This window comes from Candidatus Pelagibacter sp. HIMB1517 (genome assembly GCF_052047895.1).
GTDB lineage: Bacteria > Pseudomonadota > Alphaproteobacteria > Pelagibacterales > Pelagibacteraceae > HIMB114.
In genome coordinates, this window is the sequence record NZ_JBNAIW010000001.1 from 1 (window position 1) to 57,671 (window position 57,671).

The window sequence follows — 57,671 nt, forward strand, 5'->3', positions numbered from 1 at the left end:
TTTATATTTGTAATATTTTTCTTTTTTATATTTAAAATATTAAGATTGAAATTATCTTCTAATCTAAGTTGTTTAATTTTTCAAAAAATTGGCCCTTTAATCAGAAATAATAAAACAATTACTAAGAATTTAAATTTGGTTTTTCCGAATAATGATGAAAATGAAAATAAAAAAATTATTAAAAATATGTGGTGTAATTATGGAAGAACTTTTGCTGAATATATGTTTCTTGGTTTTTTTAGAAAAAATAAATCTTTAAGTATCAAAGTAGAAAATTTATCAAAATTTGATGAGTTAAAAAAATTAAATAGACCTTTGCTTTTTTTCTCCGGTCACTTTGCTAATTTTGAATTGTTAGCCATGACTATTGAAAAAAACAATTTTAATATTTGTGCTCTATACCGTCCTTTAAATAATATTTTTCTAAATCCTGTTATGAAATATTTAAGAACCAAATATTTGTGCAAAGACCAAATTCCAAAATCTATTCCTGGCAAAAGTAAAGATGGTACCAGACAACTTTTAAACAGAATAAAAAATAAAAAACATATTGCTTTAATGGTTGACCAAAAAGTAAATGAAGGAATAAAAGTTGATTTATTTAAAAAAAAAGCTTTAACAATAAATATTCCAGCACAATTGGCACTTAAGCATGGATATTCACTCGTTCCAATAGAAATTAAACGAGAGTCAAATGCAAATTTTGTTATTCATATAAAAGAAAATATAAAAATTAATTCCGAAGATAATCAATTAAGTATTACAGAAAAAATTAACACAGAATTGGAAAAAATGATCTTAAATAATCCTGAGCAATGGATTTGGACACATGACAGGTGGAGGATTTAATTTTTTTTAATTACAAGATCTGGGTCAACAGGAATATTTCTGCAATATAATCTAAAATCTAAATGAGGACCTGTAGATCTTCCAGTTGACCCTACAGTCGCAATCAACTCGCCTTTTTTTACAAAATCCCCTTTCTTTACAAAAATCTTATCAAGGTGGGAATAAATGGAAATTAATCCATGTCCGTGTTCAATAATAATCGTTCCTCCAGTAAAAAATAGATTATTTGCTGCTAAAAGAACATTTCCAGAATTTGAATTTTTTATTTTTGTACCCTTTGCAGCCGCAATATCGATCCCATAATGTGGTCTTCTTGGTTTGCCATTTAAAACTCTCTGACTGCCAAAGACTCCTGTTGTTATACCATCAACTGGTCTTATAAAATCTTTAAAAAAAAAACTCAGATCAGAGTTTACATTTTTTGCCTTCGCAATTAATTTACCCTCTTTACGAATTCTTTTCATATCTTCATTATTGGGTGAGACTTTTCTTTTGGGCAAACCATCAATTTTTTGGACTTTAAATTTTCTACTTTTGACTGATTTAATAACTTGACTTGCTTTATTATCTTCACCTATAGAAATACTTATATTTTTTTTACGATCTCTTGAAATTCCAAAAACAAAGTATCCTTCTTTGCTTACTTTCAATTTTTTTTGATCTACATATATCTCATTTGAAGGATTTGTTTTTCCAATGATAAGGCTACCTTGTTCAAATGTTCCTTTTAATTCTAAAGCACAAACTTGATTTGTAATAAAAATAAAAGCAAAAAAAAATCTAATCATTCTGATATTTCTGAGCTACTTCTATTGGTGAAAAATAGGGTTCTTGAAGATCAACATTCCAATATTTCAAATCTTTTAATAGTATTTTTTTTCCAGAAACTATGCATATTACATAATCACCCTCTTCAATAATTTCAAAACTTCCATGATTATATTTTATTTTAGCTTCTCTCATTTTTTTACTTTAATACTAGCATGAACTAAATCTTTGTAGAATTGTATTTGAATAGTATCTTTATTTTTTTTTAAAATTTGTGGGTTTTTTATAAGTTTACCATTTCTATCTTTCAACAAAACAAATCCCCTCTCTAATATATTTTCAATATTCAAGTTTTTAAGAGATGAAGAAATATTGTTTAATTCTAAAGTCTTCAGCTTTATATGTGAAATTAAGTTTGAACTAATTAATTTTAAATTTGCAAAAAGATTTTTTTTTCTCTCAATAATTAAATTTTTTAGATTTTTTGTCTTAAAGAAACTACTTAAGTTAATTATTTCTTTTTGACTATCTGAAATGATAAAACTAATTTTTTGCTTCAAGCTTTTTACTAAAAAATTTATCTTATCCTTAAGGTTTTTTATCTCTGGAACAACTAACTCTGCTGCTGCCGTAGGTGTTGCGGCTCTGAGATCAGAAACAAAATCTAGAAGAGTGAAATCTGTTTCATGGCCAATTGCTGATATAATTGGAGTTTTATGCTCGAATACATGCCTAACTAATTTTTCATCATTGAATGGCATTAAATCTTCGACGCCACCTCCTCCTCTTGCAATTATGACTACATCAACATCATAGTTTTTAAAAAAATTTAAACCATTAATAATTTCATTTGATGCATTTAGACCTTGTACACTTACCGGATAAAGTTTTATATTTAGTGGAAACCTAGATTCTATCCTATCAATTACATCCATAATAACCGCTCCAGTAGGTGAAGTTATAACTCCAATTTTTTTTGGCAAAAAAGGAATTTGTTTTTTATGCGCTTCAGAAAATAAACCTTCGCTTTCTAATTTTTTTTTTCGTTGCTCGAATAGTTTGAGTAAAGCGCCCTCTCCTTTAACCTCTATTTGATTCACTTGAAGTTGGTAAGATGAAATACTACTTTTTGCATATGTGCTAATTTTACCCTCTGCAACGATTTCAATTCCATCTTCGGGTTGTATTTGCAGGTATGGAACTTTAGATGCCCAACAAACAGAATTTAGTACAAAATTTTCATCTTTAATTGTAAAGTACAAATGACCTTTAAAATTTTTCACACTTGAAATTTCACCTCTTACTCTGATGAGACTAAAATTTTCTTCAAGAATATTTTTTGCTAGATTTGAAAACTCAGTGACAGAAAATTCTGGAATATTATTCATTATCTTATAATAAAAGCTATATATGAACGTCTGTGTAATTGGAAGCGGTGGTAGAGAGCACGCTTTATGTTTTAAATTAAAACAATCTTTAAAACTGAAAAAACTATACTGTATGCCTGGAAATGCAGGTACTGAAGAAATAAGTACAAACTTAAATATTGATATTTCAAACTTTGAAAAAATTTATGAAACAATTAAAGAACATCAAATTGACTTGGTTGTGGTGGGACCTGAAATCCCCTTGGTACACGGAATTGTTGATTTCCTAGAAGATAAAAAAATTCGAGTTTTTGGGCCAAGTAAGAAAGCTGCTCAGCTTGAAGGTTCAAAAGTTTTTATGAAAGATATGTGTAAAAAATTTAATATACCTTCTGCTAAATTTTGTGAATTGAAATCAATTGAAGAGGCTGAAGAAAAATTAAAAGATTTTCAAGAACCAATTGTTGTTAAGGCTGATGGTTTAGCTGCAGGTAAGGGGGTTACTATTTGTGAAACTAAAGAGAAAGCACTAGATGATATTAAGAGTATTTTAAGTGGTAAATTTTCAACTTCAAGCAGAGTTATTATTGAAGAATTTTTAAAAGGTGAGGAAGCAAGCTATTTTGTGATTACTGATGGGAAAAATTTTAAACAAATTGGAACAGCTCAAGATCATAAAAGAATTGGAGAAAATGATACGGGACTAAATACTGGTGGTATGGGCGCTTATTCTCCCTCATTGATTATAGAAAAATCTGTAGAAAAAAAAATTATAAATAAAATTATTAAACCTACAATTCAAGGAATGGCAGAAATTGGCTGCAATTACAAAGGCATTTTATATGCTGGTTTAATGATTGATAATGGAGAACCAAAACTGATTGAATATAATATAAGATTTGGAGATCCTGAGTGCCAAGTACTAATGATAAGACTTGAAGATGATTTAATTGATTTAATTCAAAACTGTATAGATGAAAAATTGAATAATAATGAATTAAAATGGTCTAAAAATCCTTGTGTTACCATAGTAGCTGCCAGCAAAGGATATCCAGAAAAATTTGAAAAACTTAAAGAAATAAAAAATTTACCTAATAATGAAAAAAAATATGAACAAATGTTTCATGCGGGTACTATAAAAAAAGATGGAAAAATTTTTTCTAACGGCGGTAGAGTTCTTAATTCAACCGTATCAATGAAAGATTTGAAATCTGCCAGAGATAGAGCGCTGGATCTGCTTGATAAAATTGAATGGGAAAACAAATATTATAGACGTGATATCTGCTGGAGAGCTTTAAAATAACTATCTTTTTTTTTTAAAAAATTTTTTTAACAATTTTGAAAATTTTTCTTCTTGGAATCCATAATAGATATCAATTCTGTGACTTAAATTTTTTTTAAGACCTAATTTATAGTTATTAATTAATGCTCCATTCTTTTTGTCGTCCGTAGCAAAATAAACTCTACGTATTTTGCTTTGAAATATAACAGAAGAACACATTAAACATGGTTCTAACGAACAGTATAAATCCATACCGTCAAGCCTATTTTTATTGAGCTTTTTACAAGCTTTAATTATCGACATTATCTCGGCATGAGCGCATGGATTATTATCTTGAATATTTTGATTATGAGATTTCGATATAACCCTGTTATTTTTTGGATCAAAAATTAAAGCAGAGATTGGGACTTCTTTTTTTTTCTGAGCTTTGATTGACTGTTGATATAGAATGTCAAATATATAATTAAAATTATTGTTTATATTTATTTTATGAATCATACAAAAATTAGAATAGCCAAACTTTTAGCAAGTTACAATTATGGATCTCGTAGAGAAATAGAGAATTTAATATCTAATAAAAAGATAAAGCTTAATAGTAGGATTATTTTAACACCAGTAACATTTGCGAATGAAGAAGATAAAATTACAATTAATGGAAGTAAAGTACTTTTTAAAAAAAAAATTTCTATTTTAAAACTTTATAAGCCGAAAAATATTATTTGTTCAAAAAAAAAGCAAGATGAAAGGAAAATAATTTATGAGATAATAAGTTCTAAATACAAGAATTTTATTTTTGCTGGGAGATTAGATTTTAAAAGTGAAGGATTAATAATTCTTACTAATGACAGCTCTTTAACAAGAAATTTAGAGTTACCTAAAAACAAATTTGAAAGGAAGTACGAAGTTAGAGTTTTTGGAGATTTCAATATTGAAAAACTAAAATTAAAATCAAAAGGTACAAAAATCAATGGAGTTCAATACAAATCATTTGATTTCAAAATTAAATCAAAAATTAAAAAAAATACAATAATTGAAATGAATCTAAGAGAAGGGAAAAAAAATGAAATTAGAAATATTTTTAAGGATCTTAATTTGCAAGTAAATAAATTAAAAAGAATTTCTTATGGTCCATTTAAGTTGGATAATATGTTACCTGGTGATCTAAGAAAACCCTCTAAAATAGAATTGCAAAAATATGAGAATTATTTCAGGAATAAAAAAAGGTAAAAAACTCTTATTACCTGATCAGAATATTACAAGACCTTTGAAAGATAATGTAAAAGAAAATATTTTTAATATCTTAAAACATTCAAAAAACTTTAGAATAGAATTTGATAATATAAAAGTAATCGACTTTTTTTCTGGCTCTGGGTCTTTTGGAATTGAATGCATATCAAGAGGTGCATCACATGTAAAATTTTATGAAAATCATCCCCAAACTTCCAATGTACTTTTTCGAAATCTATCCAACAATTTTGATAAAAAAAAATTCGATATTATAAAAAAAAATTTTTTTTCTATTGATAAACTTTATTTGATAAAAACATTTAATCCAAATTTGATATTTATTGATCCACCTTATGAAATAAATGAATTTAAAAAAATTTTAAATTTTATAAATTTATTAACTGCATTTAAAAATATAATAATTATTCTTCATGTAAAAAAAACGAAAATTATTGACCTGCAAAATTTTAAATTTATTCAAGAAAAAATATATGGTCAGTCAAAAATTTTTTTTATGAAAACTATTTCTTAAAAATTTTTTCTTTAATTAATTGCACCGCAGGTTGGTTAAAAGGATCAATGCCAATCATTTTACCAAGTAAAATTGTTTCTAATATAAAGTAGGAAAATAATTCGATTAGATTTAATGGATCTTTATGATTAGATATATTTATAACTCTATGTGGTATTTTTTTATCGTAAAAAACATTTATTACAGATTTAAATTGCTTCTCAAGTAATTCAGATGGGGAATAGCTTTCAATGCTGACAAAATTTTGTTTTATAAAACTTTCATAATAAACTTCATCTGGTGGCGAAAATATATTAAAAAATTTATCTTTTGGACCATCGAGATATAATTGCATCATGCTATGATGGTCTTTTGGGCATATGGATGTAATTGGTGTCATTCCTTTGCCGTGTTTACCCAAACTTTCTGCATGTAGCTGATGGAACCAATAAGAAAAATGTTTTAACCTATAATTATACAATAGATTGCAATACATATTCAATTTCATCTCGTCTAAACATGTTAAAATGATTGCAGCGTTTTTTATAGGACTTAGATCATCAATTGCGTTATTTAATAATTTAATAAATTTTTCTGATCCTTTTTCTACAATAATTTTATCATCTTGTAATATAGGCAACATCCCAGTTTCTGATAAAATTGAAAACCTTCCTCCAATATTTTTATTATGCTCAATAATTTGAATATCATTTTTTTGAGCAAATGATCTTAAAGCATTTTCTCTATTTTCTGTAATAATTAATATTGAATCAAATATATTATGGTTCTTAATTTTATTACTTTCCAATATAAGCAAATTTAGTAACGCCAAAGTTTCAAACGTATCTCCAGATTTCGATATAACAAAGAAAAAATAATCACTAATTTTATTTTCTAAAAAGAAATTTTTAAAATAATTATAGTCAAGATTATCAAAAAATATTATTTCATTATTAATGTAAAAAGACAAAGCTTTAGCTCCTGAAGAGGATCCTCCCAGGCCAATAACTACTTTTTTTTTATTTTGATAAGAAATTTTTCTTCTAATACTTCTAATTTTTTTTTGATAATTTTCCGTGAAAGATTCCAATACTTCATTACTACCGTTTTGAAACTCCTTCAAAATTTTATCTGAAGAACTAATGGCGAGATCTATATTTTTTTTATATTTTGTATTTTTATCTAGGTTTAAGCCTTTTTTATCAAAGAAAAAACTATTATTGAAACTGATCATTAATTTCCTATTTGTTTAAGAATCTCTTTCTCAATAATGTCTGCTCCTTGGCTTTGTTCTATTTTATCATTCTTTGTATTTTGGTCTGCTGCCAAATTTTTGTCTACAATATTTTTTGCATTATTTGTTTGATCTTTTTTAACCTCGACTTGCTTACTACCTGGGGGCAATAAATCAAAATCTGGAGGAACTTGTATTGGCTTGTTTTTTATAACCAAAAACTCATCGGGTGGATCTTTTTCTAAACCAAGTCCTTTTTTTAAACTCTCGCAACTATTTGCAAAAAATAATAATATTGTTGATATAATAAACTTTTTCATTTTATCATTTTTCTTTAAACTTAATAATATCAAAAATCACAAGAAGCAATATCCCTATGCTTATCAATACATCAGATACGTTAAATATAAACCAATGAAATTCTTTATAATGCAGGTCAATAAAGTCCGGAACAGCATTGTAAAAAAATCGATCAAATAAATTACCAACTGCACCACCAGCAATTATAGAGAAAAAAACCATCTCATATTTTTTTTTAGTTTTAAAAATTAAATAAATAATAAAAATAATTATAGCTAAAATGAATATTGAAATAAAATGGTATGCAATATTTTCACTCTGCAATAAACCGAATGCGATTCCCTTATTCCAGACAAGCGATAAATTTAAAAAATCATTAACGTAATAATTATCCAAATTACTAGTTATAAAAAAATTAATAGTATAAATTTTAGTAAATCTATCGAGCAAAAAACATATTAAAATTATTGAAGAGATTGCAAAAATTTTTTTATATAACTGGGCAATTTTTTCGTTCACAAGTACCTTCTGAAATTTTCCAACAATGATTACATTTTGATCCGGTTGCCTTTTTTACTAAAACTTTAATACCACTTACCGAAGCTAAATTATCCATTTCATCGTTATCATCTTTTTTAAAATTCACTTTTGAACAAATCAAAAAGTCATTTAATTTAACTCTATCAAATATAGTTTCAAATTTTTTATCAGCAGAAATATTTACTTCTACCTCTAATCCAGATTTAATAATTTTATTATCTCTCATTTCTTCAATTATTTGATTTATTTCAAATTTAATTTTCTTTAATGTTTCCCAATCTATTTTGTTAAATTCTAACTGATCCCTAAAATCAATTTTTTTAAAATCAACTAAGAAAATACTTTCCTCAAGCATTAAATTCTTATTATTCTGACTAGTCCTTAAGATTTGAAATACTTCTTCGATGGTAAAAGATATAATTGGATTGAGCCATTTTATTAAAAATAATAAAGTTACTTTTAAAATATTTACGCACTGTATTCTTTTAAGATTTTCAAAATCGTCACAATATAATGTATCTTTTCTAATATCAAAATAGAATGATGATAAGTCTACTGTGCAAAAATTTAATAATTCAACATAAATTTTATGGAAATCATTTTCTTTAGTATATTCATAAAATTTCTCGTCTAATTCTGAAATTTTATTAAGAACAAATGAGTCGATAATATCCAAATTTTCAAAACTCATATTTTCAGTTTCATCAAATGAAAAATTATCAGATATGTTACCTAATAAAAATCTTAATGTATTTCTTATTTTTCTATATGACTCAGAATGTTGCGATACTATGGACTGGTCAATTTTTAGATCTTCAGAATAATCAGAGGCCACGACCCATAATCTCAAAATATCTGCGCCATTTTTTTTTATAATTTCTTCAGGGGCAACTACATTGCCCAATGACTTTGACATTTTTTGTCCTTTGCCATCAACAACAAATCCGTGTGTTAAAACACTTTTGTATGGGGCCTTACCTCTCGTCCCAACAGAGTGAAGTAAAGAAGAATGAAACCAGCCCCTATGTTGATCAGAGCCCTCTAAATACATATCAGCTGGCCATTTTAAATCTTCCCTATTTTCTAAAACATAAGAGTGCGTAGATCCAGAGTCAAACCAGACCTCAACTATATCTTCTACTTTAACATATTTATCTGAATCATAATTTTTACCTAAAAACTCAGATTGATCTCTTTTATACCACGCATCACTTCCTTCGGTTTTAAATATCTCATAAATACGTTTATTAACTTCTTCATCTACAATTGGCTCATGAGTTTGTTTGTCGATAAAAATTGGCATTGGGACACCCCAAAACCTCTGTCTTGAGATGCACCAGTCAGGCCTGGTCTCTATCATTCCATGAATCCTATTTTTTCCAACAGGGGGGTAAAAATCAGTAGACTCAATATTTTCTAAAGCTTTTTTTCTTAATTTATTTTTATCCATTGATATGAACCACTGTGGTGTAGCTCTATGAACAAGCGGAGCCTTGGATCTCCATGAATGCGGATAGCTATGCCTATATTCTGCAGTAAAAACTAATTTGTCTAATTTTTTTAATTCTTCAATGATTACTTTGTCTGCCTTAAAAATATGAATTCCTTCAAAATTTTTAATTATTTTTGTGTAATGACCATTATCATCAATTGTATTCTCAGCCTTAATTCCATTTTTTAATCCCAGAGCAAAATCATCAGGTCCATGACTAGGTGCAATATGTACAATACCGGTACCTTGATCAATAGTAACGAAATCAGCTTCTAATAAAGGGACATCGAACTTATAGTCCAAATCATGAAAAGGATGATTGGCCTTAAGGCCTTTTAATTCACTGCCATTAAAGGTTTCAACTAACTTAGGTTTCTTTTTAATCGCGGTTACAAAGTCTTCAAGTAAGTCTATGGCAATTATAAATTTGTCTTTATTTTCATTTTCATAAATTCCATACTCTAAATTAGAATTATAGGCCAATGCTCTATTGCAAGGTATCGTCCAAGGAGTAGTAGTCCAAATAATAATATTTAAATCATCATGTCCTCTAAATTGGTTTTTTAATTGAAACTTAACATAAATCTGATTTGAAATATGGTCTTGATACTCTACCTCAGCATCAGCTAATGCAGTAGCTTCAACCACTGACCATAAGACAGGTTTATAGCCTTTGTATAAACCACCATTCTTTAAAAATCTCAAAATTTCAATTGCTATTTGCGCCTCTGCATCGTTTGACATTGTCGCGTAATAATTTTCCCAATCTCCAAAAACGCCAAGTCTTCTGAATTGATTTTTTTGAATTTCAATCCACTCTTTTGCAAATTCTCTACACTGATTTCTAAAATCTAAAATTGATATATTTTTTTTATCAATTCCTTTTTTTTTATTTTGTTCTTCTATTTTCCATTCAATTGGTAAACCATGACAATCCCATCCTGGTACATATGGACAATCCTTACCATCAATAGATTTGAATTTAACAACTATATCTTTTAATATTTTATTTAATGCAGTTCCTATATGAATATTTCCATTAGCATAAGGGGGTCCATCATGCAGAATAAACTGCTCTCTACCTGATCTTTTTAATCTAATTTTTTTGTATAAATCAATCTCATTCCAAAATTTTATAGTTTCAGGCTCTTTTTGAGGAAGGTTTCCTCTCATTGGAAAATTTGTTTTTGGAAGATTGACAGAACTTTCAGACATTATTTAAAATTTTTTTTGCAGTTGTAATATCTTTTTTTATTTGATCTGTAAGATTTTTTTTTGTTTTAAATTTTTTTTCTTTTCTAATAAACTTAAAAAACTCAATTTTTACCTTTTTTTTATACAAATTTTTCACTGGACTAAATAAATGAGTTTCCAAAACCTCTCTTTTCTTTAATTTAAAAGTTGGAGCTATACCGAAATTACTTATTCCATTGTATGACCTATTATTTAAATAAAGCTTAGTTGCATAGACTCCACGGGAGGGTTGAATGCAATTATTTACAAAAAGATTCGCTGTTCTATATCCTAATTTACGTCCAATTTTATTACCGCTATTTACATTTCCAATGACAGACCAACTTCTACCTAATAATCTATTTGCTTTAGTAATTTTTCCAGCTTGAATCAATTTTCTAATTTGTGATGAGGAAATTTTTACTCCAGAAATTTTTTTCTGATTTGCAATTTTTGTATTGAAGTAGCTCTTTAACAAATTTGGTGTACCCGTTCTATTTTTTCCAAATTTGAATTCTTTGCCAATAATTATTTTTGAAGGAGATATTTTTCTTTTTAAAATTTCTTTAACAAAAATATCAGCGTTTTTATTTCTTAAACTATTATTAAATTTTAAAATTATCAAAAAATCTAATTTATATTTTGATAAAAGATTCTCTTTTTCTGTATTAGAAATGATTTTAAAATATTTATCTTTTGAAAAAAATTCTTTCGGATTTGGATCAAATGTTAATAAACCAAATTTCAGATTACTTTTTTTGCCTAATTTTTTAGCTTCATTTAAAATTGATATGTGGCCTTTGTGCAAACCATCAAAATTACCAATGACTAAAATTGAATTTTTTGTAAGTTTTAAATTAAATTTGTTCCTTAATATTTTCATTTTACCATTTTAATTCTTGTTGAAATTTAATTATTCTTAAACTTTCCATTTCATTTGACTTCAATAATTTATCAAAATTTAAATTATTATTTCTAAAAAAATCTTTATAGATTCCATTTAATATTAATAAAGAATCAATTTTGTAATTCTGCGCTCCACAAATATCTGTTTTTAAATTATCACCAACAGCTAAAATTTTATCTTTTTCCTCAATTAAACCAAACTGTTTAATAATTTGGTCTTTAGTAAAATTATATATTTCGTCATAAGGTTTCCCAAAATATTTTACCCTACCGCCAAGTTTTTTATAATATTTGGCCAAAGCACCAGCACAAAATTCTATTTTGTCACCTCTTGAGACAACCTCATCAGGATTTGCGCATATAAAAACTTTTTCTTTATTGATTAATTCAATGAACAAGCTTTGATAATTTGAAATATCTTGACCAATTTTATCAATTAGACCTGTACAAACCACTTCATCTGATTCGTGAACATTTTTTGTAATATTTTTGATGTCGTAAAATAGATCATTATCTTTACCGGGCCCTAGATGATAAAATTTTTTATCACTACTTTCTAAAACATAATTCCTGGTGACATCACCTGAGGTAATTAATAAATCAATTAGATTTAATTCAAAGTTCAATTTTAATAAAAATTTTTTTACAGTTTTACTTGTTCTTGGGGCATTTGAAATTAAAACTACTTTTTTATTTTCATTTTTTAATTTTTTTAAAACATAAATTGCATTATCAAATAATTTAACGCCGTTGTGTATTACGCCCCATAAGTCTACTAGATATATATTATATTGATCTGAAATATTTCTAAAATTAACTATCTCTTCTGGCGACTGTTGATTCATATTTTATGCAGTTTTCTGAAGAGTGATTTTTAAATTTTCTATTAATTGATCAATTTGATTTTTTTCAATTATTAATGGTGGTGACAAAGCTATAATATCACCAGTTACTCTTAATAATGTTTTTTGATCTTCAAAAGCTTCGCACAAAACATTATATGCTCTCCTTGAAGGCTTTCCGTCTATAGGCTCAAGCTCGATAGCTCCAATTAGTCCTAGATTTCTAATATCAATTATATTTCTAACTCCCTTTAAAGAATGTACTGCCTCTTCCCAATATGTAGATAATTCATTTGCTCTTTCAAAGAGTTTTTCATCTTCATAAAGTTTTAAAGCGGCCAAGGATGCTGCGCAGGCTAACGGATGGGCTGAATAAGTGTATCCATGAAACAGATCAATTGTCTTTTCTTCTTTATTCATGAATGCTTCAAAAATTTTATCTTGCACTAAAACTGCACCCATTGGTACCGTTCCACTGTTTATACCTTTTGCTAAACATATAAGGTCAGGTGTAATATTAAAATATTGACTTGCAAAAGCCTTACCTAGTCTTCCAAAACCAGTAATCACTTCATCAAAAATTAAAAGAATATCGTTTGTGTCACATATTTTTTTTAATTTATCTAAATAATTTTTAGGTGGAATTAATACACCAGTTGAACCCGCAACTGGTTCCACAATAACAGCTGCTATATTATCCGATCCGTGATCTTGGATCATTTTTTCTAACTCATTTGTAAGCTCTTCACCCCAGCTTGGCTGACCTTTAGAGAAAGCATTTTTTTCTAAATTGTGTGTATCTTTTAAATGATAAACTTCTGGTAAAAATTTATTAAACTGACTTCTATTTTTTTCGATGCCACCGACTGAAACTCCACCAAAATTAGTTCCGTGATACCCTCTGTTTCTGCCAATAAGTATTCTTTTTTTTTCTTTGCCCTTTTCTCTCCAATAAGAGAGGGCAATTTTTAAAGCACTTTCAACTGCCTCTGATCCTGAGTTTCCAAAAAAAACATGATTAAATCCGTCTGGAGCCATTTGAGATAATTTAGAACTCAATTCAAATGATTTTGGGTGCCCCATGTTGAAAGCAGGCGCAAAATCTAGTTCACTTGCTTGATTTTTAATTGCCTCAACTATTGGCTCTCGATTATGACCGGCATTACAACACCATAACCCAGCTACACCATCCAAAATTTTTTCTCCGGAAGGTGTGTAATAATACATACCCTTCGCTTTTGAAATTAATCGAGGTTTTTTTTTAAAGTGTTTATTTGCAGAAAAAGGCATCCATAAAGATTCTAAATCATTTGGAAAATTTGCAGACTGGCTAGATTTCAAGGCTTTTTTGATAGAACTAAATACAGACATCATTTAGCATATACTGTAAAATAGCTCTAAAAACCACATATTCTGCATTTTAGTAACCCCTTGAAAATTTTCGATTCATCATCATATCTCTGCCATAACGTTAAAGGAGAAAACTATGAAATTCAGACCGTTACACGATAGAGTGTTAGTTGAATCATTAGAAAGTGAAGAAAAAACTGCTGGGGGAATTATTATTCCTGATACTGCAAAAGAAAAACCTCAAGAAGGTAAAGTTGTTGCGGTAGGACCAGGAGCTAAATCAGAAGATGGAAAAATTACACCAATGGATGTCAAAGTAGGTGATCAAATTCTTTTTGGAAAGTGGTCAGGAACTGAAGTTAAGATTGATGGAAAAGAATATTCTATCATGAAAGAAAGTGACATCATGGGAGTAATTGCAAAGAAATAATTTAGGAGGAAATTAAAATGGCAGGAAAAATTGTAAAATTTGATACAGAAGCTAGAAACTCAATGCTTAAAGGCGTTGATATTCTTGCTAATGCCGTAAAAGTTACTTTAGGACCAAAAGGAAGAAATGTTGTGATTGATAAATCTTTTGGAGCTCCAAGGATTACTAAAGACGGTGTTACTGTAGCAAAAGAAGTTGAGCTGGAAGATAAGTTTGAGAACATGGGAGCTCAAATGGTAAAAGAAGTTGCCAGTAAAACAAATGACGAAGCTGGTGATGGAACTACAACCTCAACTGTGCTAGCTCAATCAATTGCTAAAGAAGGTTGTAAGTATGTATCTGCAGGAATGAATCCAATGGATTTAAAAAGAGGTATTGATACTGCAATTGAGAAAGTGATTGAAGAAATTAAAAACAGTTCAAAGAAAGTAAAGACTAGTGAGGAAATTGCACAAGTTGGAACAATCTCTGCAAATGGTGAAAAAGAAATTGGAGATATGATTTCTAAAGCTATGCAGAAAGTTGGTAACGAAGGTGTGATCACAGTAGAAGAAGCAAAAGGTCTTCAAACTGAACTAGATGTAGTTGAAGGTATGCAGTTTGACAGAGGTTTCTTGTCACCATACTTTATCACTAACTCGGACAAAATGGTTGCTGAACTAGATAATCCACTAATTTTATTATGTGAGAAAAAACTATCTAACCTGCAATCAATTGTTCCTCTTTTAGAATCTGTTGTTCAATCTTCTAGATCACTATTAATTATTGCTGAAGAAGTTGAGGGTGAAGCTTTAGCGACTTTAGTTGTAAACAAGTTAAGAGGTGGTTTAAAAGTTGTTGCGGTTAAAGCTCCAGGTTTTGGAGATAGAAGAAAAGCAATGTTAGAAGATATTGCAATTTTAACTGGTGGAACTTTAATATCAGAGGACTTAGGTATCAAATTAGAAAACGTAAAAATTGATGATCTGGGTTCTTGTAAAAAAATCAAAGTAGATAAAGATAACACTACAATTGTTGATGGATCAGGTAAGAAAAATGATATCGAAGCAAGATGTGGTTCAATCAGAAAGCAAATTGAAGAGTCTACTTCTGATTATGATAAAGAAAAACTTCAAGAAAGACTTGCAAAACTTGCAGGTGGTGTTGCAGTAATCAAAGTTGGTGGTGCGACTGAAGTTGAAGTTAAAGAAAGAAAAGATAGAGTGGATGATGCACTTAACGCAACTAGAGCAGCTGTAGAAGAGGGGGTTGTAACTGGTGGTGGTTGTGCTCTTTTATATGCGTCAGAAACTTTAAATAGCATTAAAGTCAAAGGTGATGATCAAAAAGCTGGTGTTGAAATTGTTAAAAAAGCACTCCAAGCACCTATTAGACAGATCATCTCAAACGCAGGTGTTGATGCGTCAGTTGTTGTTGGAAAACTTTTAGAAGGAAAAAAAGGTTCTAACGGTTACGATGCACAGTCTGAAGAGTATTGTGACATGTTCCAAAAAGGAATTATCGACCCTACAAAAGTAGTAAGAACAGCTCTTCAAGATGCTGCATCAATTGCTAGTTTATTAATTACAACTGAAGCAATGATTGCAGATAAACCAGATGATAAAGATTCTAGTCCAGCTGGCGGTATGCCTCCAATGGGTGGTGGAATGCCTGGCATGGGCGGAATGGGAATGTAAAACCATTCACCTAAAAAAGCCCGGTAACTCCGGGCTTTTTTTTTAACTAAATAAATCTCTCTCTTTTCCCTTAAACTTTTTCGATATCATAAAGCAAGCTGAACTTTGCAATATCTTACCGTCAGAAATTATTCTTAAATTATTTTCCCTTAGAGTGGTCCCCGTAGATGTAATGTCTGTAATTAACTCTGCAGAACCAGTGAAAGGATAAGATTCAGTTGCACCCAAACTATCAACTATTTTAAATTCAGTAATTCCTCTCGATAAAAAGAACTCTTCAGTTAATTTTGGATACTTTGTTGCAACACGCATCCTTCTATTATTTTTTTCTCTAAATTCAAAGCTTACCTCTTCTAAATCAGCAATGTTTTGAACATCTAGCCAGTCATTTGGAACCGCAACGACAAGTTCTGCAAAGCCAAACTTTAGCTCTTTCATGATTTTAATATTTTTTCGATTTTCTTCGGGTAACTCCATAAGAAGATCAAGACCAGATACACCAATATCTAAAGTTCCATCATTTAGTCTTTCGATGATCTCTCTTGCATGCAAAAATATACCCTCATATTTTTTATTATTTTCAAATTGAAAGAAATAATTTCTAGAATTTGAATTTTTCACATTCAATTTTTTCTTAGAGAATAACTTTAAACAATCCTCTTTTAATCTTCCTTTACTTGGCAATCCTATTTTAATCGTACTCATATTAAATTATTTATGTTTATAGCTGCACCAAAAGCTGGTGTTTGTTTTCCACCTAAAGTCTTTATTAAATTATTATATTCTCCACCTCTGGCTAACTCTTTCCTTTTTTTAATTAATGAAAATGCAAAACCAGTGTAATATTGCGTCTCTCTTCCAAACTTAGTATCGAATATTATAGTCTCATTGGATTGAATAATAGAATTCAAAAATAAAAGTTTTTTAAGATTATTGTTAAATTCACTTTTATCTAAATTATGTTTTATAAAAAACTTATTTAAGGAAATTTTCAGCTTCTTGAAAGGAACTCTTATTTTTAAGAAATCTTTAATAATTTTAACACTTTGACTACCATTAAAATTATCCCTTGGATCTTTAATTTTCTTTTCAAATCTAGAAACTATTTCACCAACAGATCTTCCTCCGATTATTTTTTTTTGATTAAGTCTTTTTATTTCTGAAAGTCGATTATAATCAATTTTGATTTTCCTCTGATCAAGGTCATAACTGGTTTCAAGTCTCTTTAGCAATTCGTTAAAGTAATCTTTTCTTGAATAGTGTCTTATTAAACGCAATTTCCATCTTTTGGGTAAATTTAATAAATTAACCAATACACTGAAAAGATTTAAATCATTTATAATAATTTCCTTTTTTTGAATGCTGCGAAAAGATGATAAAATTGTTGTTAAAACTAACTGTTCCGGTGCTGACTTTGAGTTAATAATTTCGCAACCAATTTGATCAAATACATTAAGTTTACCTTTTTTATCTAGCCTAAAAGCAGATCCATAGTAAGAAATTTTGCTTAATACTTGTCTTTTATTTTGGATGTATTGTATGGCAGTTGCAATAGTCAAGTCAGGTCTTAAACTAATTTCTTTTCCAGAGTTATCTTTAAAATTTAAAGCATACTTTTTAAAAGCTTCTCCTGATCTTCTGGTCAAAAGATCTGTATCGATGACCATGTCTAGATCTATGAAATTAAAACCTTTTTTTTTAAATGAGCTTAAAATTTTTTTTGAAATATCCTCTTTTTTCTTTTTCTTTTTTAAAGCTACAGACATTTATTTTTTTATTTCTTCAATTAGATTAGTTAATGGGATGGTTTTTTGAGCATCTTTAGCTTGTGTCCAATCTTCTCTGGACTCGATTTCTTCTGAAATTTTACTGCCAATTTCTAAATTTTTTAAAGTTATTAATTCCTTTGCAACCTCATCTTCACCGCATAAAATTGCATATTTACAATTTCGTTTATCTGCATATTTTAATTGAGCTTTAAATCCAGAAGAACCTGTATAAATTTCTGCATTAATATTATTTGATCTTAATAAGTTTAAAATTTTAAAATAATAATCATTATAATTTTCATCTAATACACAAATTAAAACTGGGCTTTTTTGCTTAAAACTAAAAATATCTTTTTGTGATAATGCGTAGAGTAACCTATCTAAACCAATTGAGATTCCAGTTGCAGGACAATCTTGATTTTTAAATCTTTTAACCAAATCATCATATCTGCCACCACCACCAATTGAGCCAAATTCAATATCAAGCCCTTTATCATTTTTTACTTTAAATGTTAATTCTGCTTCAAAAATTGGACCAGTATAATATTCCAGTCCTCGTACAACCGTAGGATCAATTTTAAAACTTTTAAAATCAAATAACTTGAAATATTCACATATATTTTCAAGTTCAGCTATTCCTTCATTATAGATTTTATTTTGACTGATTTTTTTTAAATCCTCAATCCCTTTGCAATTTAAAAAATTAATTATCTTCTCAATTTTAGAGGCTTCCAAGTTTGCTCCATCAGTAAAATCACCAGATTTATCTTTTCTACCCTTATCTAATAAATCTTTAATACCATCCAAGCCTACTCTATCTAATTTGTCTATTGCTCGTAATGATATGCCTTGCTGATCTTGGTCAACAATATCTAAATCTTCCAATAGTCCTTTTGATAATTTTCTATTAGATATTTTAATATTAAATTCTTTTTCTGTTAGTCCACATTTTAATAATATCTCTGAAATCAACACACATAATTCACTGTCAGCTAGTAAATTATTTGTACCAACATAATCAGCATCAAATTGCAAAAACTCTCTAAATCTACCTGGTCCTGGTTTTTCATTTCTCCAAACTGTGCCAACTTGATATCTCTTAAAGGGCCTTGGTAAACTGTCAAAGTTTTTTGCTGAAAATCTTGCTAAAGGTGCTGTTAGATCATATCTTAAAGATAACCATTTTTTTCCATCCTCAAACGAGAAAACTCCTTCTGATGGCCTGTCTTTATCTGGTAAAAATTTCCCTAAGCTTTCAGTATATTCAAAACTAGGCGTTTCAAGAAACTCAAAACCATACTTAGTCATAACTTCCTTAATCTGTCTAATTAAGAAATCTCTTATAACCAGTTCTTTTTCTTTTCTATCAATAAAGCCACTAGGTAAATCTATGGGTGGCTTACTTATTTTTTTATTCATTTTTTTTGGTACAGCTGGTTGGAGTTGCACCAACGACCTCCTGTTCCACAGACAGGCGCTCTAACTAACTGAGCTACAGCTGCATTTGTTAAAGTTTATATTATTTTTTTTTTGTTAAATATATAGTTAATTGCCAAGCCCATGCTTAGCATGTGTGTGATGGTGTGTAATATTTAAAACTATATTTTTCATTGATTTGTTTAGTACTTATTTAAAATAAAATTTCAAGTTCTAAATGGTGGTCTCGGCTGGAATTGAACCAGCGACACAAGCCTTTTCAGGGCTCTGCTCTACCAACTGAGCTACGAGACCAACAAAAAGGCTTTTTTCATATAATGATTAAATAATCAATTAAAAATTCTTTATACTTTTTAGTAAATTGACTGTTTCGTATAGTGGTAAACCTACTACATTTGAATATGATCCATTTATTTTAGTAACAAATCTCTCTGCATAACCCTGGATAGCGTATGAACCTGCTTTATCAATCCATTCATTTGTTTTCATATATTGATCAATTTCATCATTGTGAAGTTTTTTGAATTTTATTTTAGTGTCTATAATTTTAATTTTCTTATTATTTTTATACAAAATGCAAATACCAGTGCTGACGTTATGATTTCTACCTGATAAATACTTCAATGTTTTAGTTGCATCTTCTTTACCAGATGGCTTGCCAAAAATTATTTGATTTGTTGTAACTATTGTATCCGCTGAAAGTATTATGTCTTGTTTATATTTTTTCTGAACATTCAAAGCTTTTTCAAAGCAAATTCTTTGCAAGTAAAACTTAGATTTTTCTTTTTTTTTTATAGACTCATCAATGTTTGCAGGTTCAACAATATCTGGAAAAATATTAGTACTTTTTAGCAATTCTAATCGCCTTGGAGATGCGCTTGCTAATATTAATTTAGACATCTAGACTGTTATTTAAGTCTAAAAGTTATTCTGCCTTTGGTTAAATCGTAAGGAGTTACTTCAACCAAAACTGTATCGCCTGCTAATACTCTAATTCTATTCTTTCTTAGTTTTCCTGAAGTATGGGCCAAAATCTCATGATCATTTTCCAGTTTTACCCGAAATGTAGCATTCGGTAACAATTCTGTTACCTTGCCTTTAAATTCGATCATTTCTTCTTTTGCCATTAATTTTTTATCCTTTTGCTTATTGACAGCGCGTGTGCATGTAAGCCTTCATAGTTTGCGAGATTTATAGCCATTTGACCAATCTTTTCAATACCTCTTTTGGTGCACTTTATTAAAGATGTTCTTTTTAAAAAATCATTAACAGATAAGCCTGATGCAAATCTTGCAGAACCAGATGTTGGTAATACATGATTTGGTCCAGCTAAATAATCTCCAATAGCTTCAGGGCTAAACTCACCTAAAAATATGGAGCCTGCATTTTTAATTTGTTTTTCCAATTTTTCAGAACCTTTAATTTTAATTTCAAGGTGCTCAGGTGCAATAATATTTGCATAATCTACTAGTTCTTTTTTATTTTTACACACAACTATACAGCCATAATTTTTAATACTCTTGGATGCAATTTTTTTTCTAGGTAAAGTTTTTAATATTTTTTTAACTTCTATAGAAACCTTTTTTGCAAATTTTTCACTTGTGGTTAATAAAATTGATTGAGATAATACATCATGCTCTGCTTGCGATAATAAATCAACAGCAGTCCAGTCTGCTCTATTGCGGTCACCCGCGATTACAGTTATTTCTGATGGTCCAGCGACCATATCAATACCAACAGTTCCAAAAACTTCTTTTTTTGCTGTAGCCACAAATATATTTCCAGGCCCAACAATCTTATCAACCTTTGGGACATTTTTTGTACCATATGTTAAAGCGGCAACTGCCTGTGCACCACCTATCCTAAAAATTGATTTTATTTTACATTTTTTTGCTGCATACAATACACCAGCATTTATTTCGCCTCTAGGAGTTGGCATTACACAATATATATTTTTAACACCAGCAACCATTGCTGGAATCGAATTCATTAATAATGTACTTGGATAGCTTGCCGTTCCACCAGGTACATAGACTCCAACTTTGTCTAAAGGTAAGATTTTGTAACCTAGTTGATTACCTAATTTATCTTTGAATTTAAAACCTTTGTATACTTGTTTTTTATGAAATTTTGTAATTCTTTCAAAAGCCAAATCAATAGACCTCTTTATTTTTATATCTAATGTTTTGATCTTTTTGCTAATTAACTTATCGTCTAATTTAACTTTTGATGGACCAAAATTTACCTTATCAAACTTTTTGGTATATTTAATTAAAGCTAAATCACCATTTTTTTTGATATCGCTAATAATTTTTTTTACTATTTTTTGACTATTATTTGACTGAATTCTTTTAGAACCAAGAACTAAATCAAAATTTTTTTTAAATAGTTTATTTTTTGTATTTAATATTTTCATTAAATTTTATGATCAGGCTTAATTTTTGTTTTCCAACTATCAGAAAAATCTTCTAACGTTGCATTAATTGCCTCTACATTTACTGATATAGTCATATTGCCTGAAAATAAAAGGTTAATATTAATATTTTCTTGATCACCCTGCTCAATATTGATTGTTAGAAATTCCAGTGCTTTTTCTTCTTGAGGATTAAGATTTTTTGATTTCACTGATCTTACATCATCTATTTTTAATGCTGATCGAATTCTTTTGTTATCTCTAAAAATACCCTTTTCGGCATCTTCCCACATAAATCTATTAAATATACAAATAAATGCTTTATTTTTTTCTAAAAATTTTATTTCTTTAGGAGTTGTAATGCTATCTTGTAAATAGGCAGCAAATACCTTTAGATCATTTTTGTCATCAGCTTTTAGCTTTAGAAAACCTTGATTATCAAGCATTTAAAAATTTAATTTTAGCTCCACATTTTTTTAATTTTTTTACTAAATCTTCATAGCCTCTTTCAAGATGATAAACTCTGTTTATTACAGTTTTTCCTCTTGCCACCAAACCTGCTAACACTAAACATACAGAGGCTCTTAAATCTGTTGCCATAACTTCAGCTCCAGAAAGCTTATCTATGCCTGTAATCTTTGCTACATTATTGCTTATTTGAATATTAGCTCCCATCCTTTGCAGCTCCAAAACATGCAAAAATCTATTTTCAAAAATATCCTCTTTAATTTCTGAGGTGCCTTTCGTTAAAATGAGCAAACTCATTAGCTGAGCTTGCATATCCGTTGGAAAACCAGGATATGGAAATGTTTTTATTTTAATAGGTTTTAATTTTGAAGGTAAAATTTTCAAACTGTTATTTGAAATAAATTTAAATTTAAATCCAATTTTTTTTAAAACAATTATAATATTTTTTAAATGGTCAATTAAAATGTTATTTAAAGTTAAAGAACTTTGTGTAATGCCAGAAGCTATCATATAAGTTCCGGCTTCTATTCTGTCAGGCATAATACTATATTTTGTACTATTTAAACTCTTAACCCCTTTAATTAACAAAGATCTTTTTGCTGTAAATTTGATATTGGCACCTGATTTATTTAAAAAATTAATCATATCAATTATCTCTGGTTCGATTGCGATATTTTTTAATTTAACTTCTTTGTTCGATAAACAACAATTTAAAATAGCAGTCTCAGTTGCTCCTACAGATATTTTCTTAAATTTATATGAAATTTTTTTTTTAATAGATTGCTTATTAGAAATAACATAACCTTTTGAAATTTTATTTTGATATCCACACTTAGACAAAAAATCTAAATGTATATCAACTGGTCTTGCTCCAATTGCACAACCACCTGGTAAAGATACTTTAGCTTTGTCAAATTTAGCTAATAATGGTCCGATAACCAAAATGCCTGCTCGCATTGTTTTAACTAGCTCATATTTAGCTACATAATTTTTTTTATTTTTTGAAGTTATTTCTAATGAATTTCTTTTTACTTTAATTTTTTTGCCTAATGTTTCCAAAAGACTAACCATAGTCAATATATCTTTGACAATTGGAACATTACTTAAAATTATTTTTTCATCTATTAATAATGTTGCTGCCAGTATTGGTAAGCTTGCATTTTTAGATCCTGAAATATTAATTGATCCATGAAGCTTTGCTCCTCCTTGAATAACAATTTTTTTCATTGATAATTAGATTTTCGGAAGTGTTACGCCAGTTTGTTTCATATACTTTCCTTTTCTATCTGCATACGAGGTTTCTGGAGACTCGTTTCCTTTTAAGAAAACAAACTGGCATGCTCCCTCATTAGCATAAATTTTTGCTGGCAATGGAGTTGTATTTGAAAACTCTAAAGTCACATGGCCTTCCCACTCAGGTTCTAATGGTGTTACGTTAACTATAATTCCACACCTAGCATAAGTACTTTTTCCCAAACATATCACTAAAGTATCTCTTGGAATTTTAAAATACTCTACTGTCGAGGCAAGAGCAAAGGAATTTGGAGGAATAATGCATACATCTTCTGTTTTTGTAATTAAATTATTATCTGAGAAATTTTTTGGGTCTACAATTGATGAATTAACATTAGTAAATATTTTAAATTCACTTGAGACTCTTGCATCATATCCAAATGAAGAAAGTCCATATGATATATTGTTAGATCTTTCTTGTTTTTCAATAAATGGACTTATCATTCCATGTTCCAAAGACATTTTTTTAATCCATTTATCTGAAAGAACACTCATTACTTATTTTCTAATTTTTTTTTAAATTCTTTTCTTTTTTTTAAATTTTGCTTTAAAGCATCAGCAAGTTTTTGTTTTTTATCATCCTTTTTGGATAATAATTGCATAGCTATTTATCTGGGTTTGTTAAATCATCTAAAGTGATAGGTTTATTAATATCGTGCATTTTAACCTCTTCACTTTTCTCTTCAATATCCGACGTGGAGGCTCTTTTGGCTTTCTTTAAAGCTAAACGTTCTTTTCGTTTAGCTTCCTTAAGCATAGCTCTTTCTCCTCTTTTGGATTTATAATCATAATGTATACCCATGACCGAGCCTCCTACGTTAAATTTTTAACCTATTCTTTTTTTAGGTTAACTGCTGAAGGGCCTTTTTTTCCTTCTTCGATTTCAAAAGTCAAAGAATCACCTTCATCTAGATAACCTACTCCTGAATCTTTTACTGCAGACATATGAACAAAGACGTCTTTCTCTTTGTCTTCTCGTTCAATAAAACCATAACCTTTGGTTCCATTAAACCATTTTACTTTACCTTTTATACTCATACTTACTTTCTTATTAAATTACAGCATCAACTTTGATGCTGGGCACTTTAAATAGATATCCGAAGATTTTGTCAAGAAATTGGATAGCTACATTAAGTGACTTTTATGAGCTTTCTGCAGAAATACAGTTTTGTTTTGTAATTTTTTTTCCAAAATCTGGATTAGTATCGTTGTTCACAATCCAAATATAAGATTTTTCGTAAGTTCCATCCTTCGCAACTTGTGTACATTTTTTACCAAATTTAACCGAGTGTTGAGCGCAATTAGCTACAAAAACGAAAGCTAAAAGAACCAATATGTTAGACATTTTTTTTATCATGAAAAACAAATACAAATTAAAAAAGTTTAATTTTTGATTAAAAAAAGACTTTTATTAGACAATGGAAAATATATTAATAATTAAAATGCCCACATAGCTCAGTTGGTAGAGCACGTCCATGGTAAGGACGGGGTCATCAGTTCAATTCTGGTTGTGGGCACCACTTATTTTAAATTCGAAATTTCCTTGTACAAAGAGCAATGATCATCATTCTCAAAACCTGAGTCACACAAGTTTTTAAACATATTTTGAATAAGCTTTGAAATTGGAAGTTTTATGCCTTTTTGTGAGGCGCATTCAAGAATATTGTTCATATCTTTCAAATGAGTAATGTTTTTTCCTCTAGCAACAAAATCTTTATCTATCATTCTTTGTCCATGATTTTGTAGAATTTTTCCATCAGCAAAACCTCCAGATACTGCTGTGATAAATTTATTTGGATCTGCTCCATTTTTTTCACATAAAATAATAGCTTCAGCTACCGCTCCAATTGTAACTCCAACTATAATTTGGTTACATAATTTAGAAACTTGACCACTGCCATTTGGACCTACTAAAGTTGGATTGCCCATGGCTTCTAATACATTTTTCACTTTTAAAAATGCATCTTCATCACCTCCGGCCATAATAGCTAAAGAGCCAGATTTTGCTCCTTCTGGACCTCCAGAAACTGGGGCATCTATAAAATTTGAATCTTTTTCTTTCAGTATCTTATAACATTCATTAGCTGTTGATACTTTTGTAGAGCTCATATCTATAAATACAGTTCCAGATTCAATAAAATTTTTTACTTGGTCAATAGTTTCTATGACTTCTTTATCGCTAGGCAACATAGATATAATAACATCTGAATCCTTTGATAAACTCTCTAAAGTATTGCAAAGTGTAACTTTATATTTTTCAAGACCTTTCATTTTTTCAAAAGTTCTATTGAAAGATTTTAGCTCAAACTTTTTGGCTATATTAATAGCCATTGGAAAGCCCATCAGACCTGTACCTATAATTCCAACTTTCATAAACTAACCTTTTAAGCCGAGATGGGTGTACTTTATATTTAGATAATCCTTAATTGCCATCGAACCACCCTCTCTTCCGTATCCACTTTGTTTAATTCCTCCAAATGGAGTTTCCGCAGTTGGTATTACGGGTGTATTAATCGCAACCATTCCTGTTTCTAAAGCTTCAGATGTTTCATGAGCGACATTCATAGAAGAAGTGCAAACATAAGCTGCTAATCCATTTGGGTGATTATTGGCTCTTTTGATTACATCTTCAAATGATTTAAAAGACATTATTGGAGATAAAGGTCCAAAAGGTTCTGTTTGAGTTATTGTAAAATTATCTCCAACATTGTCAAAAACAGTTGGTTCATAAAAATATCCCTTATTAAACTTTGCAGATCTCTTTCCTCCACATAAAATTTTTGCTCCCTCTTTCTCTGTTAATCTAACAAGCTCTTCTATTTCGTTTATTCTTTTTTCTGTTGTAATTGGACCAAGATCAGTATCTTTATTTATACCTGGTCCAATTTTCAATTTTTGTGTTTTCTCTACATAACTTTTTGTGAAGTCATCCTTCTTACTTTCATGAATGTAAAATCTTGATGGTGAAATACAAACCTGTCCTGTGTTTCTATACTTTGCTAAAATTGCCATGTTCACAGCTTTTTCTACATCTGCATCGGCATGAACTATAAAAGGTGAATGTCCGCTTAACTCCATTGTTACTCTTTGAACTTTATCTGCAGCTTGCTTTAAAATTAATTTACCTACTCTAGTTGATCCAGTAATTGATATTTTTTTAATGATATCTGAGTTTATAAGTTGTTGAGCTATGCCGGCTGGATCTCCAGAAAGCATATTAACAGCACCATCAGGTAGTCCAACTTCTTTAATAATATCAATTAAAATCATTACTGACCCCGGGGTTATAACATCTGGTTTACAAACTATAGAACACCCTGCCCCAAGAGCAGTTGATATTTTTCTAGAAGCTAAAATACATGGAAAATTCCATGGGACTAAACCTGCGACGATCCCCACGGGTTCATAATTAATTATAACCCTTGTATCTTTAAATCTACTTTCTACAGTTTGACCATAAATCCTTTTTGTTTCTTCTGCATTCCACTCAAAAATATCTGCTGAAGCTATTGCTTCTGCTTGGGCCTGCAAAAATGGTTTCCCAACTTCAAGTGAAATCCACTTAGCTATCTCATCTTTTCTTTTTCTAATTAAATCTGCAATCTTTCTAATTTTGTTTGACCTTTCCCATGCTTGCGTATTTTTCCAAGTAACGAAACCTTTAGCTGCAGATTGAATTGCCTGTTGTACTTGTTCCTCTGAAGCTTTTGATGCTGAACCAAGTATCTCTTCGGTTGATGGATTGATAACTTGATAAGAATCTTTTGATTTATGCCATTTATTATCTATGAATTGACCAAAATTTTCGTACATTTTTTTAATTATATATATATGTAGCGCTTGATATATATTAAGAAAATAAAAATTTAAATTAATATTAATTAACAAGGAAAACAGTTGTCGTCAGAATTAAAAGTACCAGATATTGGAGATTTTAAAGATGTAGAGATTATTGAAATCCTTGTAAAAGAGGGACAAAAAGTTTCTAAAAACGATCCTCTAATTACTCTTGAAAGTGACAAATCAAGTGTTGAAGTTCCATCATCATTAGATGGAACAATTCAAAAATTGAATGTAAAAATTGGTGATAAAGTTTCACAGGGAAGTATTATTGGTTTAATAGATAATGGATCAAATGAAGTTGACGAAAAGAATAATTCAAAAAAAAAAGCAAACGTATTAGATAGTAATTCGCAAAATTTTATCTCAGTCCCAGATATTGGTGATTTTAAAAACGTCGAGATAATTGAAGTATTAGTTAAAGAGGGTGATGAAATCAATAAAGGTGATCCTGTCATTACTCTTGAAAGTGACAAATCTAGTATGGAAGTCCCTAGTGATGTTTCAGGAAAAATTGTTAATCTTAAAGTTAAAATCGGAGATAAAGTTTCTAAAGGAGATATCCTTGCGGAACTATCAGGGTCCAACCAAATAGGACAGGTTGAAATAAAAAAAGAAACACCCCAAAATATGCAGAGTAATGGTCAAGCACAAGCTAATCAGCATCAATCGGGGACGAAAAGAATTGAAATAAAACACGAGGGTGTTTTTGGGGCCAATCCAGATATTGCAGATATTGACCCAGAGGAAACAGATGAATGGATTGAGTCTTTAAATTCAGTTGTTAAAAGAGATGGTTCCAGAAGAGCTCACTTTCTTTTATCAAAATTAATCAATCAAGCTTATGTATCAGGATCTAATCTTCCATTTACTCAAAACACTCCTTACATAAATACTATTCCTCCTCAACTGGAAACAAAATCACCTGGAGATCAAAATATAGAAAAAAGTATCAGATCGTTAATAAGATGGAATGCTGCAACAATGGTTGTGAGAGCAAACAAGATATCACCTGAACTAGGTGGGCATATTGCAACATTTGCATCTGCTGCAACCCTTTACGATGTAGGCTGTAATCACTTCTGGAGAGGTAAGACTAATGATTTTTTAGGAGATATGATTTACTTTCAAGGTCACGCAGCACCTGGAATGTATGCAAGATCATATCTTGAAGGACGAATATCAGAACAGCAATTAGTAAACTTTAGACAAGAAGCAAACATTAAACGAGGGGAAGGCTTATCATCCTACCCTCACCCGTGGCTAATGCCAGATTACTGGCAGTTTCCAACTGTATCAATGGGGCTTGGTCCTATCACGTCAATTTATAATGCAAGATTTATGAAGTATATGGAGAATAGAAATTTAATTCCTAAACAGGGCAGAAAAATCTGGACCTTCATGGGTGATGGAGAGTGTGACGAACCAGAGTCTCTTGGTGCAATAGGTTTAGCTGCCAGAGAAAATCTAGATAATTTAATATTTGTCATTAACTGTAATTTACAAAGATTGGACGGGCCAGTTAGAGGAAATGGAAAAATAATCCAAGAACTTGAAGGTACTTTTAGAGGTGCTGGATGGAATGTTCTTAAAGTTATTTGGGGTTCATATTGGGACCCTCTCTTGCAAGCTGACAAAACAGGCTTGTTAATGAAAAGAATGGATGAATGTGTTGACGGTGAATACCAAGCTTTTAAAGCCAAAGGTGGAAAATATGTTAGAGAAAAATTCTTTGGCAAGTACCCAGAGCTAAAACAACTAGTTTCGAATCTTACTGATGAAGATATTTGGAGATTAAATCGAGGTGGTCATGATCCTCACAAAGTTTACGCGGCCTATGACGCTGCCATGAAGCACAAAGGACAGCCGACAGTAATTTTAACAAAGACAATTAAAGGTTATGGAATGGGTAAATCTGGTGAAAGTATTAATACAACTCACCAGCAAAAAAAGCTCGGTCTTGATGATATGTATTATTTTAGAGATCGTTTTGATATTCCATTAACTGATAAGCAAGTAGAAAATCTTGAATTTTACAGACCTGACGAAAAATCTGATGAAATACAATATTTAAAAGAGAGAAGAGCAGCTCTTGGAGGTTTTATCCCTTCAAGATCTTCAAATTCTAAACAGATTAAAATTTCAGATCCTAGTATTTTTGAATCTTCAATGAAAAGTTCTGGAGAAAGAGAACTTTCAACTACAATGGCACTAGTTGCTATTTTAGGTAAAATATTTAGAGATAAAGAAGTTGCTCCAAAACTTGTTCCCATAATTCCTGATGAAGCTAGAACTTTTGGTATGGAAGGTTTTTTTCAAAAAGTTGGAATATATGCTCATGAAGGACAAAAATATGAACCTGTAGACTCTGAACAATTAAGTTCATACAGAGAAGATCAAAGCGGTCAAGTTCTAGAAGAAGGTATAACTGAAGCTGGTGCGATGTCATCTTTTATTGCTGCAGGAACGTCATACACAAACCACGATGTTGAGATGATTCCATTCTATATTTTTTATTCCATGTTTGGTTTTCAACGAGTTATGGATCTTGCCTGGGCAGCTGGTGATTCACAAGCTAGAGGCTTTTTAATTGGAGCTACTTCTGGAAGAACAACACTTGCTGGAGAAGGCTTGCAACACCAAGATGGTCAAGGATTAATTATGGCTTCAATGATACCAAATTGTATTTCTTACGACCCAACCTATGCATATGAAATGGCAACCATTGTTGAAGATGGAATTAAAAGAATGCACGAAAATAAAGAAAATATTTTTTATTATGTTACTGCTCTTAATGAAAATTATAAACATCCAGAAATTCCAAGTCATGTAAAAAAAGAAGATATTCTTAAAGGAATGTATTTATTTAAAGAATTTAGAAATAAAGGCAAAGCTACTGTTCAGCTTTTTGGCTCTGGTTCAATATTAAATGAAACGATTAAAGCAGCTCAAATATTAAGTGAGGAATTTGGAATTGATAGTGATGTTTGGAGTGTAACTTCATACTCAGAAATACAAAGAGAAGGTGCTGAAACTTTAAGGTGGAACCAACTTCATCCAGATAAAGAGCCAAGAAAAACCTATATCGAAAAATGTTTAGAAGGCAGATCGGGTCCAATAATTGCAGCAAGCGACTATATTAGATCGCATATTGATCAAATTAGACCATATATAAAAACTAATTTTTTAACACTTGGAACTGATGGTTATGGACGTAGTGATACGAGAAGAGAGTTAAGAAAGTTTTTTGAAGTTAATAAAGAGTCAATTGTGGTGAATACTTTAAGTACTTTATCTAAAGAACAAAAGATTGCATCTAAAGTTGTTAAGGATGCTATTAAAAAATATAATATTGATCCTGACAAACCTTATCCGGTAAAATTATAAATGAGTGAAATAGTTAAAGTTCCAAACATTGGTGATTTTAAAAACGTCGAGATAATTGAAGTATTAGTTAAAGAGGGTGATGAAATCAATAAAGGTGATCCTGTCATTACTCTTGAAAGTGACAAATCTAGTGTTGAGGTGCCATCATCATTTTCAGGTAAAATATCAAATATAAATATAAAAATTGGAGATAAAGTATCAGAAGGTGATCAAATTTTAGAAATTATTACGGTTGAAAAATCACCTTCTCAGCAAAAACAAAAGGGACCAGAGAAAAATGAAGAAGTAGTTAAAAAAGAAGAATTAAAACAAACAAACACCACTGACCAACTTAAATTATCTGACTCAACAGGTGCAAGCCCAAATACTCTTAAATTTGCTAGAGAGCTTGGAATTAATATCAGTGAACTGCAAGGTTCTGGTAGAGGTGGTAGAGTTAAAAAAGATGATATAAAAAATTTTGTAAAAAACAGAAATATTGATCTACAGTCTAATGATACTAAAATTAGCGATAAAATAGATTTGCCCTATGAACACTCTGAATTTGGACCAGTTGATATTCAAAAAATCCCAAGAATTAAAAGGTTATCAGGTCCTCATTTAGTTAAAGCATGGAATAGTATTCCTCATGTAACGCAACATGATGAAATAGATGTTACTGAAATGGAAAACTTTAGAAAAGGATTAGTTGATCTTAATACTAGAGAAAAAATTCCTGTAACTCCATTAGCGTTCATTATGAAAGCATTGGTAAATGCAATGAAAAAATATCCAAACTTTAATTCATCTCTAGATCCAGAAAATGAAGAAGTGGTTTATAAAAAATACTTTCATATTGGAATTGCGGTAGATACTCCACATGGATTAATGGTACCAAAAATTAGAAACGTAGATCAAAAAGATATTCTAACTCTTGGAAAAGAACTAAGAAAAATTAGCAAACAATGTAAGGAATTAAAAATTGATAAAAAAGAGTTTTTTGGTGGTTCAATGACAATATCAAGCTTAGGGGGTATTGGTGGAAGTTTTTTCACGCCAATCGTAAACTTACCAGAGGTTTGTATTTTAGGAATTGGTAAAACAGAAACTAAACAAGTTTATATTGATGGAAAATTTTTGCCCCGTAAAATTATGCCAATTTCTTTATCCTATGACCACAGAATGATAGATGGTGCAGAAGCTGCTAGATTTTGTCAAGATTTAAAAATTAGTCTTGGTAGAAATTTTGCATTTAAATTGGCAAGTTAATGTTGGTCCAGGGTATTTGTCCTCCCAAATTTGAAGAGTTAAAAAATATATTTCAAAAATATTTTGATCATAATGAGGAAACGGGTGCTAATTTTTCAATAGTAAAAAACAATGAAATTTTGGTAAATATATTCGGGGGACTAAAAAGTAAAAATAGCTCTTGGGATGAAAATACAATTGTCAATACATTCTCTCTAAGCAAAGGCATTTATGCAAGTTGTATTGCGAAATTAATTGAGGAAAATGAAATCGATATTGAAAAAAAAGTTTCATTTTATTGGCCTGAATTTAAAATTAATAAAGAAAAAATTTTAGTAAAAGATATTTTATCTCATCAATCAGGTTTATTTAGATTTAAGGAAAAAATATCAAATGAAGATTTATTAAATTTTGAAAAGATCACCTGTATTTTAGAGAAACAAAATCCTGATCATGAACCTGGTGAGAAAACATATTATCATGCAAAAACACATGGGTATCTTGTTGAAAACCTTATTAGAAGGATTGCCAAAAAAAGTTTAAAAGAATTTTTTTATGAAAATTTTTCAAAAAAATATGATTTAAATTTTAATTTTGGATTTGAAAAAAATGATTTCAATAATGTAAGTGATTTAATTGAAAATTCTCCTGAATTTGAAAAAATAAGTCAAAATTTTAATGCTTTTAATAATCCAAAACACGAAATGAACTTTTATAACTCTAAAGATTGGAGGTTAGCGGGTGTTTCTTCAATGGGAGGTCACGGGTCAGCACTCGCTGTTGCCAAACTTTACGACCTACTGGCAAATGATTTAAAATTTAATAATAATAAAATAATTTCTCAAAATAAATTCAAAGAAATATTAAAACAATCACCATCAAGATTAGATGAAAGCCTCATGCTTCCAATAAAATGGACATATTCAGGATATATATTGAGAGGTGGCTGGATGTTTGGAAGAAATAAAGAATCTTTTGGGCATAATGGATGGGGAGGATCACTTGGATTTGGTGACCCAGTAGAAGGTATTGGTATTTCATATGTTACCCATAAAATTAATTCTGGAATGGGTGCGGATATGCGCGCCGTCAATTTAATTAAAAAAGCTTATGAGATTTTTGAAAAATAGTTTTAAAATGGCGGAGAGAGCGGGATTCGAACCCGCGAAAGAGTTACCCCTTTACACGCTTTCCAAGCGTGCGCCGATAACCTTGCGGTTTGTTTTTATTCTTCTTTCTCAATGGTTATTGAACAATAAAAGCCGTACGCTGTCAAACAAACTTAGAGTCCAAAGAGTCCAGAGAGAGTCCATATAATTTTCAAAAAACGGACTCACAGACTCCAGAATTAACGAAATAAAAAATCAGGATTCAGGGCACAGGGAAAATAAAAATGAGAATCTGGAATCAACTGGAGTCGTTTAAACGGTGTTTTAGAGTCTGTTTGCTAGAACCTCTCATTATTGTTCGCGCCTGCCGTAGGCAGGCGCTCACAGGTTATAATTTTTTGGTGGGTGTATTTCGTATGTTGGAGAAACGGGTATCCTCGAAAGCTTTGCCCCTATCGCAACTGCTACGCAGTTGCTCTGTGGTTTGTCTATCAATAGAGGTACCAGTTGGATTTGAAAATTTGATTTAGTGGTGCCAAACGAGTTTTGAATCTTTGAAAGGTATAGATTATATAAGCCGTAAATACTAACAAACACTCAAACGTTGACCGTGAAAATTTTGCGAAAATTTAAAACTTAATGGGTGCAGGTGATGATGAACTTTATGGAAGAGTGTTAACTAGTTGCCCTCTAATTTGAAAACAGACTATTTATGCAGGGCGCAATAATAGATTGATTGCTTTCTAAATTAGCTACCACCATCACCTACATGTGGGTGTAAAACCGTTGCAATACCTTTGTTTGAATCTGGATCTGGTTTCATATTTTTTTCCATGAATTCAGGTACTCTCTGAAACTCGGACTCAGGTGTTTTAAAATCTTCAGTTGGTGTGATTGTCTTTGGTGGCTTTGGTTTATTCGCATCTGATTCATTGTAATAGACCACCGTATCAAGGCCTTTGCGATCTTTGTTAATATCCTCTTTTCCTAAATTGTTTGCTAAAGCTCTAAATGGCTTAGCTTTTTTCAGATATGAGTCCCAGCTTTTTGCATACATGAACGTGTTAACGTCATCATAATTTTTTAAAATCTTGGTAGCCTCTTTTCGAACCTTAATATTATTTTTCATTATTTGTGGACGCTTTTCAACTGGTGTTGTTGCATAAAACATTTGTTGTTTCTTCAGGTTTTCTAATTCGATATTTACAAACTCTTGATATTCTTCAGGGTCATCTTTTGACAATTCTTTCATATCTTGGAACGTTAATCGTCTAACCATCAATAACCTCGCTTTGCAATTTTAGGTACACCTCTAACAAGTCCACCACGTCTATAGTTGAAAGGTTCAAGGCCTTTGTCTAATAAGTATTGTTTGAAACCTGCGTTAGTATCAGGATAACTATCTTCATCTTCTGTAATAGTTTTTATAAAATCTTTGCGTAATTTATCTTTATCGCTCATAGAATCCTTGAATCAAATTCTAGAATCTGTGTCAATGGAACATGAAAATATTATAGAGTGTCGAGCGTCCTAGAAACTTACGCTTAATTATGAAGGTGTTACGCTGAAAAAATTCAGCAAGGCTCAAGAAACAAGCGACTTTTAAAAATAGTTAACCGTAATTAACCGTAACAATCCTGCCTCTTGCCCGTCCCGAAAACTTTGTCGAACATATTAAATATAACGTGTCTTTTCTGTCTAAATAGACATATGGACAGAATAGACATGTATATATTAAGATAAGTTTAATGATTTCCAAATGTCCGATTTGCTCAAAGCAATTTGAACTTTTGAGAAAGAATAAAAAATATTGCTCACCCAAATGCGCCAAGGAAGCTCAAAAAGAATATTACAGAAAATATTTTAAATCAGATAGAGGCAAATCCACATTAGCTAAATACAATAAATCTGACAAGGGAAAAGTTGTCAGAAAAAAAATAATGGCTAAGTATTTCAAAAGTGAAAAAGGGAAAGAGGCAATAAAAAGAGCTGATAATAATGAGAAAGCAAAAGATCGTAGAAATAAATATTTTAAAACTGAGAAAGGTAAAGACCTTTTAAAGAAATATAAAAAAACTGAAAAAGGTAGAACTGTTGCAAAGAAAGCTCAGAAGAAATGGCTAGAAAAAACTGACTATTATAAAAATATTTCTAAAGACCCGGTTAAAAGAGAAAAAAGAAACAGAGAAGCTTCGGAGAGACGTAAAAAAAGATTAAAAGTTGATATTGAATATAAACTTACAAATACTCTTAGAAGCCGTTTTACACATTGGTTCAGAAGGAAGGGTGAAAAGAAAAATACATCAATTATGAAGTTAGTTGGCTGCACTAAAACAGAATTAAAAAAACATTTGGAGAGCCAATTTAAAGACGGAATGACATGGGACAATTATGGTGAATGGCACATTGACCATATAAAACCTTTAGCAACGTTTGATATAAAAGACCCTGTTCAAGTTGCAAAGGCTTCACATTATACAAATTTGCAGCCATTATGGGCTAAGGAAAATTTAACTAAGAGTAAAAAATTAAATTATAAATGGAAATTTTAAATTATGAGTAAGCAAAAATACAAAGGTGTATTTAAAAGAGGTAATTATTTAGATTGGGGCAAGCCAGAAAATATAGAGAAGTTAAAAACATTATTTCATCAAGGAAAAACTCACCAGCAAATAGCAACAGAGTTTGGCGTGAATAGAGTTACAATTAGCGGGAGATTGCAAAGGTTGAATTTGTATAGATTAAGAGAACCTATGTCAGAGCAAGAACTTATTGAAAGAAAAAAAAAAGAGAAAAATTGGAAAAAACATACCCCGATTTCTGAATTAAGTCCTGAAGAACAAAAAGTTCGTAGATCACAATTTAGCTATCATCAAAAAAGAAGAACCAACAGTATAATTGTTGATTTTAAAAATGGTTATAGGGAGAGATTTTGGAAATACAAAATAAATAAAATTAAAGTGAATATAAAACAAAGAAAATCAACCAGAGATACAAAAGTTGAAATTTCGTGGGAGGAATTAGAAAGTATTTATATTAAACAAAGAGGTTTGTGTTTTTATTCAGGTATAGAATTAATACCCTTTGTTGGTAAAAAGACAAAGGAAAGTAGGTATACTCAATTGTCAGTAGACAGAATTGATAATGCAAAGGGTTATATACCCGGAAACGTAAGACTTGTTACAGAAAGAATAAATTCTATGAGAGGTAATTTGACTGAAGATGAATTTATTAAAATTTGCAAAATGGTAAACGATAAGAGCAAGTGAAACACTTTCAAACTCATAAATCTTGGAAATCCCTTAATCAAGAATTAGCAAAATACACAACATCTGGAAGAGCAAAACTTGCTGGTGATATATTTGAAAAGCTTTGTAAATATTTTCTTCAAACAGAGCCTGAATATAGGTCTGAACTTAAAAATGTTTGGCTACTCAAAGAAGTAAAAGAACATGTAAGAAAAAAACTTAATCTTCCAAGCGCTGATGAAGGGATAGATTTAATTGCTGAAACTAAAGATAAAAAGTACTGGGCTATTCAATGTAAATATAGATCTAATCCAAAAGATACTCTCACCGTTAAAGGTGATTTGGCAACCTTTTCGAATTTAGCATTTAACGTTTGTAAAAATATTTCACACGGTCTTGTAATGACTACAGCTGAAAAGCCACCCAAGAAGACAAAGTATTTAAAAGGGATTGGCTATGTAACATCCGAAAGCTTTTTATCGCTTGATAACAATAATTGTGAGAGATGGAAATATATTCGTGCCAAAGCAAAAGGTAAAATAATTAAACCTCCAAAACTTTCACCAAGATCTCATCAAATAAAAGCTATCAGTGAGACTGTAAAATATTTTAAATCTAATGAACGAGGTAAAGTCATTATGCCTTGTGGAACAGGTAAAAGTTTAACAGCGTTTTGGATTGCAAGAAAAATGAATGCTAAAAACATCATCATTGCTATTCCATCTCTAGCGCTTCTTCAGCAAACATTAAAAGTTTGGACTAGAGAATATTTGTTAGCAGGTATTAATCCAGATTGGATGTGTGTGTGTTCAGATAAAACAGTATCTGATGATCAAGATGATTTTGTAACCAGTATTGCTGATCTTGGTATTGATGTCACTACAGATAAATCAGAGATAAAGAAGTTTTTAAAGACAAAGTCTAAAAACCCTAAAATTATATTCACCACCTATCAGTCAGGAAAAGTAACTGCACAAGGTGCGAAAGGTTTTATGTTTGATCTTGGTATTATGGATGAGGCTCATAAGACCGTGGGACATGGTGAAAAACCTATGGCTCATCTTATTCATCAAAAGAATATCAAAATTAAAAAACGTTTATTTATGACCGCAACGGAAAGATTGTTTAGAGGTAATAAGGATGAATATCTTTCGATGGATGATCCAAGAGATTATGGAGATATTATCTATCAATTAAGTTTTAAAGAAGCAATTGAATGCAAACCACCAATCATATCAGATTATAAAATTATAACCTTTGGTATTAAAAATTTTGAGATTGAGCAGATATTTAACTCTAATAAATTCATTCAAGTAAAAAAAGAAATCAAAGATATCAAAGCAAGAGAATTTGCAATTGCGATCGCTTTAAGAAAAGCAATTAAGAAACTTAAAATTAACAACGCCATATCATTCCATAGTTCTATTAGACGTGCAGACAACTTTAGAAAACAACAGGATCTCATTTCAAAAGTTTATAAGGATTACGGAAAGCTAAAAACCTTCCACGTTTCAGGTGCTATGCCTACTAATGAAAGAACCTCACAAATGCGTTTGTTTGCTGAGAGCAAAGGTTTGATGACTAATGCAAGATGTTTAACAGAAGGTGTTGATTTGCCTGCAATTGATTGTGTGGTGTTCACTGATCCAAAAAGATCAAAAGTAGATATCGTTCAAGCTGCAGGACGTGCAATGCGTTTAGCAAAAGGTAAAAAGTTTGGTTACATTTTAATACCACTCATTATACCCGATGATGAAAATGCAACTGAAGCTGCAAAAGATACCGCCTTTGAAGAAATTGTAACAACTATAAGGGCACTATCTACACAAGATACAAGGATCGCCGATTATTTAAGAGGAGTTGCCAGTGGAAAAAAACCTAGAGGTGGATCACCCGTTGATGGGATTACAAAGATAAATGTTTTGACAAAAATTAATGAAGATAAATTTAACAGATCCATTCAACTTAAAGTTTGGGATCGGGTAGCGTTTGGCAATTGGCGATCTTATGAAGAAGCTAAAAAGTGGGTTCAATCATTTCAGTTTAAATCCTCGCAGGATTACAAAAATAAAATGAAAAAAATGTTAGAAAAAAAAACATGGCCACCAGATATAAGAAGAGACCCGAAAGCTTACAAAGAATTCAAAAGTTATATTGATTATCTTGGAACAAACACCTTTTCTCCAAAAGAACGGGGTAAATTATTTAAATCCTATAAAGAGACTAAAGCTTATTTAAAGAAATTTAAAATTACAACATTAAGGGAATATCGATCGTTCTTAAAAAAATACAAAGGCATATTCCCTTTGCCTGCATCACCATACGAAGTTTATAAAAAAGAATGGGTACATTGGGGTGATTATTTAAGTAATGATAAATTAAGTAAAGATGAAACATCTAGTAGCTGGAAGTCATATGACGAAACTAGAAAATTTGTTCTAAAATTAAAACTTAAAAATGAAAGTGAATGGAGGAACTATATTAAAAATAATAAAATGCCTAAAGGTATAACAAGATCTCCTAGAAGAATTTTCACTAAAAGTGGTGATTGGAAAGGTATTGGGCATTTTCTTGGAACTTCATATTCATCAGGTGCACATTTTATGGATTTTAAAAAAGCTAGATTAATTGTAAGAAAATTTAAAATTAAAAATATGAGGGAATATATTAGTAGAGCTCAGAAAAAAAATTGGAATAGATTTATACCTAGGCAACCTATGAGGTATTATAAAAATAAAGGCTGGACTAATTGGGACGATTTTCTTGGAAGAAAATAATCAAAACTCCTGATACGTGATCTTGAAGCTGGATTAAGGTCTTAAAAGTTTAATGAAAATTTGGTAAACTTAATAAATGTCAGATGACAGTTGTTAAATAGTGGATGCCTTTAAAAAATTGTAAAAATTGTAATACAAAATTTTATTCTACCCCCAAACTAAGAATATATTGTTCAAAGGGTTGTTCTGATCGTGCAAGGAAAGATCAAGTCAATATATATCATCGAAAATATCATAAAAGACCAGAGGTTAAAGAAAAGTATAGCAAATATTTCAAGGAATATAACAAAAGACCAGAAGTCAAAAAGAGAAGATCAAAATATTTTAAAAGTGACACGGTAAAAGAAAAAATGAAAAAATCTCTTAAAGAATGGAATTCAAAACCTGCAACTCAAAAATTGATTGAATCCTATTTTGCAAAACAAAAATACAAAGATCTTGATGAGAAAATCAAAAAAGTGAAGAAAGTAATAAAAACTGAAGGTTTAATTACCAATGGTAGACTTCGACAAATATTTCATACAGGAGAATCTAGATCAAGTTATAACAAAAAATATTTTGCTACAGAAAAAGGTAAAAAGAAACGTGTAGAAAATATGACAAGTTTTTACAAAAATAACTTAGAGGCTCGATTAGCATTGAGGATGAGACACAGAATTGCAGAATTCATGAAGATAAAAAAAATGACCAAGAAAAATAAAACTTTTCATATGGTTGGGTGCACACCTCAAGAACTAAAATCACATTTGGAAAGTCAATTTAAAGATGGAATGACATGGGATAATTGGACAGTCCATGGTTGGCATATTGATCATATAATTCCATTAGATAGTGCAAAAAATGAAGAGGACTTAAAAAAACTATGTCATTATTCAAACCTTCAACCAATGTGGGCAAAAGAAAATATTTTAAAAAGCAATAAAGTTTAATTTGAGTTAAACGACTTTATCTTTTTCAAAATTAACTCTTTCTTTTGGCCGATCCTCTTTGCAAAGCTTATATTCCCCATGACCTTCACCATAATCTAACTCCATCGAGTTTCTCATTCTCTGCATGGTCTTTTGAATATTCATCTTTTCATTTTTCTTGGTTGCTCCCATCTGTTTGATAACATCTGAAGGTTTCACTGTATCTGTAGGTAAAAGCTTCATCGCATCAATGATCTGTTTCTTAGTTTCTGCCATCAATACATTTTTAAGCTCACCTTCAAAATCATAACGCCAAGTATTCTCGTTCCATTTAAGACCGTATTCAAAATCTTCCATGTCACGCCCTCTACCTTTAACGTATGCAGTTTCAGAATTGTCACCTCGATCTAACATCCAGAAAAAGTCTGATATTCCCTGCATCCCCGTTGAGCCTTGAATTCTATCCCAAGAATAATCAAAGTTAGCCTTACCCAAGTGAGAAATGGCCATTATTGTAATATTCATATCCATTGCTAATTTTTGGATTGCTTTTAGTGTTTCAGAATCGCCATCATAGGCAGTCTTATTCTTATTAAAAGTTTTTTTAACTTTAGCTAAAGTATCAACGATCACTAACCTCGGGTTTGATACTTGTTCAGCCCAGAGTTTGATGGATTCTTCAAGCCCTTGGTTCATGTATGGAGCCTCTGTAATAATAGTTGGATGTTGCAATTTAGACAGTTTTAATTTTTCAATCCTGTCTTTTAAACGCCTTGGATTATCTTCTAACGCTAAATAACAACAATCACCTTGTACTGTTTCTTGATCAAAAAACTTCAACCCATTCTGAACGCAATACACTAGCAATAATGCTGTCCAACTCTTCATTGCTTTTGGTCGTCCAGCCATCAAGCCAAAGCCTTCTGGTAAGATTGTTGTAACCGTCCAGTTTACAGGTGGCATTTCAGTTTTTAAAAGTTTGGCAATATCTAATCCACTCTCGTAAAAATCTGTGATTGTTTTTTTACCTTTTTTACCATCACCATCATCTGGAACTTCACCAACCCAATTTAATCTTTGCTTCAATTCCAATGGGTCGATCTTAAAGTGATCTGCTAACGCTTTGTAACCCGCAGTTTTTGATTTTTCGTTATTATTTGATTTAATAATACGTTGAACTGCTTTTGGCGTTAGATCACGGTTTTTTCCCCATTCATCAGGATAACGTAGATCATAAATAGTTTGCAAAAATTTGAACCTGTCCTCATCAGTTGCAGTTGTGTAACGTTTTAGACAAGCATCAAGTTTTAACATTCCAGAATTAGTCGATGTAATTAATGGAATGACAAATGCGCCAAAGTTTGCCCAGTTCCAACTATCAATAATATTTTTAAAAACAGTTGGACGTTTTAAAAACTTACTCCACTTTCTAGAATAAAGTTTTCCAGTTTTTTTATGCGGTGTAGTTGATGGTGGAATTATTGTTATCCCTTTAGGACGTAGTTCAATAATTTTCTCACCGTTCAAATCTTTTCGTTCAAGATCAAGACTGTCAAAATCTACATCATCGTTTTTCGTAAAAAGCCAATGAGTATTTTCTACTTCTTTAGGATTCTCGTCTGGGAATCTTGCGACTATTGATGCGCTACTTTGGTTTAAAAGTTTTTGTGAAACTTTAATTCCCCATACAGTATCAGCATCCCAATCAATAAGATTTGTTTTTTGTAAATTAACGGCGATGTTTCCATCGCCGTTAAAATCTCCAATTTGATAATCTCTTGTAAGAATATCAGAATCGAAATTATTTTTTCTATTTTTCTCACATGGAACTAATGACCAACCATCGTCCATTAACTTTCTAGCTTCATCAAGTTGGTACATATTAGTGATACCCCATTCCATTCCAGATATTTTCTTCTAGAAACTTTTTATTCTGTCTCATACCAACTCCATGCTTCTTCATTTTCTTTGATCAAAGACTGAGCTAATTCTTTTGGAAAATTAGCTTCAATTTCTTCTTTTGAAATTTGATCAAGTGGTTCATCAAACCAATTAGCAATATCATTACAAACTGCTCTAGGTTCATGTTTGTATGTTGGGTGTTTATCAAGATGTTCTTTAGTTTGTTTGCCAAACATCGTTGATAATTTTGCTAACCTTAAACAGTTATATTTATCTGCTTTTTTATTTAGATTTTGGCGCATTTCATAATGCTTCTCTATTCTGTCATTATGATTTTTTGCATTTCTGCTTTCATTTGCAAGTTGTTCGCTCTCATCTCTATTTTCTGCGAATTCATAACAAATATCTAGCAATTGATTAAAAGCGATCTTGATTTGCCCGCTTATAGTATTGTCGTATAAATTTTCAGAATTGTGACCAATACCAACTTCACGCTCTGAGTTTTTGTCTGAGGTTTTCATAAATGTCTCTCAATTTAGGTGACGGGGTTTGCACAACGCCCCCGCCACACAAATAAATTAATATCTTTGGAACACTTATGGAGATATTAAACTCTGAAACTTTAGAAAATAGAACAAGCAAAGACAAGTTATAAAACCCATATCTATGATGATCGCTTTCTTGTAATTTATCATTTAAAAATAAATTCATTTTAAATATTCTCCATAATTCACACGGTTCCAATGTGCGTTTGTGATCAGATAGTTTTCGGAGAACTTTTAGGTTTCAGATCGAAACCAGTGGGCCCAGAGATTTGCGTGTCCTGTTTAATGTCTTCATCCCAATTACACGAGACACTCGCTAGATATGCTTTTTTAATTAAGAAATCAACCAATGCTAAACGACTCTATTTATTGATTTTTTTGGGTCTGAGTATTGGAAAGTCCTATAAACAGACCCAGTTTTTTTAGTATAGTTTTTGTTGTTTCATTTTGTTGGCTAAATGTGATGGCGAAATATTAGAATATCTTTTTGCCATTTGTTGGGATGACCATCCCCCTTGTTGCATTAACTCCATCGTTGACCAGCCAAATTTTTCGATCAAGTCTGTAGCGCCTGTATGTCTTAAATCGTGAAATCTAAAATCATCTAGTTTTGCTCTTTTTACAGCACTACGAAAAGATTTTTCGAATGCACTCAAGCTCTCAATGTGAAAGAAATTACCACTTACAGAAAGAGGTATAGATTTTAATATTTCTATAACTCTAGGATGAAGCCCTATCTTTCTGGGCTTCCCTGTTTTAGTATCTGGTATTAACGCAGTTGAATTATGCCAATCAATATGTTTTCGATTTAGTTTAAATATTTCACTTCTTCTACATAATGTATAATAGGCAATTTCAGTTATCTCTTTTAACCACCTAAATTTTTCACATTTGCTACAGGCATCAAACAAATGCTTTAGTTCGACCTCGTTTAATGTTCTTTCTCTAGCTGGATTTGGAGTTGGTTTTTCAATCATTGCAACTGGGTTGTTTGATATTGGTATTCCCAACTCACGTTGACCAACAACGATTGCTCTTGAAATCAATTTTAAATAATTTCTAACAGTTGTTGGAGATTTACCAGCTTTCAATCGTTCATCTCTAAAGTTTGAAAGTTTCAACGGTGACAAACTAAATAATGAAGTTGAAGATATTGGAAACCTACACAATAAATCAATTTCATATTTTAAAATTTTAGGACGTTTTGAACTGCGCACGGCTTTGTCAAAATAGAGTTTTAACAACTCCCTTAAACGCATTGATGTAAGTTTCGTAGTATCTTCAAACTTACCTAAATTTATTTCTGTTTCTTTTTTTGCTCCCCATTCTTTAGCATCCGTTTTGGAGTTAAATGTTTGAGCGACCGCAATGCCTTTTTGTCTAACGATACATTGCCACTTACCTTTTCTCTTTCTCACGTACATAACATTTTTCCCTTTCTGTGCGACCCACGAGCGACCGCAACGATTGTTATGAGAAAGAATTATTTATGATTGAACTAAAACCGTTGGTAATGGCGGAGAGAGCGGGATTCGAACCCGCGAAAGAGTTACCCCTTTACACGCTTTCCAAGCGTGCGCCTTAAACCACTCGGCCACCTCTCCCTGAAATATAAGTTAAATTGTTATTATATCAAAATAATATTATTAACTACGTATAAAAATGAAAATATATGATTGCTTTACTTATTGTGGCGAGGATTTGTTACTTGAATTAAGATTAGAAACTTTATGGGAAAAAATAGATAAATTTGTCATCATAGAAGGTAATAAATTTTTTAATGGAAAAAGACGATCAAAATTATTTAATGAGGAGAAATTTAAAAAATATCTTTCAAAAATAAATTACTATTTTGTTGAAGACTTTCCTGAACATAATGGAAATAATTGGGAGTATGAGTATTTTTTGAGAAATCAAATTAAGAGAGGTCTCTCGAATTGTAAGAGCAGTGATATGATCATTGTTTCAGATGTAGATGAAATCCCAAATATTAATATTGATGAAATCAAAAATTTTGACAGTTATATTTTTTTACAAGAAATGTTTTACTATAAGTTTAATTTAAAAATAGTTAAAGGTCTCAAATGGGATGATAAATGGCCAGGACCAAAATCTATTAAATACAAATATTTTGAGACTGCACAAAAAACTAGAGAAATGAGAGTAAAAAATATACCAAAATGGAGAATAGACCAAAAAATTAACAGAAAAATTATAATTAATGGTGGATGGCATTTTTCTTATATAATGAGTTCAGATGACATAAAAAATAAAATACAAAGTTTTTCACACACAGAATTTTTAAACTTTGCAGATAGTGAGCATATATCTGAAATGATAAAGCAAAAAAAAGATTTATTTGAAAGAAAAAATACTGAAATCAAAGCTGTAGAAATTGACAGTACTTTTCCAAAAGCATTATATAATAATATGAAAAAATACCAAGAATGGATCGAAATAATTTAACGATAATTTTAAATTCTTTTCATAGTTTTCACCATTTAAAAAGAATTACAAATAAACTGTCATCAGAAAAATTTATTATTGTAGAAAATTCTAATGATAGAAAAGTTTTAAATTTTTTTAGAAAAAAAAAAAATATTAAAGTAATAATGCCTAAAAAAAATTTAGGTTACGGGGCTGGCAATAATTTAGGAATTTTATGTTCAAAAACTCAATACTGTCTTGTTCTCAATCCAGATACAGAATTAACAATAAAAAATGTAAAAATTTTAAAAAATAAAATTTTTCAAATTAAGAACTTTGGAATTTTGCTACCAAGATTAAAAAATGGAATTTCAATTAATGCTTTTAAAAATACCTCGAAAAGTTTTATACCTATTGATGAGAAATGTATTGGCAAACACTATGCATCAGGTTGCTGCTTATTAATAAATAAAAAAAAATTTAAAAAAAAAATATTTGACGAAAATATATTTTTATACAAAGAGGAAACTGATTTAATAAAAAGAACAAAGGAAAAAAAAATTGAATGTTTTTTATTAAAAGACTGTTACGTAACACATTTTGGATCTTCTTCTCACGAAAAAAGCTTAAATATTGAAGCTGAATTATTTAGAAATTGGCACTGGATGTGGTCAAATTTTTATTATTATAAAAAACATTATGGTTACATTTATTCATTTTTAAAATTTATTTTTATACTAACAAAATCTTTTATAAGAAAAAATTTATCTTTAAAAAAAGAACAAAAATTAATTTATAAATCAAGATTTGAGGGGTTAAAAAGCTCAATGAATAACGAAAAATCTTGGTATAGAATGAAAATTTAAATAATTATACTCTAAAAATATTTTTTGCTTCAAGCTTAAATAAAATATGTTCAAATTTTTATTGATTCATAAATCATTTTAATTTTATCTTTAGGATAAAAAAACATTGTAACACCAATTGTGTTAATCAAATCATAATTATTATCATCAAGAAATTTGATAACTTTCAATTTTTCATCATTAAATTTATCGAAGCTATTATTTTCCACTGTGATCAATAAAGGTCTATTTTTATCTATATTTAAAGAAGATAACACATCAAATTCATTTCCTTCAGTGTCAATATTAAGATAGTCAATTTTATTAATATTAAAGCGATTAATTAATGTTTCTAATTTAAAAGATTCGATTTCAACTTTTGTTTGGTTTATACTTTTTTGTATTAATGAATTTTGTTGGTTTATTTTTGAATTTTGAAAAAAATAAGTTTTTCCATCATAATTTGATACTGCACAATTAAAATTAATATCATTTGGTCTTGAAATATTAAATAAATCAATTGAAGTTTTGCTTAAATCAACATTTAAACCAGCCCACCCTCTTTTATGCAAAAGTACCGTTAGTGAACCTTTGTAAGGATGGTAAGCGCCAATATCTACATAAAAACCTTTTTTTATATTATTTAACAAACGATTTATAAAAATGTCCTCACCAAATTCTCCATAATGAATATTTGGGGATTTATTTTTAAAAATTTTTTGGATTTTATAAACCCAATAAAAAAATTTATTATTCATTTGTTTATTCAATATTTTTAAACAGAAATTTTATCCATTATTATATTTAAAGTATGATCTACAGTTATTAACTTCATGGCATTGTCATTATGTTTTACAATGCTATAACCTTTTGGCATAACAGCAACTATATCATTATTATATTCTGCATAGTTGGATGGTGTATCCCCAAATAACCCAAATGATTTCATATTTAATGAGGCGCACAAATGCATAAAGCCAGTATCGTTACCTACAAAAAATCTAGAACCATCTATTATTTCTAAGGAGTCTTTAATATTCATATTGCAAATTGAAATTATTTCTTCGCTGAATGCTTTTTTTATTAGTTCTGCATCACCTAGCTCTTCGTGGCCACCTGCTATTATAAATTTATGATCTTTAAAATTTCTTTTTAATTGAGCTATTAATTGTATGTAATTTTCTATAGGCCATTTTTTATTTTTACCACTTCCACCTATTCCTATAACAATATTTTTTTTACTCTTATTTTCAGTTTTAAGATAAATTTTACATTTTTTTTCTAATAATTCTTTGCTGATATTCAACCAGTCTCTAACTTTTTTATCAATAAAACCAGTTATGCTTACATTTTTTTTTAAAAAACCGTATGAAAAAATTGCTTTAATTCCTGCTAATTTAGAAAATAAATAAAATTTAAATCCAAACTGCATAATATAAACTGAATTAAATTTTTCTTGTTTAAGGAATTTTACAATTTCTAATTTGTTTTTTTTTAAGTCTTCATCCAGATAAATAATCTTTTGCACATAAGGATCTAAGAATAAAAACTGCTTAGCTCTAGATCTAGATTTGGTAACTAAACAAATTTTTGAATTAGTTTTTTTCGCTATAATATGAATATAAGGTAAGAAAATACACATATCTCCTATACCAGGACGAGTCTGAATAACACATGTCTTCATTCTAATTTTCTTTATTAATTTTTAGGACACCAATGAAAGCTTCCTGAGGTATCTCTACTTTTCCAAACTGTTTCATTCGTGACTTACCTTTTTTTTGCTTATCAAGCAATTTCCTTTTTCGATCTAATGCTCCACCACCATGAATTTTTGTTAAAACATCCTTCTTGAAACCTTTAATAGTTTCTCTAGCAATAATTTTACCGCCTATAGCAGCCTGAACAGGTATTTGAAATTGATGTCTTGGTATTAAATCTTTAAGTTTTTCACAAATTAATCTACCTTGCTTTTGTGCAAATTCTTTATGGATAATCATTGAAAGTGCATCTACAGGCTCATCATTAACTAAAATTGATAACTTTATCAAATCACCATCCTTGTATTCACTTATTTCATAATCGAAACTTGCATAACCACTAGTAATAGATTTTAGACGATCATAAAAATCAAACACAACCTCATTTAAAGGCATATCATATTTCAAAACTACTCTGTTTCCTGAATAACTCATGTCTTTTTGTATACCTCTTTTTTCCTCACAAATTTTAATAATTGACCCCAGATACTCATCAGGTGTTATAATTGTTGCAACTATCCATGGCTCCTTAATAGTTTTAATTGATGAAGCCTCAGGCATGTTAGTTGGGTTTTGTAAGTCAGTAATTTTGTTATCAATTGTTTGTAACTTATATACAACGCCAGGAGTTGTGGTGATTAAATTAATATTGTACTCCCTTTCCAACCTTTGAACTACTATCTCAAGGTGTAACAAGCCTAAAAATCCGCATCTAAAACCTAGACCAAGAGCTGAAGAGTTTTCGGGTTCATATTCTATACTCGAATCATTTAGTTTTAATTTTGCTAAGCTATCTTTTAGCAATCCATAATCACTACTATCTATCGGAAATAAACCACAGAATACTACTGGCTTACTTGGCTTGAATCCAGTTAATGCCTTAGTAGTTGGATTCTTTAAAGTTGTGATTGTATCTCCTACCTTGGTATCTGATAAATCTTTAATACCTGTAACAATAAACCCTATCTCGCCAGGACCAATTTCATCAATATCGACTGCCTTTGGAGTAAAAATTCCGACTCTTTCCACATCATGTCTTGAATTATTTGACATCATAATAATTTGATCTTTCTTTCTAATTTTTCCATCAATTATTCTTACTAAAATTACTACCCCTAAATAACTGTCATACCAACTGTCAATTAATAAAGCTTTTAGACTATCATTTTCATTTCCTTTGGGTGATGGAAGATTTTCAACAATAGAATTTAAAATATTATGTACTCCTTCACCAGTTTTCCCAGATGCTAATATTGCATTAGATGTATCAACACCAATAACATCTTCTATTTGGGATTTAACTCTTTCTGGTTCTGAAGCGGGTAAATCTGATTTATTTAAAACTGTAATAATTTCATGATTATTATCTAATGCTTGGTAAACATTTGCCAACGTTTGAGCCTCGACTCCCTGTGTACTATCAACTACTAACAATGATCCTTCACATGCTGCTAGAGACCTATTTACCTCATAGCTAAAATCAACATGTCCAGGCGTATCTATGATATTTAAAATATACTCTTTTCCATCTTTGTGTTTATATTTTAATCTTACAGTCTGAGCTTTAATTGTAATACCTCGCTCTCTTTCAATCTCCATTGAGTCTAGAACCTGCTCTTTCATTTCTCTATCAGTTAAGCCACCACAAGTTTGTATTAATCGATCTGCAAGTGTGGATTTCCCATGATCAATATGAGCTACGATTGAAAAATTTCTGATTAGACTGATATCTGTCATTGAGATCTTAATGAACCACCTAAGCTTTTAGCAGCTGAAATAATTTTTTCAGATAATTCATCAATTTCTTTATCATTTAACGTTTTATCAGTTGGCTCAAATAGAACTTTAATAGCTATAGATTTTTTATCTGAATCAATTTTTTCTCCTTCATAGAGATCAAATACTTTAACAGATTTAATTAACTGATCTGTCTTTTTAATTAAGGACAATAAATCTCCAGCTCTAACTTTTTTATCTAAAATAAATGCAAAATCTCTTTCAACAATTTGAAAGTCGTATTTTTTAAGTTGTTTCTTTGAAACTCTTAATGGTCTTTTTGGCTCAATGAAATTATCAAGATAAACCTCAAGACCTATAATATTTGATTTTTGAATATCCATTTTTTGTAAAATTAAAGGATGAATTGTTCCAAAGCTTGCTACTTTTGGACCTTGTTTATTACCTATAAAAACATCAGCAGACTGGCCTGGGTGGTAATAATTTTTTTCACTTTTTTCTACAACTAGATTGTCTAGTGACAAACCTAAATCGCTTAAAATAAAATATAAATGTTCTTTTGCATCAATTGCATTAAATTCCTCATCATTATTAATCCAAGTCGAACTGGTTTTTTTTCCAACTAAAATTCCAGATGCAATTGTTTCTTGAGTTAAATCTTCTTTAAATACTGGGCCAACTTCAAACATTTGTAAATTTAAATTCGATCTATCTAAGTTTAATTTTGCCTGTAGTATTAAATTTACAAAATTTGAACTTCTTAATGCATCTAAATCTGATGAAATTGGATTTGTGATTTTTATTGTTTGATCAGAATAATATTGATTAAACTTACTGCTAGTAAAAGACCAACTTATGGTTTCAAAAAATCCTCTACTTGCAAATGATCTTTGAACTAGATGAAATAATTTTTGATGATAATTTAATATTGACTTTTTCTCATTTAATTTTGGAGGCGTAGATTGAATTTTATCTAATCCTTTAATTCTTAAAACTTCCTCAATTATATCTGCCCCTTGGCTTACATCAGGTCTCCAACTAGGAACTTCAATATCTAAAACATTTTTTTTTGCCTTAATCTTAAAACCTAATCTTTCTAAAATTTTTTGACAGTCTTTAACTTTGATAGAAAAACCAATTAATTTTTCAAAATCATTAATATCAAATTTAATTTTTTTATTTTTATTTTTTGTACCACCAAAGATATTTATTTTTGAAATTTTTCCTCCACAAATATCCTGAATTAATTTTGCTGCTAATTTTAAGCCAGCTTCAATTGAATTTGGATCAACTCCTCTTTCGAATCTAAATTTTGCGTCAGTAATAATTCCTAATTGTTTAGATACTCTTGCAATTTTTATTGGGTCAAATGCTGCGGCTTCTAGAACTATATTTTTTGTATTTAAATTAATAGCACTTGACTGACCTCCAATAACACCGCCTAGACCTAAAATTTTATTTTTATCAGTGATTAAACATGCACCATTTGGAATTTTATATTTTTTTTCGTCCAAAGCATCGAAGCTTTCACCATTTGTTGCTTCTCTAACAATTATATTTCCATCAAGCTTATCTGCATCATATGCATGCATTGGTCGATTAAGATCAAACATTACATAATTTGTTACATCAACAATTGCTGAAATTGGTTTTAAACCAAATGACTCTAAATCTTTTTTTAACCATTCAGGACTCTCACAATTGTTTACATCTTCAATAAATAGAGATCCAAATGTATTACATCCAGAATTTTTTTTAATTTCAACTTTGATTACTTCTTTTGATTTTTGTTTTAAATTAATTTTTTTTTCTTCAATTATTTTTCCAAGACCATAAGCGCTTAGATCTCTAGCAATTCCTCTAACACCTAAGCAATCTGAACGGTTTGGTGTAATTGAAATATCTATAACCTCTTCGGTATTTTTGAAAAATTTTTCACCAACTTTTTTATCTAGTATCTCTGTAATCCCGTCACTTTCATTTGATACCCCTAATTCACTTTCAGAACAAAGCATACCTTTTGACTCAACTCCTCTTATTTTTGCCACGACTAGCTTCATTCCATTTTTTGGAATGACTGCACCGGGAGGCGCATACACTGTTAGCAATCCCTCTCTAGCATTAGTTGCTCCACAAACTACTTTTTCAATTTTTTTTCCAATATCGACGTCACAAATTTTTAGTTTGTCAGCATTAGGATGTTTTTCAGCTTTTAAAATTTTTGCGATTTTAAAAAGTTCTAAATTTTTATTTTCCTCTATAACCTCTTCTACTTCTAGACCGATATTAGTTAATGCACCTACAATCTGATCTATTGAAGCTTTAGTGTTTAAATGTTTCTTTAACCAAGAAAGAGTTAATTTCATTTACTCAACCCTCTATAATTTGTTGGAACATCGTTTGCATCAAAACCATAATGGTTAGACCATCTTAAATCACCTTCAAAAAATGATCTCAAATCCGTAATTCCATATTTCAACATTGCGAGACGATCAATACCTACTCCAAAAGCATAACCTTGAAATTTTTTTGGATCGATCTTAACATTTTTTAAAACATTTGGATGAACCATCCCGCAGCCTAAAACTTCTAGCCACTTATCTCCCTTTCCTACAACAATTTTATTATTTTCAAGTTTGTAACTTATGTCTACCTCAACGCTTGGTTCAGTGAATGGAAAATGGCTAGGTCTGAATCTCATCTCAAGGTTTTCATCTTCAAAAAACTTTTTTAAAAAAAAATCTAAACAACCTTTTAAGTGTCCCATATTAATATCTTTACCGATATGTAAGCCTTCTAACTGATGAAACATAGGTGTATGCGTCATATCACTATCACATCTATAGGTTCTCCCTGGCGCAATAATTTTTATAGGTGGTTTATTATTTAACATTGTTCGAATCTGAACAGGTGATGTATGAGTTCGTAACAAAGTTTTTTTATCCTTATCTAAATAAAAAGTATCATGCATATCTCTAGCAGGATGATGTTCAGGAGTGTTAAGTGCAGTAAAATTATTAAATTCATTTTCAATATCAGGACCTTCTGCCACAGAAAATCCTATTTCAGCAAATATACATGTCAGCTCATCAATTACTTGTGACACAGGATGTATTTTTCCCTTTTTAATTTCTTTTGTCGGAAGTGTAATATCTATTTCTTCTGAGTTTAGTTTTTCTTCTATTTCTTTAAGCTCAATTTTAGATTGATGTGAATTGATTTGATCTAGTAAATTTGATTTTATTATATTTAGTTCTGATGCAAAATTTTTTCTCTCATCAGCATCAATCTTGCCCATGCTTTTGAATGCTTCTGTAATGATACCCTTTTTTCCTAAATAAAGAGTTTTTAAAGACTCTAAAGTTTCTCGGTCTTTAACTTGCTGAATTTTTAAATTTATCTCTGAGGATAAGTTTTTAAGATCTAACATTTAAATATTTAATTTAAATGCGATTGTACCTTTTTTACAATAGATTTAAAAGTCTCTGGATTATTATAAGCGATATCTGCTAATACTTTTCTATCAATGTTAATTTTTGATTTTGTTAAACCATTTATGAATTTAGAATAAGTTAGACCTTCAGCTCTTACACCGGCATTAATTCTTTGTATCCATAATGACCTAAAATTTCTTTTATTTCTTCTTCTGTCTCTGTAGGCATATTGCATAGCTTTCTCAACTGCTTGCTTAGCTACTCTTATTGTATTTTTTCTTCTGCCCCAATAACCTTTTGCAGCTTTTAAAACTTTTTTATGTTTTGCTTTACTTGTTTTTCCTCTTTTAACTCTTGCCATATTATCCTCTTAAACTGTTAGGCATATAGGATTTAATAATCTTTGCGTCCTGTTTTGATAAAACTGTAGTGCCTCTTAATTTTCTGATTTGTGAATTTGTTCTTTTGATCATTCCATGTCTTTTTCCAGCTTGAGCAGATTTTACTTTGCCCTTAGCTGTAATCTTAAATCTTTTTTTTGCAGAACTCTTAGTCTTTAGTTTGGCCATATCGAGGGTGGTTATACTAAAAAAAGGTGTAATGACAATAACAATAATAGCTTAATTTGGCTGGATAATCATGGTCATTTGTCTACCTTCCATCTTGGCCTTTTGCTCAACTTTTGAGATATCCTTTGTATCCTCAATAATTTTATCAACTAAATCATATGCAGCCTTCATGTAATCCATTTCACGACCCTTAAAGCGAATTGTAAATTTAACTTTATCTCCTTTGGAAATAAATTTCTTAGCATTTTTCATTTTGAAGTCATAATCATGTTTGTCAGTGCTTGGTCTTAATTTTAACTCCTTTAATGTGATAACTTTTTGTTTTTTCTTTGCTTGACTAGCTTTTTTTTGAATTTCATATTTATATTTTCCATAATCAATAATCTTACATACTGGAGGCTTTGCATTTGGAGCGACTTCAATTAAATCTAAGCCAACTTCCTTGGCACGATCTAAAGCTTCTCCAATCGGAACAACACCTATGTTATCGCCATCATCTGTGATAAGTTGCACTTCAGATGCTCGGATCTTGTTATTAACTCTTGGACCCTTCATTAATTAAAATAAGTAATTTGATGCATTAAATAGATGGAGTATTAGACTCTAGTGACAAATTATTTACAGCTTCTTCAAGGCTAACTGTTTGTTGGTTTGTTTGTCCTAGTCTTCTTATAGTAATTGTATTATTTTGAACTTCTTTAGCGCCGCAGATCATTAAAACTGGAATTTTCGATACTGAATGTTCTCGAATTTTATAATTAATTTTTTCATTTCTATTATCAATAATAGACCTTAATCCTTTTTTTTCAAGTAACAACTTTACCTTGCTTGCATAATCATTTTGTTCGTTGCTTATTGGCAATACCGCAACTTGTTCTGGTGACAACCAAAAAGGAAATTTTCCTGCATGATGCTCTATTAAAATTCCAATAAACCTCTCAAGAGATCCAAACATTGCTCTATGTAACATAACTGGTATTTTTTTTGATCCATCATTTGCAACATACGAAGCACCTAATCTTCCAGGAAGATTAAAATCAACTTGTAAAGTTCCACATTGCCAGTCACGTCCAATTGCATCTATTAATACAAATTCAATTTTCGGACCATAAAAAGCACCTTCGCCTTTGTTGATTTCGTATTTTAATCCGCTGGTCTTAATTGCATCTAGTAAAGCTTTTTCACTTTTATCCCAAATTTTATCATCACCAACTCTTTTCTCAGGCCGATCTGAAAATTTAAGTTTCACATTTTCAAAACCGAATGATTTATAAATATCTAAAATTAAATTCGTTACTTTTAAAGACTCCTCGGTAATTTGTTCTTCAGTGCAAAATATATGAGCATCATCTTGGGTAAATGCTCTAACTCTCATTAATCCGTGTAATGCACCTGAAGGTTCATATCTATGAACTTTTCCAAATTCAGATATTTTAAGTGGTAAATCTTTATAACTTTTTAATCCTTGGTTAAAAACTTGAACATGACCTGGGCAATTCATTGGTTTTATTGCAAAAGTTTTCTCATCTGCATCTGTAGTATACATATGTTCTTGAAACTTTTCCCAGTGGCCTGATTTTTCCCATAATGTTTTATCCAACATCTCTGGTGTATTAACTTCTAAATAACCTGCATCAGTTTGCTTATCTCTCATAAATTTCACTAGTGACTGAAACAGGCTCCATCCTTTTTGGTGCCAAAAAACTGCACCAGGACTTTCTTCTTGAAAATGAAATAAATCTAATGCTTTTCCCAATTTTCTATGATCTCTTTTTTCAGCCTCTTCAATACGATGCAAATATTCATCAAGATCTTTCTTTGTCCTCCAGCATGTTCCGTAGATTCTTTGAAGCATCTTATTATTAGAGTCTCCCCTCCAATAAGCTCCGGCAACTTTCATTAATTTAAAAGCTTTCCCTATCCTTCCAAGACTTGGTAAGTGTGGACCTCTACATAAATCATGCCAGTCACCGTGAAAGTAAATTGATAATTCTTCTCCTTTAGGAATGCTCTCAATGATTTCAGCTTTATAGTTTTCTCCAATTTTTTTAAAATGTTGTATTGCTTTATCTCTGTCCCAAACCTCTCTTGTTGTTTTGGGATCTTTATCTATGATTTCATTCATTTTTTTTTCAATTTTTTCCAAGTCGCTGTCACTAAAAGGTTCATCTCTTGCGAAATCATAATAAAAGCCGTTTTCAATCACTGGACCGATTGTTACTTGTGTACCTGGAAAAAGTTCTTGAACAGCCATTGCCATACAATGTGCAGAGTCATGACGAATTAACTCCAAGGCATAATCATCATTCATTGTAATAATTTTAACTTTTGAATCTTTGCTTATTTCAACTTCTAAATCTTTAAATTCACCATCAACTTCAACGACTAATGCTTTTTTTAATAATGATGGAGCAATATCTTTTGCGATCTGAGCACCCGTTACTGCTGAATTATATTTTTTGATATTTCCATCTGGAAGAGTAATTGAAACCATATTTCTTATGACTAATAAACTAATGATTTATATATTTCTAGTGTTCTTGATACCATAAGGTCTCTTGTATAGTTTTCTTTAACATTTTTTCTACCCTGTCTCCCAATTAAATCGAGAACATTCTGCTCAGTTTTCATAATCATTTTAATTTTTTCTGCTAAATCTTCAGAATCATTGTTTTTAAACAACCAACCAGTTTTATTATTAATAACTGTTTCGAGCGAACCGCCAATATCACTAGCTAATACCGGTTTTTCCATAGATTGAGCCTCAACACTTATTCTTCCAAAGGCCTCAGGTTCAATTGAGCTTGATAAAACTAAATTAGAAATAGAGTATGCAACTGGCATTTTATTTAAACCATGTGCAATTTTTAATTTGTTTTCTAAATTATATTTTTTTACTAACTGAATTAATTCTTCTTTATATTGAATTCTTCCTTGATGCCCTCCGATGATTAATGAATATACGTTTTCTAACAAATTTTGATTATTTAAAATATTTAACGCCTCAATAAATAATTTTTGACCTTTCCAATATGTTAATCTACCAGGCAGTAAAATTATAAATTTTTCTCCACTAATTTTCATTAGATCTTTTAATTTTTTAATTTCTTCTTCGGTAACATTTTTTTTTGAAAAATATTTTTCGTCTATCCCTCTTTTGACTACAGAAGATTTTGCCTTAACTTTATAATTGGTGTGAATATGATTTAAAATAAACTCTGATCCTGCAATGACATGATCTGATTTTACCATAATTGAATTATAAAATTTTTTTAGTTTTGATTTAAAGTTATATGTTCCATGAAAAGTAGTAACAAATTTAACATTGGCTAATTTTGAAGCAAAATATGCAGACCATGCTGGAGCACGACTTCTTGCGTGCACAATGTTTATTTTGTAAATTTTGATTTTTAAAAAAATATAAAAAATATTAAAAAAAATAAAAAAAATATTTTTATTTATTGGCCATTTAAATATTTTAATTTTGTCACGATCAATAAGATCTAATAATTTACCACCACTTGTTAAAATTGCTGAAAAACCGCTTTGTTTAGAAATATGATCTGCTACATGCAAGCAACCAGTTTCGGCTCCACCGATATCCATATTTGGTATGATTTGAAGTAACCTTATATTTGCGCTCATTTAAAAGATTTTATAACTATATCCTGATTAAAATGAAAAACAAAAAAAATTATTTTTTAACCTCAAATAAACAATCAATTCATTTCGCCTTTTTAAAAGCCAAAAGTAAAGTTGGGGTATTATTTCTTCATGGCTTGATGTCGGATATTTCTGGAAAAAAAGTAAAATTCATAAAATCATTATGCAAAAAAAAAAGATTAAACTTTTTGGCATTTGATTTTTCAGGCCATGGCAAGTCTTCTGGTACTTTTGAAAAGCAAGGAATTCATGATTGGATCTTAGAAGCAAAGGAAATTACAAATTCAAAACTAAAAAATAAAAAAATAATTATTATTGGTTCATCATGTGGGGGGTGGGTTGGTGCCAAACTTATATGGAAACTCAAAAATATAATTGGTTTTATTGGAGTATCAGCTGCTCCTGATTTTACAAAATACTTAATGTGGAACACTTTTTCAAAAAAAGCAAAGCAGATCATCAGCTCTGGAAAAATTTATAAACTGAAAAGTGATTATAACAGTTATTATCCAATAGGTAAGTCTTTGATCGATGGTGGTAAAAAAAATTTAATTTTACATTTAAAAAAAAATTGTAATTTCCCGTTAAGGTTTTTTCATGGATTAAAAGATAATGTAGTTCCAGTAGAATACTCTTATAAATTATCAAAAACCTTATATTCAAAAGATAGTTTAATCTTGTTGCAAGAAAAAGGTGATCACAGCCTTTCGTCGTCACATGATCTTAAAAGAATAGGAAAAGAGTTGATTGAAATTGCTAAATCTAAAATTAACTAGCTTTTTGCCTTAAAGATTTATTACTTATTGGATTATCTAATTTATCTAACATTTCTAAAGGACAAACTTGAATAAAATGATTAACATTTACATCCCATTCATATAAAATTTTCTGAGAATATTTTGACTTAGT

At 30.1% G+C, this 57,671-nt stretch carries 57 protein-coding genes and 4 tRNA genes (1 of these 61 running past the window's edge); 17 read left to right on the forward strand and 44 right to left on the reverse strand.

From position 1 onward, the window contains the following. Positions 1-849, forward strand: an 849-nt coding sequence (locus tag ACTTAT_RS00005; protein ID WP_440678999.1) for a lysophospholipid acyltransferase family protein, incomplete at its 5' end; no start/stop codon positions are given. Here the strand turns inward: ACTTAT_RS00005 and ACTTAT_RS00010 are convergent. Genes ACTTAT_RS00010 through xseA form a run of 3 tightly spaced genes read right to left on the reverse strand, consistent with a single transcriptional unit; the run spans position 846 to position 3,005 of the window. Beyond that, entirely contained in the window at positions 846-1,637 is a 792-nt protein-coding gene (locus tag ACTTAT_RS00010; RefSeq protein WP_440679000.1) for a M23 family metallopeptidase, read from the reverse strand. The two genes, ACTTAT_RS00005 and ACTTAT_RS00010, sit on opposite strands and share 4 nt — an antisense overlap. Further along, the gene (locus ACTTAT_RS00015) at positions 1,630-1,812 is read right to left on the reverse strand and encodes a DUF2093 domain-containing protein (protein ID WP_440679001.1); all 183 of its coding nucleotides are present in this window, start codon (positions 1,810-1,812) and stop codon (positions 1,630-1,632) included. The genes ACTTAT_RS00010 and ACTTAT_RS00015 overlap by 8 nt, the downstream gene beginning before the upstream one ends. Next, entirely contained in the window at positions 1,809-3,005 is a 1,197-nt protein-coding gene (xseA, locus tag ACTTAT_RS00020; RefSeq protein ID WP_440679003.1) for an exodeoxyribonuclease VII large subunit, read from the reverse strand. The genes ACTTAT_RS00015 and xseA overlap by 4 nt, the downstream gene beginning before the upstream one ends. A 22-nt stretch (positions 3,006-3,027) precedes the next feature. On the opposite strand from xseA, the gene purD reads away from it, so the two are divergent. Then, on the forward strand, positions 3,028-4,287 hold the full coding sequence (purD, locus tag ACTTAT_RS00025; protein WP_440679004.1) for a phosphoribosylamine--glycine ligase: 1,260 nt from the start codon (positions 3,028-3,030) through the stop codon (positions 4,285-4,287). Here the strand turns inward: purD and ACTTAT_RS00030 are convergent, their stop codons facing one another. Continuing rightward, on the reverse strand, positions 4,288-4,764 hold the full coding sequence (locus tag ACTTAT_RS00030) for a nucleoside deaminase (RefSeq protein ID WP_440679005.1): 477 nt from the start codon (positions 4,762-4,764) through the stop codon (positions 4,288-4,290). It lies immediately after the preceding gene. Between ACTTAT_RS00030 and ACTTAT_RS00035 the strand changes: the two genes are divergently transcribed. Continuing rightward, positions 4,756-5,493, forward strand: coding sequence for a pseudouridine synthase (locus tag ACTTAT_RS00035; RefSeq protein ID WP_440679006.1), 738 nt, complete (start codon positions 4,756-4,758; stop codon positions 5,491-5,493). The genes ACTTAT_RS00030 and ACTTAT_RS00035 overlap by 9 nt on opposite strands. Further along, on the forward strand, positions 5,462-6,025 hold the full coding sequence (rsmD, locus tag ACTTAT_RS00040; RefSeq protein WP_440679007.1) for a 16S rRNA (guanine(966)-N(2))-methyltransferase RsmD: 564 nt from the start codon (positions 5,462-5,464) through the stop codon (positions 6,023-6,025). Before ACTTAT_RS00035 ends, rsmD begins: the two co-directional genes overlap by 32 nt. On the opposite strand, the gene ACTTAT_RS00045 is transcribed toward rsmD, so the two are convergent. The 7 genes from ACTTAT_RS00045 to ACTTAT_RS00075 are packed head-to-tail and all read right to left on the reverse strand — an operon-like array spanning position 6,015 to position 13,922. Beyond that, complete coding sequence (locus ACTTAT_RS00045; protein ID WP_440679008.1) at positions 6,015-7,238, reverse strand: hypothetical protein; 1,224 nt, start codon at positions 7,236-7,238, stop codon at positions 6,015-6,017. The genes rsmD and ACTTAT_RS00045 overlap by 11 nt on opposite strands. Continuing rightward, on the reverse strand, positions 7,238-7,558 hold the full coding sequence (locus tag ACTTAT_RS00050) for a DUF3035 domain-containing protein (RefSeq protein ID WP_440679009.1): 321 nt from the start codon (positions 7,556-7,558) through the stop codon (positions 7,238-7,240). The genes ACTTAT_RS00045 and ACTTAT_RS00050 overlap by 1 nt, the downstream gene beginning before the upstream one ends. Positions 7,559-7,562: 4 nt before the next feature. Then, positions 7,563-8,057, reverse strand: a complete 495-nt coding sequence (lspA, locus tag ACTTAT_RS00055; protein WP_440679010.1) for a signal peptidase II — start codon at positions 8,055-8,057, stop codon at positions 7,563-7,565. Further along, a complete protein-coding gene (gene ileS, locus ACTTAT_RS00060; RefSeq protein WP_440679011.1) occupies positions 8,029-10,785 on the reverse strand; it encodes an isoleucine--tRNA ligase in 2,757 nt (918 codons plus the stop codon). Before ileS ends, lspA begins: the two co-directional genes overlap by 29 nt. Then, on the reverse strand, positions 10,778-11,686 hold the full coding sequence (locus tag ACTTAT_RS00065) for a bifunctional riboflavin kinase/FAD synthetase (RefSeq protein ID WP_440679012.1): 909 nt from the start codon (positions 11,684-11,686) through the stop codon (positions 10,778-10,780). The genes ileS and ACTTAT_RS00065 overlap by 8 nt, the downstream gene beginning before the upstream one ends. A gap of 1 nt (position 11,687) precedes the next feature. Next, complete coding sequence (locus tag ACTTAT_RS00070) at positions 11,688-12,554, reverse strand: TIGR01459 family HAD-type hydrolase (RefSeq protein WP_440679013.1); 867 nt, start codon at positions 12,552-12,554, stop codon at positions 11,688-11,690. A 3-nt stretch (positions 12,555-12,557) separates the two neighbouring features. Then, positions 12,558-13,922: an aspartate aminotransferase family protein gene (locus ACTTAT_RS00075; RefSeq protein ID WP_440679297.1), complete on the reverse strand. Its 1,365-nt coding sequence runs from the start codon at positions 13,920-13,922 to the stop codon at positions 12,558-12,560. A 115-nt stretch (positions 13,923-14,037) separates the two neighbouring features. On the opposite strand from ACTTAT_RS00075, the gene groES reads away from it, so the two are divergent. After that, positions 14,038-14,331 (forward strand): co-chaperone GroES, encoded by a 294-nt coding sequence (groES, locus tag ACTTAT_RS00080; RefSeq protein ID WP_009359799.1) that lies wholly within the window; start codon positions 14,038-14,040, stop codon positions 14,329-14,331. Between the two features lie 17 nt (positions 14,332-14,348). Continuing rightward, the gene (groL, locus tag ACTTAT_RS00085) at positions 14,349-16,007 is read left to right on the forward strand and encodes a chaperonin GroEL (protein ID WP_440679014.1); all 1,659 of its coding nucleotides are present in this window, start codon (positions 14,349-14,351) and stop codon (positions 16,005-16,007) included. A gap of 42 nt (positions 16,008-16,049) precedes the next feature. Here groL and hisG read toward each other — a convergent pair whose 3' ends face one another. The 14 genes from hisG to ACTTAT_RS00155 all read right to left on the reverse strand — a co-directional run bounded on the left by hisG (position 16,050) and on the right by ACTTAT_RS00155 (position 24,732). After that, positions 16,050-16,712, reverse strand: a complete 663-nt coding sequence (hisG, locus tag ACTTAT_RS00090; RefSeq protein ID WP_440679015.1) for an ATP phosphoribosyltransferase — start codon at positions 16,710-16,712, stop codon at positions 16,050-16,052. Continuing rightward, complete coding sequence (locus ACTTAT_RS00095; RefSeq protein WP_440679016.1) at positions 16,709-17,773, reverse strand: ATP phosphoribosyltransferase regulatory subunit; 1,065 nt, start codon at positions 17,771-17,773, stop codon at positions 16,709-16,711. The genes hisG and ACTTAT_RS00095 overlap by 4 nt, the downstream gene beginning before the upstream one ends. Then, the gene (hisS, locus tag ACTTAT_RS00100; RefSeq protein ID WP_440679017.1) at positions 17,774-19,195 is read right to left on the reverse strand and encodes a histidine--tRNA ligase; all 1,422 of its coding nucleotides are present in this window, start codon (positions 19,193-19,195) and stop codon (positions 17,774-17,776) included. Positions 19,196-19,201: 6 nt separating this feature from the next. Then, positions 19,202-19,278, reverse strand: a tRNA-His gene (locus tag ACTTAT_RS00105). A 153-nt stretch (positions 19,279-19,431) separates the two neighbouring features. After that, positions 19,432-19,507, reverse strand: a tRNA-Phe gene (locus ACTTAT_RS00110). A gap of 39 nt (positions 19,508-19,546) precedes the next feature. Then, positions 19,547-20,113: a Maf family protein gene (locus tag ACTTAT_RS00115; RefSeq protein ID WP_440679018.1), complete on the reverse strand. Its 567-nt coding sequence runs from the start codon at positions 20,111-20,113 to the stop codon at positions 19,547-19,549. 8 nt (positions 20,114-20,121) lie between these two features. Further along, complete coding sequence (gene infA / locus ACTTAT_RS00120; RefSeq protein ID WP_009359790.1) at positions 20,122-20,340, reverse strand: translation initiation factor IF-1; 219 nt, start codon at positions 20,338-20,340, stop codon at positions 20,122-20,124. Beyond that, positions 20,340-21,629: a histidinol dehydrogenase gene (gene hisD, locus ACTTAT_RS00125; RefSeq protein WP_440679019.1), complete on the reverse strand. Its 1,290-nt coding sequence runs from the start codon at positions 21,627-21,629 to the stop codon at positions 20,340-20,342. Before hisD ends, infA begins: the two co-directional genes overlap by 1 nt. Then, positions 21,629-22,072, reverse strand: coding sequence for a DUF2948 family protein (locus ACTTAT_RS00130; RefSeq protein ID WP_440679020.1), 444 nt, complete (start codon positions 22,070-22,072; stop codon positions 21,629-21,631). Before ACTTAT_RS00130 ends, hisD begins: the two co-directional genes overlap by 1 nt. Then, positions 22,065-23,321 (reverse strand): UDP-N-acetylglucosamine 1-carboxyvinyltransferase, encoded by a 1,257-nt coding sequence (murA, locus tag ACTTAT_RS00135; RefSeq protein ID WP_440679021.1) that lies wholly within the window; start codon positions 23,319-23,321, stop codon positions 22,065-22,067. The genes ACTTAT_RS00130 and murA overlap by 8 nt, the downstream gene beginning before the upstream one ends. A gap of 6 nt (positions 23,322-23,327) precedes the next feature. Continuing rightward, positions 23,328-23,882, reverse strand: coding sequence for a dCTP deaminase (gene dcd / locus ACTTAT_RS00140; RefSeq protein ID WP_440679022.1), 555 nt, complete (start codon positions 23,880-23,882; stop codon positions 23,328-23,330). A 109-nt stretch (positions 23,883-23,991) separates the two neighbouring features. Continuing rightward, positions 23,992-24,189 (reverse strand): hypothetical protein, encoded by a 198-nt coding sequence (locus ACTTAT_RS00145; RefSeq protein ID WP_009359784.1) that lies wholly within the window; start codon positions 24,187-24,189, stop codon positions 23,992-23,994. 29 nt (positions 24,190-24,218) lie between these two features. After that, entirely contained in the window at positions 24,219-24,425 is a 207-nt protein-coding gene (locus tag ACTTAT_RS00150) for a cold-shock protein (protein WP_009359783.1), read from the reverse strand. Positions 24,426-24,528: 103 nt separating this feature from the next. Further along, complete coding sequence (locus ACTTAT_RS00155; protein WP_440679023.1) at positions 24,529-24,732, reverse strand: hypothetical protein; 204 nt, start codon at positions 24,730-24,732, stop codon at positions 24,529-24,531. A gap of 99 nt (positions 24,733-24,831) precedes the next feature. Here ACTTAT_RS00155 and ACTTAT_RS00160 point away from each other — a divergent pair. After that, positions 24,832-24,907, forward strand: a tRNA-Thr gene (locus ACTTAT_RS00160). 1 nt (position 24,908) lies between these two features. Here ACTTAT_RS00160 and ACTTAT_RS00165 read toward each other — a convergent pair. Both ACTTAT_RS00165 and ACTTAT_RS00170 read right to left on the reverse strand, forming a co-directional pair. Continuing rightward, positions 24,909-25,760 carry an NAD(P)-dependent oxidoreductase gene (locus tag ACTTAT_RS00165; protein WP_440679024.1) on the reverse strand — a complete coding sequence of 284 codons (852 nt, stop codon included), beginning with the start codon at positions 25,758-25,760 and terminating at the stop codon, positions 24,909-24,911. 3 nt (positions 25,761-25,763) lie between these two features. Then, positions 25,764-27,200, reverse strand: a complete 1,437-nt coding sequence (locus ACTTAT_RS00170) for an NAD-dependent succinate-semialdehyde dehydrogenase (protein ID WP_440679025.1) — start codon at positions 27,198-27,200, stop codon at positions 25,764-25,766. Positions 27,201-27,284: 84 nt separating this feature from the next. Between ACTTAT_RS00170 and aceE the strand changes: the two genes are divergently transcribed. From aceE to ACTTAT_RS00185, 3 genes are read left to right on the forward strand one after another with little or no spacing between them, the layout of a single operon-like run. After that, positions 27,285-30,614 carry a pyruvate dehydrogenase (acetyl-transferring), homodimeric type gene (gene aceE, locus ACTTAT_RS00175; RefSeq protein ID WP_440679026.1) on the forward strand — a complete coding sequence of 1,110 codons (3,330 nt, stop codon included), beginning with the start codon at positions 27,285-27,287 and terminating at the stop codon, positions 30,612-30,614. Continuing rightward, positions 30,615-31,862, forward strand: a complete 1,248-nt coding sequence (locus tag ACTTAT_RS00180) for a 2-oxo acid dehydrogenase subunit E2 (RefSeq protein WP_440679027.1) — start codon at positions 30,615-30,617, stop codon at positions 31,860-31,862. Next, positions 31,862-32,971: a serine hydrolase domain-containing protein gene (locus tag ACTTAT_RS00185; RefSeq protein ID WP_440679028.1), complete on the forward strand. Its 1,110-nt coding sequence runs from the start codon at positions 31,862-31,864 to the stop codon at positions 32,969-32,971. Before ACTTAT_RS00180 ends, ACTTAT_RS00185 begins: the two co-directional genes overlap by 1 nt. A gap of 727 nt (positions 32,972-33,698) precedes the next feature. On the opposite strand, the gene ACTTAT_RS00190 is transcribed toward ACTTAT_RS00185, so the two are convergent. Both ACTTAT_RS00190 and ACTTAT_RS00195 read right to left on the reverse strand, forming a co-directional pair. After that, complete coding sequence (locus ACTTAT_RS00190; RefSeq protein ID WP_440679029.1) at positions 33,699-34,229, reverse strand: hypothetical protein; 531 nt, start codon at positions 34,227-34,229, stop codon at positions 33,699-33,701. Further along, entirely contained in the window at positions 34,229-34,411 is a 183-nt protein-coding gene (locus ACTTAT_RS00195) for a hypothetical protein (protein ID WP_440679030.1), read from the reverse strand. Before ACTTAT_RS00195 ends, ACTTAT_RS00190 begins: the two co-directional genes overlap by 1 nt. A gap of 287 nt (positions 34,412-34,698) precedes the next feature. Here ACTTAT_RS00195 and ACTTAT_RS00200 point away from each other — a divergent pair, with 287 nt between their 5' ends. The 4 genes from ACTTAT_RS00200 (at position 34,699) to ACTTAT_RS00215 (ending at position 39,904) form a co-directional block, all read left to right on the forward strand. Further along, positions 34,699-35,502, forward strand: a complete 804-nt coding sequence (locus ACTTAT_RS00200) for a hypothetical protein (protein WP_440679031.1) — start codon at positions 34,699-34,701, stop codon at positions 35,500-35,502. Between the two features lie 3 nt (positions 35,503-35,505). Beyond that, on the forward strand, positions 35,506-36,219 hold the full coding sequence (locus ACTTAT_RS00205; RefSeq protein ID WP_440679032.1) for a GcrA family cell cycle regulator: 714 nt from the start codon (positions 35,506-35,508) through the stop codon (positions 36,217-36,219). Then, positions 36,216-38,975 carry a DEAD/DEAH box helicase family protein gene (locus ACTTAT_RS00210; protein WP_440679033.1) on the forward strand — a complete coding sequence of 920 codons (2,760 nt, stop codon included), beginning with the start codon at positions 36,216-36,218 and terminating at the stop codon, positions 38,973-38,975. The genes ACTTAT_RS00205 and ACTTAT_RS00210 overlap by 4 nt, the downstream gene beginning before the upstream one ends. A 104-nt stretch (positions 38,976-39,079) precedes the next feature. Beyond that, positions 39,080-39,904 (forward strand): hypothetical protein, encoded by an 825-nt coding sequence (locus tag ACTTAT_RS00215; protein WP_440679034.1) that lies wholly within the window; start codon positions 39,080-39,082, stop codon positions 39,902-39,904. 6 nt (positions 39,905-39,910) lie between these two features. Here the strand turns inward: ACTTAT_RS00215 and ACTTAT_RS00220 are convergent, their stop codons facing one another. The 4 genes from ACTTAT_RS00220 to ACTTAT_RS00235 all read right to left on the reverse strand — a co-directional run bounded on the left by ACTTAT_RS00220 (position 39,911) and on the right by ACTTAT_RS00235 (position 43,934). Then, on the reverse strand, positions 39,911-41,764 hold the full coding sequence (locus tag ACTTAT_RS00220) for an AAA family ATPase (protein ID WP_440679035.1): 1,854 nt from the start codon (positions 41,762-41,764) through the stop codon (positions 39,911-39,913). Between the two features lie 47 nt (positions 41,765-41,811). Further along, a complete protein-coding gene (locus tag ACTTAT_RS00225; protein ID WP_440679036.1) occupies positions 41,812-42,306 on the reverse strand; it encodes a hypothetical protein in 495 nt (164 codons plus the stop codon). A gap of 446 nt (positions 42,307-42,752) precedes the next feature. Next, on the reverse strand, positions 42,753-43,754 hold the full coding sequence (locus tag ACTTAT_RS00230) for a tyrosine-type recombinase/integrase (RefSeq protein WP_440679037.1): 1,002 nt from the start codon (positions 43,752-43,754) through the stop codon (positions 42,753-42,755). A 90-nt stretch (positions 43,755-43,844) separates the two neighbouring features. After that, a tRNA-Ser gene (locus ACTTAT_RS00235) sits at positions 43,845-43,934 on the reverse strand. Positions 43,935-43,992: 58 nt separating this feature from the next. Here ACTTAT_RS00235 and ACTTAT_RS00240 point away from each other — a divergent pair. Both ACTTAT_RS00240 and ACTTAT_RS00245 read left to right on the forward strand, forming a co-directional pair. Beyond that, positions 43,993-44,796, forward strand: coding sequence for a hypothetical protein (locus tag ACTTAT_RS00240; protein ID WP_440679038.1), 804 nt, complete (start codon positions 43,993-43,995; stop codon positions 44,794-44,796). Then, positions 44,778-45,623 carry a glycosyltransferase gene (locus ACTTAT_RS00245; protein WP_440679039.1) on the forward strand — a complete coding sequence of 282 codons (846 nt, stop codon included), beginning with the start codon at positions 44,778-44,780 and terminating at the stop codon, positions 45,621-45,623. The genes ACTTAT_RS00240 and ACTTAT_RS00245 overlap by 19 nt, the downstream gene beginning before the upstream one ends. 50 nt (positions 45,624-45,673) lie before the next feature. Here ACTTAT_RS00245 and ACTTAT_RS00250 read toward each other — a convergent pair whose 3' ends face one another. From ACTTAT_RS00250 to ACTTAT_RS00295, 10 genes are read right to left on the reverse strand one after another with little or no spacing between them, the layout of a single operon-like run. Further along, entirely contained in the window at positions 45,674-46,360 is a 687-nt protein-coding gene (locus tag ACTTAT_RS00250; protein ID WP_440679040.1) for an FkbM family methyltransferase, read from the reverse strand. A 17-nt stretch (positions 46,361-46,377) separates the two neighbouring features. Continuing rightward, positions 46,378-47,286, reverse strand: a complete 909-nt coding sequence (locus ACTTAT_RS00255) for a glycosyltransferase family 9 protein (protein ID WP_440679041.1) — start codon at positions 47,284-47,286, stop codon at positions 46,378-46,380. Position 47,287: 1 nt separating this feature from the next. Then, positions 47,288-49,096 carry a translation elongation factor 4 gene (gene lepA / locus ACTTAT_RS00260; RefSeq protein WP_440679042.1) on the reverse strand — a complete coding sequence of 603 codons (1,809 nt, stop codon included), beginning with the start codon at positions 49,094-49,096 and terminating at the stop codon, positions 47,288-47,290. Further along, positions 49,093-51,462 carry a phenylalanine--tRNA ligase subunit beta gene (gene pheT, locus ACTTAT_RS00265; RefSeq protein WP_440679043.1) on the reverse strand — a complete coding sequence of 790 codons (2,370 nt, stop codon included), beginning with the start codon at positions 51,460-51,462 and terminating at the stop codon, positions 49,093-49,095. The genes lepA and pheT overlap by 4 nt, the downstream gene beginning before the upstream one ends. After that, complete coding sequence (gene pheS / locus ACTTAT_RS00270) at positions 51,459-52,526, reverse strand: phenylalanine--tRNA ligase subunit alpha (RefSeq protein ID WP_440679044.1); 1,068 nt, start codon at positions 52,524-52,526, stop codon at positions 51,459-51,461. Before pheS ends, pheT begins: the two co-directional genes overlap by 4 nt. An 8-nt stretch (positions 52,527-52,534) precedes the next feature. Next, positions 52,535-52,891: a 50S ribosomal protein L20 gene (rplT, locus tag ACTTAT_RS00275; protein ID WP_009359764.1), complete on the reverse strand. Its 357-nt coding sequence runs from the start codon at positions 52,889-52,891 to the stop codon at positions 52,535-52,537. A 1-nt stretch (position 52,892) separates the two neighbouring features. Beyond that, positions 52,893-53,099: a 50S ribosomal protein L35 gene (gene rpmI, locus ACTTAT_RS00280; protein WP_009359763.1), complete on the reverse strand. Its 207-nt coding sequence runs from the start codon at positions 53,097-53,099 to the stop codon at positions 52,893-52,895. Between the two features lie 51 nt (positions 53,100-53,150). Further along, on the reverse strand, positions 53,151-53,654 hold the full coding sequence (gene infC, locus ACTTAT_RS00285; protein WP_009359762.1) for a translation initiation factor IF-3: 504 nt from the start codon (positions 53,652-53,654) through the stop codon (positions 53,151-53,153). 25 nt (positions 53,655-53,679) lie between these two features. Next, positions 53,680-55,593 carry a threonine--tRNA ligase gene (gene thrS, locus ACTTAT_RS00290; RefSeq protein WP_440679045.1) on the reverse strand — a complete coding sequence of 638 codons (1,914 nt, stop codon included), beginning with the start codon at positions 55,591-55,593 and terminating at the stop codon, positions 53,680-53,682. 11 nt (positions 55,594-55,604) lie between these two features. Then, positions 55,605-56,744, reverse strand: coding sequence for a glycosyltransferase family 4 protein (locus ACTTAT_RS00295; RefSeq protein ID WP_440679046.1), 1,140 nt, complete (start codon positions 56,742-56,744; stop codon positions 55,605-55,607). 32 nt (positions 56,745-56,776) lie between these two features. Between ACTTAT_RS00295 and ACTTAT_RS00300 the strand changes: the two genes are divergently transcribed. After that, positions 56,777-57,538 carry an alpha/beta hydrolase gene (locus ACTTAT_RS00300; protein WP_440679047.1) on the forward strand — a complete coding sequence of 254 codons (762 nt, stop codon included), beginning with the start codon at positions 56,777-56,779 and terminating at the stop codon, positions 57,536-57,538. Here ACTTAT_RS00300 and gltB read toward each other — a convergent pair. Beyond that, positions 57,531-57,671, reverse strand: the 3' end of a protein-coding gene (gltB, locus tag ACTTAT_RS00305) for a glutamate synthase large subunit (protein WP_440679048.1). 4,368 nt of this gene lie beyond the right edge of the window; the window shows 141 of its 4,509 coding nt (coding positions 4,369-4,509); the start codon falls outside the window, past its right edge; the stop codon is at positions 57,531-57,533. The two genes, ACTTAT_RS00300 and gltB, sit on opposite strands and share 8 nt — an antisense overlap.

Coding starts and splice junctions, on each gene's coding strand:
- purD (WP_440679004.1), top strand. CDS start 3,028: ATGAACGTCTGTGTAATTGGAAGCGGTGGTAGAGAGCACGCTTTATGT.
- ACTTAT_RS00225 (WP_440679036.1), bottom strand. CDS start 42,306: ATGAAAACCTCAGACAAAAACTCAGAGCGTGAAGTTGGTATTGGTCAC.
- ACTTAT_RS00240 (WP_440679038.1), top strand. CDS start 43,993: ATGAAAATATATGATTGCTTTACTTATTGTGGCGAGGATTTGTTACTT.
- rpmI (WP_009359763.1), bottom strand. CDS start 53,099: ATGGCCAAACTAAAGACTAAGAGTTCTGCAAAAAAAAGATTTAAGATT.
- ACTTAT_RS00145 (WP_009359784.1), bottom strand. CDS start 24,189: ATGGGTATACATTATGATTATAAATCCAAAAGAGGAGAAAGAGCTATG.
- ACTTAT_RS00075 (WP_440679297.1), bottom strand. CDS start 13,922: ATGTCTGTATTTAGTTCTATCAAAAAAGCCTTGAAATCTAGCCAGTCT.
- infC (WP_009359762.1), bottom strand. CDS start 53,654: ATGAAGGGTCCAAGAGTTAATAACAAGATCCGAGCATCTGAAGTGCAA.
- ACTTAT_RS00195 (WP_440679030.1), bottom strand. CDS start 34,411: ATGAGCGATAAAGATAAATTACGCAAAGATTTTATAAAAACTATTACA.
- ACTTAT_RS00215 (WP_440679034.1), top strand. CDS start 39,080: ATGCCTTTAAAAAATTGTAAAAATTGTAATACAAAATTTTATTCTACC.
- murA (WP_440679021.1), bottom strand. CDS start 23,321: ATGAAAAAAATTGTTATTCAAGGAGGAGCAAAGCTTCATGGATCAATT.
- ACTTAT_RS00095 (WP_440679016.1), bottom strand. CDS start 17,773: ATGTCTGTAGCTTTAAAAAAGAAAAAGAAAAAAGAGGATATTTCAAAA.
- ACTTAT_RS00200 (WP_440679031.1), top strand. CDS start 34,699: ATGATTTCCAAATGTCCGATTTGCTCAAAGCAATTTGAACTTTTGAGA.
- groL (WP_440679014.1), top strand. CDS start 14,349: ATGGCAGGAAAAATTGTAAAATTTGATACAGAAGCTAGAAACTCAATG.
- ACTTAT_RS00295 (WP_440679046.1), bottom strand. CDS start 56,744: ATGAGCGCAAATATAAGGTTACTTCAAATCATACCAAATATGGATATC.
- ACTTAT_RS00010 (WP_440679000.1), bottom strand. CDS start 1,637: ATGATTAGATTTTTTTTTGCTTTTATTTTTATTACAAATCAAGTTTGT.
- ACTTAT_RS00035 (WP_440679006.1), top strand. CDS start 4,756: ATGAATCATACAAAAATTAGAATAGCCAAACTTTTAGCAAGTTACAAT.
- rsmD (WP_440679007.1), top strand. CDS start 5,462: ATGAGAATTATTTCAGGAATAAAAAAAGGTAAAAAACTCTTATTACCT.
- ACTTAT_RS00165 (WP_440679024.1), bottom strand. CDS start 25,760: ATGAAAGTTGGAATTATAGGTACAGGTCTGATGGGCTTTCCAATGGCT.
- ACTTAT_RS00150 (WP_009359783.1), bottom strand. CDS start 24,425: ATGAGTATAAAAGGTAAAGTAAAATGGTTTAATGGAACCAAAGGTTAT.
- hisS (WP_440679017.1), bottom strand. CDS start 19,195: ATGAATAAAAAAATAAGTAAGCCACCCATAGATTTACCTAGTGGCTTT.
- ACTTAT_RS00170 (WP_440679025.1), bottom strand. CDS start 27,200: ATGTACGAAAATTTTGGTCAATTCATAGATAATAAATGGCATAAATCA.
- groES (WP_009359799.1), top strand. CDS start 14,038: ATGAAATTCAGACCGTTACACGATAGAGTGTTAGTTGAATCATTAGAA.
- xseA (WP_440679003.1), bottom strand. CDS start 3,005: ATGAATAATATTCCAGAATTTTCTGTCACTGAGTTTTCAAATCTAGCA.
- ACTTAT_RS00190 (WP_440679029.1), bottom strand. CDS start 34,229: ATGGTTAGACGATTAACGTTCCAAGATATGAAAGAATTGTCAAAAGAT.
- pheS (WP_440679044.1), bottom strand. CDS start 52,526: ATGTTAGATCTTAAAAACTTATCCTCAGAGATAAATTTAAAAATTCAG.
- ACTTAT_RS00205 (WP_440679032.1), top strand. CDS start 35,506: ATGAGTAAGCAAAAATACAAAGGTGTATTTAAAAGAGGTAATTATTTA.
- ACTTAT_RS00255 (WP_440679041.1), bottom strand. CDS start 47,286: ATGAAGACATGTGTTATTCAGACTCGTCCTGGTATAGGAGATATGTGT.
- ACTTAT_RS00015 (WP_440679001.1), bottom strand. CDS start 1,812: ATGAGAGAAGCTAAAATAAAATATAATCATGGAAGTTTTGAAATTATT.
- ileS (WP_440679011.1), bottom strand. CDS start 10,785: ATGTCTGAAAGTTCTGTCAATCTTCCAAAAACAAATTTTCCAATGAGA.
- pheT (WP_440679043.1), bottom strand. CDS start 51,462: ATGAAATTAACTCTTTCTTGGTTAAAGAAACATTTAAACACTAAAGCT.
- ACTTAT_RS00070 (WP_440679013.1), bottom strand. CDS start 12,554: ATGAATCAACAGTCGCCAGAAGAGATAGTTAATTTTAGAAATATTTCA.
- ACTTAT_RS00300 (WP_440679047.1), top strand. CDS start 56,777: ATGAAAAACAAAAAAAATTATTTTTTAACCTCAAATAAACAATCAATT.
- lepA (WP_440679042.1), bottom strand. CDS start 49,096: ATGACAGATATCAGTCTAATCAGAAATTTTTCAATCGTAGCTCATATT.
- dcd (WP_440679022.1), bottom strand. CDS start 23,882: ATGAGTGTTCTTTCAGATAAATGGATTAAAAAAATGTCTTTGGAACAT.
- ACTTAT_RS00155 (WP_440679023.1), bottom strand. CDS start 24,732: ATGTCTAACATATTGGTTCTTTTAGCTTTCGTTTTTGTAGCTAATTGC.
- hisG (WP_440679015.1), bottom strand. CDS start 16,712: ATGAGTACGATTAAAATAGGATTGCCAAGTAAAGGAAGATTAAAAGAG.
- infA (WP_009359790.1), bottom strand. CDS start 20,340: ATGGCAAAAGAAGAAATGATCGAATTTAAAGGCAAGGTAACAGAATTG.
- ACTTAT_RS00220 (WP_440679035.1), bottom strand. CDS start 41,764: ATGTACCAACTTGATGAAGCTAGAAAGTTAATGGACGATGGTTGGTCA.
- ACTTAT_RS00230 (WP_440679037.1), bottom strand. CDS start 43,754: ATGTACGTGAGAAAGAGAAAAGGTAAGTGGCAATGTATCGTTAGACAA.
- ACTTAT_RS00030 (WP_440679005.1), bottom strand. CDS start 4,764: ATGATTCATAAAATAAATATAAACAATAATTTTAATTATATATTTGAC.
- ACTTAT_RS00130 (WP_440679020.1), bottom strand. CDS start 22,072: ATGCTTGATAATCAAGGTTTTCTAAAGCTAAAAGCTGATGACAAAAAT.
- hisD (WP_440679019.1), bottom strand. CDS start 21,629: ATGAAAATATTAAATACAAAAAATAAACTATTTAAAAAAAATTTTGAT.
- ACTTAT_RS00050 (WP_440679009.1), bottom strand. CDS start 7,558: ATGAAAAAGTTTATTATATCAACAATATTATTATTTTTTGCAAATAGT.
- ACTTAT_RS00185 (WP_440679028.1), top strand. CDS start 31,862: ATGTTGGTCCAGGGTATTTGTCCTCCCAAATTTGAAGAGTTAAAAAAT.
- ACTTAT_RS00250 (WP_440679040.1), bottom strand. CDS start 46,360: ATGAATAATAAATTTTTTTATTGGGTTTATAAAATCCAAAAAATTTTT.
- ACTTAT_RS00065 (WP_440679012.1), bottom strand. CDS start 11,686: ATGAAAATATTAAGGAACAAATTTAATTTAAAACTTACAAAAAATTCA.
- rplT (WP_009359764.1), bottom strand. CDS start 52,891: ATGGCAAGAGTTAAAAGAGGAAAAACAAGTAAAGCAAAACATAAAAAA.
- ACTTAT_RS00115 (WP_440679018.1), bottom strand. CDS start 20,113: ATGTCTAAATTAATATTAGCAAGCGCATCTCCAAGGCGATTAGAATTG.
- ACTTAT_RS00245 (WP_440679039.1), top strand. CDS start 44,778: ATGGATCGAAATAATTTAACGATAATTTTAAATTCTTTTCATAGTTTT.
- ACTTAT_RS00180 (WP_440679027.1), top strand. CDS start 30,615: ATGAGTGAAATAGTTAAAGTTCCAAACATTGGTGATTTTAAAAACGTC.
- ACTTAT_RS00045 (WP_440679008.1), bottom strand. CDS start 7,238: ATGATCAGTTTCAATAATAGTTTTTTCTTTGATAAAAAAGGCTTAAAC.
- thrS (WP_440679045.1), bottom strand. CDS start 55,593: ATGGTTTCAATTACTCTTCCAGATGGAAATATCAAAAAATATAATTCA.